Genomic DNA, 57,671 nt, shown 5'->3' with positions numbered 1-57,671 from the left:
AACGATATTAATTCAAATTTAATGAGTACAATATGGTGCTGATACTAGCCAAAAAATTAATCAAACATGACTTAATCAAAATACTGTTAAGTATAATGCAATAGCACCAGCGCCTTTACTTTATTATGCTGCAAAAGGGAAGTTCCTATCTATTCTTGAAATTGATCAGGAATTCATTTTGAGCAATGTAGTTTAGTACTAATTAATAAAAATATTTTAGATTGAAATGATAGCAAAAGTGATCCACGGGCAGCATTAATTGAATTAAGAACTGACTTAGAAAAAATGTTGCTATTAATTCTCACATGCCAATTGTTTTGATTTTTCACTATAGATATGAAGTTTTAGGTGGTAGTGCCCTTGATGGTGGTTATTCTGAAATGTCAATAAATAAAACTAATAACAACATTACCATTAAACATCATAATGTAAACGAAAATAATGACATTGTTATTAATAGTAAAAAAGTAAGTTTTATTAAACTTACTTTTTTAATTTTTAATATATTAAAGATGATAACTATTTATTATAATTTGGTGCTTCTTTTGTTAATTCAACATCATGAGGATGAGATTCTTTTAAACTGGCATTTGAAATTTTGACAAACTTGGTATTGACAATTAAAGCTTTAATATTTTCGGCACCAACATAACCCATACCACTTCTAATACCACCAACTAATTGAAAAATAACATCTTGGACTTTCCCTTTAAAAGGAACACGTGCTTCAATCCCTTCAGGCACTAATTTTTTATTTCCCTTCTGAAAATAACGATCACCACTACCACGTCTCATTGCTGCTAGTGAACCCATACCAACATAATTTTTATATTTTTTACCATTAACAATAATTTCTTCACCAGGAGATTCTTCGCTTCCTGCTAAAATACTACCCAACATGACACAATTAGCAGCAGCAGCAATTGCTTTAACAATATCACCAGAATATTTAATACCACCATCGGCAATGATGGTAACATTCTTATTTTTTGCTCAATTGTAAACATCATTAATGGCTGTGATCTGTGGTACTCCCACCCCAGCAATTATTCTAGTTGTACAAATACTACCAGGACCAACTCCAACTTTAATACAATTTGCTCCTGCTTCATAAAGCGCTTGTGCACCTGATGCCGTGCAAATATTACCAGCAATAATATCTAACTTAGGATAAATTTTATGAATTTTTTTAACTGTATTTAAAATTTCTAAACTATGACCGTGTGCTGAATCAACAACTAAAATATCAATTTTAGCATTAACTAATGCTTCAACTCTGGTTAAAGTATCTTCACCAATACCAACTGCTGCCCCTACCCTTAATCGCCCTTGCTCATCTTTACATGCATTGGGATAATCAATTGCTTTATCAATATCTTTTGTTGTAATTAAACCAATTAACTTATTATTTGATTTAATAATTGGTAATTTTTCAATTTTATTTTTTAACATAATTTGTTTTGCTTGCTCCAATGTTGTTTTTTGATTACCAACAATTAAATTTTTAGTAGTCATCACATTTTCAACTAATAAAGTATCATTATCAAGATATTTCAAATCACGATTAGTAACAATACCAATTAATTGATTTTCTTTATTAACGACAGGTAATCCCGAAATTCGATAAGTACTCATAATTTGTTTTGCTTCACTAATTAATGTTTTCGCATGAACAGTAATTGGATCATTGATAAAACCTGATTCATTTCTTTTAACTTTTTGTACTTCTAATGCTTGTTCAGTAATTGCTAGATTTTTATGAATGATACCAATGCCACCAATCCTTGCCATGGCAATTGCTAATTCTGATTCAGTAACAGTATCCATTGCTGCCGATAAAATTGGAATATTTAATTCAATGTTATTTGTCAATTTAGTTTTTAATGAAACGTCTTTTGGTAAAACTTCTGAAAACGCTGGAACTAGTAAGACATCATCAAAAGTAATTGCCTCACATATTATTTTTTGATTTAAATCATTATTCATATTTTTTACTCCCATTCTATAGTGCCTGGTGGTTTTGAAGTAATATCATAAACGACACGATTAACAGCACTTACTTTATTAATAATTTCATTAGCAACTTCATCTAAAAAATCTCATGGTAAATGGGAACTTGTTGCTGTCATAAAATCAATGGTACTAACACTTCTTAAACTAACAACATAATCATAAGTACGATTATCACCCATGACACCAACGGTTTTCACTGGCAATAAAGTAGCAAATGCTTGTGATACTTTATGATATAAATTATGTGCTTTTAATTTACTAATAAAGATATCATCAACTTCTTGTAAAATCAAACATTTTTCTTTAGTTACTTCTTCAATAACTCTAACACCCAAACCAGGTCCAGGAAAAGGATGACGATTAATTAATGTTTCAGGTAAACCAAGTTGTAACCCAATTGCTCGTACTTCATCTTTAAATAATGTTTTCAATGGTTCTAATAATTTAAATTGTAAATCATCAGGTAAACCACCAACATTATGATGAGTTTTAATTGTTTTTGAAGTTGCATCTTTGCTTGATGACTCAATAATATCGGGATAAATTGTTCCTTGGGCTAAAAACTTAGCTGTCTTAATTTTTTTTGCTGCTGTAGTAAAAACATCAATAAATTGTTTGCCAATAATTTTTCTTTTTTCTTCAGGATTTTTAACCCCTTTTAGTGCAGCAAAAAATTGTTTACTAGCATCAATCATCACAAGATTAAGGGTAAAATTTTCTTGATAAGTTTTCATAACAGCAATTGCCTCATTTTTACGTAATAATCCAGTATCAACAAAAATGCAAGTTAATTGTTTGCCAATTGCTTTTGCAATAATAGCAGCTGCAACTGATGAATCAAGACCACCACTTAACCCTAAAATAACTTGTTTATTTTGAACTTCATTTTTAATTGCTTCAATTTGATTAGTAATAAAATCATCTAAACCTCAATCTTTTGTACAATTTGCTATTGCAAATAAAAAGTTTGCTATTATTTCTTTACCATATTCTGAATGGGTAACTTCAGCATGAAATTGAATACCATAAATTGGTCTAGTTAAGTGAGCAAATGCTGCCATTGCATTATCAGAGTGAGCTATTTCGATAAAGTTTTTTGGGATTTTAGTAACATGATCAGCATGACTCATTCATACTTCAGATTTATTAACAATATTGGTAAATAATTTATTATCTGGTTGATCAATATATAAAGTTGATTTACCAAATTCTTGTTTATTTGCTAATTCCACTTTTCCCTGAAAATGATTTGTTAATAATTGCATACCATAACAAACACCTAAAATGGCAACTGGTAAATCTAAAATTGCTTCATCAATTTGATAAGCATCTTTTAAATAAACACTTGCTGGTCCACCAGATAAAATAATTGCTTTTAAATTAGGATATTTTTTTATTTTATCACAGCTAACATCAAATGATAAAACTTCAGTATAAACATTTGCTTCTCTTACTCTTCTTGCTAATAATTGCGTATATTGACTGCCAAAATCTAAAATCAATACTTGTGTTTTTATCATATTTTTTCCTCCAAAGATTACTAATAATTAAATCATTTTTAATGAAAAATAAAATAATTTATATTGATAAATATAAAATTTATTCTTAAATTAAGTTGTCACTGATCTTGCTTCAGTTTCATGAATTTTAATGCGTGCTAATTCATCTTCTGGTTCATTAAGTAAATATTTTATTGCTTCTGTTTCAGTCATTGGTACAAATTCTTCATCCAATTGCTGTTGATAAGTTAAATTTGTTGCTCAACGCATTTTTAATTTTGGCCGATAATAAATAAAATATCAAATAATAGCAATTACAATAAACATTCAAAACATTAAAAATTCAATAATAACAGCTATTAATGTTTCGCCTTTTTTATTAATCATGTCATTAATCATACCATAGTTAAAAACAACAAACTGACTAAGTAAAAATAAAGCACAAACAATAAAAACCAGTCACTCTCAAATTTTAAGTTTAATTTGTTGCCGATAACCCATAACACAAGTAGCAATCAACACAAAAATATAAACACAAATTGTAATATTAGTAGAAAATCCAAGGACAGTATTAAAATCAAAAGGTGCATCAATTAAATCAGGAATTATTAACATCATAACACAAGCAATAATAGTAATAATTAAATTAGCAGTACTAGCGCGCAGTGCAATATTTTCTTGATTTAACTTAGCTAATTTTTCAGTAATATATCCTTCTTTAGCTAATGGTTGAATCATACCACCTGAATATAAAGAATTTTGCATGGCACCATTTAATTTTAATGATAATGTAGAAATAACTAAAACAATCATACCAGTAACACCAGCAATTCCAGAAATAACATTATTTGGATTATATTCATTAGTAGCATTAGATCAACCATTATTGCCATTGGTACCATCAAGCGTAATTGCACCAAATACCAATACTGATACGACTAGATAAAAAATAGTTGATAATAACAAAATAAGTAAAATACCTTTACCAAAGTTTCTGGTTGGATTTTTAACATTTTTTCCAATAACAATAAATGTTTCAAAACCAATAAAAAAATAAAAAAAACCACTAAATGCATTATTAATTTTTGGTAACGTTAACTTAATATTCTTTGTTCCTGCTGCAGCTTGTGAAAATGCTAACCCTTTATTAGTTATTACTAAAATAATAGCACAAACAATTAAAAATAAAGCAGAACCTCATTTAATAATACCAGAAATATTAACAAATCAACGAAAGCCTTTCATTCCAAAATACATAAAACTGGCAACAACTCCATAAATAAAATTGCCAATACTATCAATAATCAAACTTGATCATCGTTCGGGAGTTCAATTAAAAATTGATAATTGATCTAAATTAACGCGAAACATCGAAATAATTGTCACAATAATTGTTGAAGGTAAAGTAATATATTGAATAAAACCAATTAATCAGCCTCAAAATCGACCAAAAACACCACGCACATAAACATAAGCACCACCATTAGTATCATGATAAACCCGACTACATTTAGTAAAGGCAAGAGCAGTACCAACAGCAATTAATGCACATAATAAAATAACTCATAACATATGTAAACCAATACCACCATTATTTCAGTAATAAATACCAATTAATGCCATTGGGAATGCAATACCACAAGTATAATTAAAACCAATTCATATTAATTCATGAAGTGTAATTTTTTCATTATTTGCTTGTGATGTTGTTTTTTTTCAAAATTTTAATTTTTTTAAATTAAACATGCAATTAGCAATCCCTTTCAAAAAATAAGTTATTCTTAATATTATAACTGAAAATAATTATTTTTTAGATATATATTAAGTAAATATTTATATAATATTATTAATATTTAACTAATTAATGGTAATCAAATATTACTTTTTTACTATTATATGGTTAAATATAATGCATAGTTTATATTTAACATTTTTTGCTAAAGTATCAACTTTATTAGCAACTTCATCATTAATTTTAAAAGAAATATTAGATAAATCATTGCTAGCTTTTGCCATCTTGATTTGAATAACTAATTTAAGTAATTGAACAATACTTTTACTAATACTTGTATCTTTCATCTTTAATGTCCTAAATATTAATATCTTTAATATTTTGCATATTTATTTTTAAATTTACTGTTTGATTTTCAATATTAAATTATAAATAAAAATTATACAAATTTTTTAATACCGCTATGATTAGCACTAATAATTCTAATACCACCATGATTTTTATGAAAAGCAACTTGCATTTTATCACCAATTAATTTAGTAATAACGCCTTTACCAAAGATTTCATGAACAATGATATCACCAACATTTCAATTGTTAGTTATTACTACTTTATCCTTGCTATCATTTTTATAATAATTAAATTTAGCATGATTACGATTTTGATAAATTGCTGCCATTTCTTGATGTTCATTATTAATGATTTTTAAATATTGAAGATCTAAATCTTTTAAAAAACGCGATGGTTGTTTATCACAATTTAATACATATGAATAACCACCAGCACTAGATAAAAATAATCATTTTTTTGCTCTGGTAATTGAAACATAAAAAAGACGTCGTTCTTCTTCAATTTTTTCTAAATTTTCGTTACCAAATTTACCTAATCCTGGTAAGACACCTTCATTAATACCAACAATAAAAACAACATCAAATTCTAAACCTTTAGCGCTATGAATTGTCATTAAGTTAACACCTTGATTAGTAGTATTCTCATCTAAATCAGTATATAAACTTACTTCTTGTAAAAATGACGTTACTAATTGTTGACCTTGTAATTTTTCACCATGCTCATCATTATTATTACTATCAAATTCAAGGAATTGTGATAATAATTGTTTAATATTTTTGATTCTTTCATCTTCAATATTATCTTCTAATTTTTTTAAATAATTAGTTTTCTGCAATAAACTTTCCACCATATGATGTAAAGAGGTAACTTCTTCAATAGCAATTTGCATTTCATTAATTAATTTAATTAATGGTTGTAAATGTTGGCGATAATTTTTAGGTAATCCATATTGAAATTTAAATAAGTATTCATTTAAAGTTAATGCATGTTCTGTAGCAAGTGATAATAAATGATCAATCGCTTTTGGTCCAATTTTAGGTGTTGCATTTAAAATTCTAATCATTGAGATATTATCATTTCAAGCAATAATTTTTAAATACGCCAAAATATCTTTAATTTCTTTACGTTCAAAAAATTTATAACCACCAAAAATTTTATAATTGATATTATTATTAATTAAGGCTTGTTCTAAATCTTTTGATAAATAATTATTACGGTAAAGAATAGCAATCTTATTAAAATCTAAATGATATTTTAAATGAATTTTTTTAACAGTTCTTGCAACTCAGTGTGCTTCTTGATCACTACTATTAGCATGATAGACAACAACTTCATTACCAAGATCATTTTTAGTAAATAGTTCTTTTTCAATTCGTTGTCTATTGTTTTTAATTAGACTATTAGCTGTATTTAAAATTTTAGCTGTTGAACGATAATTTTGATTTAAAATAAAAGTCTGTGTCTTAGGAAATTGTTTAGTAAAATTCAAAATTAAATTAATATTTGCTCCTCTTCAACTATAAATAGTTTGATCAGGATCACCAACCACAGTGATATTTTTATGATTTTTAACAAGTGATAATAAAATATTATATTGAATATCATTAGTATCTTGAAATTCATCAACCAAAATGAAAGCAAATTGCTTTTCTCATTTTGCTAAAACATGGGGAAACTCTTTAAATAAGCGTTCAACTAATAATAATAAATCATCAAAATCCAAACATGAATTAAGAAGTTGATATTGTTTATATAATTCAAAAACTTTAACACGTAAAATTCATTGATCTTGATTTTGATAATCTGTCAATAGTTCTTCTTGTGAAAGATGTTGATTTTTTCAATTAGCAATATTAGCACTTAGTATTTTTAATTCTTGTGGTTCTGCTTTGTGTGAAAATTCTTTTTGAAAAATATCTTTTAATATTTTTCGTTGGTCTTCTTGGTCAATAATATTAAAATTATTATTAATTTTTAAATGATGAATATCTCTTCTTAATATTTTGGCACATAGTGCGTGGTAGGTAACAATAGTAACATTAATATTACTATCATCTAAAAGTTGAATTACTCGTTCTTTCATTTCACGTGCTGCTTTATTAGTAAAAGTTAATGCTAATATTTTTTCACTAGCAATTTTAATGACATTAATTAAGTAAGCAATCTTATATGTTATAACTCGTGTTTTTCCAACTCCAGCTCCCGCAACAATACGACACGGACCATCAACATTAATAATTGCTTGTAGTTGTTGATCATTTAGATTTGCTAAAAGTTTTGTTTTGTCCATACTATCTATCCTTAATTTAGTAAAATTTCATACTATTAAAGACTATTTATGTTTTCTAATTCGCTATCACTAATATTTCCTGGTTGTGAATATACCAAATGAATATGTGGTTCATTAATATTAATTGCTATTTTTTTCTTATTATGTTTTACAAGTGGTTTTTTGTTAATAACAAAAGTTTGATAATAACGATCAAAAAATAGTTGGTGATATTTATCAATTTTAATCACAATCATAATCCCACAATACCAAGCAAAATCAAAACTAACTACAGAACGAACAAGAATATTTAATCAAGAATTTAAAGTACTATTAGTATTAATACTAACAATATTTTCATTAAAAGTCAATTTCATAAAAAGAATTATTGAAGTAATTAATAATAGCGGAATAAACACTAAAAATAACTCACGATAAAAAAGTTGTTTTAAAGTTAAATCTTTATTATTTTCATTTACTAACTTAATTTGGAAAATTAGTTTTCCTAAGGTTTGACCTTTACCTTTTCATGGTACAATCACAAAATATATAATAGTAATAAGTAAGTTAATAACGAAAACAAGCACTAGCTTTCATCATTCTTGATCATTTTTATTATCTAAATAATATAATAATAAACCTAATATTAGTGGAATTAAACTCACAAAAATCACATCAAAAATACGTGCTATAATACGTTTTCATGTTTTAGCTAACAAATATGTTTCAGTTGTGTCTGGTTCTTTAATATTCATTTTTTTACTCTCAATATTTTGAATCATCTTTAATGTTATTATCTTTAAAATACTTTTTAAAATAAGCACTTAAATCAAGTGCATAAGTAGTAAATTTATCATTTGGATTGATAGTATTGAAATAAGAATTTCTTTTAAAATTTTTAAATTTAAATTCAATAATTTCTTTAACACGATTATATGTTTTTTCAATTAATGCTGGTTTTTTAGAAATACTAATAAACCTTAAAAGTGTATATAAATAATATCTAACAAAAGCATATTCCAATTCTTCATATAAAACTTTTCTAATTTTATAATTATTATAATAATTTAAAATATGGATCCATTGATGCATTAATTCAAAAATATTATCATTTTCTAATGTATTACTTTTAGATTTTATTAATGTTTCATTAATGGCATAATACGTTTTACAATGTGCCAAAAATGAATATAAAAATAAACTATCAAACTGGATTTCTTTACGGAACTGTAAATTATATTCATTAATAATACTAACTTTCATTATTTTTGTCGTTAAAACTGGTGTTGTTAAAGCAAATACCACTTTTCCTTGTGTTGTATTTAAATTATATAAGTTATTTGCTTCAGTTCTAATTGCTGATTGAAAAACATTATTTTTATCAAATTCATAACGAACACAATATTCAATGCAATCTAACTCTTTATTATTATGCAAAATTTTAGTAACTTTTTCAACAAAATCTGGACTAGGGATTTCAGTCGGATTGAGAATGACAACATGGGTGCCAGCAGTATATTTAAGACCAAGATTACGACTAATAGCAATACCTGTTACTTGATAGTTAGTAATAATTTTTAAATTTTGTGGATATAATTTAAAATACTTACTCAATACTTCTAAGTTTTCATTATTGATGCCATCATCAACAACAATAACTTCAAAATTAGATTTTTTATTTACAAAAATCTTTGTTAAAAAAAAATCTAAGGATTTAGATTCAAATGAAGTTGTATATAAAACAAAACTTAGTAGCAAAATAATACATCCTCCCTTTTATTATATAATTATAACACTTCTCTCATAATTTTAAATGCAAGTTTATTAACATTTTTTTATTTCTTTTCTTTACGATCTTTAGTCTTAAGTTTTACAATAGATTTTTCGGCAACTATTGGTTTTTTAATAATTTTAACAGTCATATTTTTATGATCAAAAATAGTCTTGATATTACCTTTGCTAATAACAGTTTTTGCATTATTTGATTCTGTAACATCTAATTTTGCTTTTGTTTTAACAGGTTTTGTTGTTGTCACATCTTTTTTTGTAATTATTTTTGTTGTTTCTTGTTTAACTTTAATATTTTTTTTATCAACTTTTTGTATTGTTTCTGCAAGAAAATTATCGTTTGCTAATGATTTAGTTACTTTTTTAGTAATTTTCTTTTTTTGTCTTTTTAGCATTTCTGCTTTTAATAAGACACGTGTTTTGTTACTTTCAAATTTTTCAAATTTAAAAATAAATGATTTAATAAATTTTTTATATGAATTAACAAAATAGCGAAGTCGTTTCTTACTTTGAGCATGATTATCATATTTCAATAAAATACAAACATAGTTTAATTCATTTCTTGCTTCTGTTGCAAGTAATGAATTAAAAAAACTATGATAATTGTGGCTCAAATTATATGGTTGGCCAGAAACTGGACTTTTATAAGGACTAAAACCTAAATTACCTGTTGTTTTATAATATTTAAAAGCAGCAATTCGCGTTGTCATTTGTCCTTTTGGATGTTCTGGTGACTTAATTTCTGATATTTTAAAAATATTATCAGTATCAAATTCTAAAAAATAACAATATATTTTATGAATAAAATTTCCTGCAGTTCTAAAAGCAATATATAAGTCAACTTTTGCTTCATAATTTAAACCATCAAAAGTACTAACGTATGATTGATAGAAATCATATTTTTTTTCAATAATTTCTCATCCTTGTTTTTTAATGGCAACTTCAATCTCATCAATACAAATATTTGGATTTAAAATAATTTTTTTCATACCTTACGCCCAACTCTCTCTAATATTTTCTAACTTTATTTTATCAAATTATCGATAAAGTATGTGCTAGGAGAATTATTGATCTTATTTTTTCTCATTGGTAGTTTCATTTTTCAATGATAAAGAACGATTAACTATTAATTCAATTTTTTTATTACCAACTTTATTTTTTTCATCTTTGCGATCATATCATCAATTAATTAATAATGATAATGGTACTAAAATAATAATAAATATTAGCAAACAACCAATACTTCATAAAATAGTAGTTGGATTAGGATTAATAAGAATTTCTCTTAATCCTTTTATGGCATAACTAAATGGTAATAAATTATACATTACTTGAAAAAAATTAGGTTCTAATTCAACAGGAAAAGTACCACTTGATGAAGAAAGTTGTAGAATTAACAAAATAATAATTAAAAATCTACCTAAATCATAATTACGAAACATGTGAGCTAATGATTGAATAATTAAATCAAAAACAATAGCTACTAATCACATATATAAAAACATTTGTCAAAAACGATGTCATAAATCACTATTATTAAATAATAATAATAGTGATGTTACTAAAATTGTTGATTGAATTAAACCAAAAATTATCATTCACACTGATTTAGCCAAATAATTTGTTCAAAATTTAGTTTTTGCAATCTCTTTATTTCTAATAAAAGTAAAAGTTAATATTAAAAGTAATAAAATTAATGGGAGCTAATAAAGTGTGTTTTATTCAATAATCATGTTCTAAACTTTTAACGTGACTAATATCATCATTATTAGTTACACTGTTAACATTAATATTAAACTGTTCAGTATGAGGACCTAAACCAGGAACAACAATTGAAAGTATACCATAAATTTCTTTTAACATTGGTTGTAATCGTTGATAACCATGAGGATTACCAGCACTAGCAGCATCTTTTGCTCAATAGTCAAATACTTGATCACTAATAACAACTGGTAAAAATTTACTTAAAATATTATCTTTTAATGCATTTAAAGCAAAATCATTAATTTCACCCAAAATTGGACTAACTTTATATGATGCTTGTAAACTAATTTGTGGATGAACAGTAATTTGATTAATAAGATTTCAAATCTTTTCAGGAGTTTTAATATTCTCAATAACTATTTTCAAGGCTTCACTAAAAAATTGCTTAAAATCCTTAGTAAAATTACTATCAATTATAATTTCAGTTAAAAAAGTTTTATCATTTTGATGTTGATAATAAGTTTTTCAATCATCATAATAATAAACAGTGAATGTTTTTTGTTCATTATTAATTTGTAAATTATTAATTTTAAATTGATAAGCACCACTGCGATTAGGTTTTTCATTATCTAAATTTAAATTATGACGGTTAATAATCCGATTAGTTCCCACTGCTGAACTATCATTGTTAACTAAAGCAATTGGTAAATGATTAATATTTCCTAATGGATTAAAAAAAGCTCATAATGCAATAAAAGCATATAAAAAGGGAATAAAACATAAGGAAATGCTTTTCATAATTGTTTTTTTATTTTTATAAATATGATTTTTTCCTACTGCTTTAAAAACCGTTTTAAATTCTTGATTAGCAATTTTAATTTTATTCCAAAATTTTAACACTATATTACTCCTTAATGGATTATCTTCAATAAATTTAGTTATAATAATATTATAAATACATTTGCCAAAAAGGGAGAAAAAAATATTATGTTACAATTAACAATTAAAGGTAAACCTCTTCATATTAAAAATGAAATAATCAAAGTTGGTGATAGTCTATCATTTTCTGCAGTTGACAAAGCAATGAATATTATTAATTTAAAACAATTTACTAATAAGTTTAAAATTATTTCCAGTGTACCTAGCATTGATACTAAAACTTGTGCTTTACAAACCATTCATTTTAATAAAGCAGCAGCTAAATTAAAAGATTTAGTTATTATTACTATCTCTAAAGACTTACCATTCGCTCAAAGTCGCTTTTGTAAAAAATTAAAAAATAATAGTAATTTTTATATTTGAAGTGATTATCGTAACAATGAAAATAATTTTAGTAATACTACTAATTTAGTAATTGATGAAATCCAATTATTAGCACGGGCTGTTATCATTGCTGATAAAAATAATAAAGTTATATATATCCAAGTTATTAAAGAAATAACCGCCGAGCCAAACTATGATGAGGTTTTACAATTTCTTAAAACTTTAAAATAAAAAAATAATTAGCTAATATTTAATCGTAAATATTAGCTAACTTTATTTTAAAAATTACATTTTAATTGTCATAATAGTAGTTATTGAAAAAACTTAACTATTTATTTTTAAAGTAAATTACATTTTAATGAAATATTTTTTGTTTTACTTTTTGTCAATTTTTCTGTTTCTTTATTAGTTTCATTATTAATTTCTAATAAATCTTTTTTAAAACTTACTTTATCTTTTTCATTTTTTCTTTCATTAATTTCTGCAACTTGTATTTGACGAGATCTATTTAATATGTTTTCAAGATCTTGTTTCTCTTTGTTATCCATATTCTTTCCTTTCTAAACTAGACAACTAGTCTTTTCATACTTTTAACTGGTGATTTCTTTTTGATATCTTTTTCACTTTCAAGATTATCATTTTTTTCAGAATTTTCAAATAAATTTTGAATATCTTTCAAATTTTGTTCTAATATTTGTTCTTCTTGAAATGATGTTCATAATGCTTTTGGTTGGTAAAAAAAACCATCACACATAATTTTTTTATTTTTTTCTGTTTCACCAAAAATTTCTTTTATTTTTGCTATATTTTCAAGTGTTAAACTTCTTGAAAATGTTGCTTTTTCATTTCAATTTTGATTTCATTCATTAATTTTTTGTGAATAATCTCTTGTAAATTCTTGTTTTTGCACTTCTTGTTTATTTTTTTCAAATTTTTCACTTAATTCAGTTTCGATAGTTGCAAAACTTTTTATTTTATTTTTATTTCATATTTTTTGAAAACCATTTAATAATCATTCTTGTTTTGCTTGTAACGTTGTTGTTAAAAATAAATCGTTTTGAAATTTCTTTTCTAACATTATTTTTTTGTTCTGCTAATTTATTTTCTAAATTTATTTCACTTTTTGCTTTTCATTTGGGAAAAAGTCATTTTTTTAATCTTGTGCGATATCTATTAAAGCCAGCAACCACACAACCTGTTATTAAACCAGCAGTAACAAATGGTAATCAGGTCATAACTGAAGCTGATACTACTCCAACCAATAACGGGGCTATTAATAAATTACCAATCACTGGAATAGCAGCTCAAGCAACAACAAACACTACTAAACCAAGTATTTTTCATGGTAGACGCTTTCATCAAATTTTTTTGCTTGGTTTTTGTTGATTGAATTCATTTTTTTCTTGATTAATATTTTCGATAAATTGTAAAAATGGTGTTTTAATAATTGTTGTACTATTATCTTCTTTTGATCTAAGAATTTTTTCATTATTTTTTAATTCATCAGTAAATTGTTGATAAGTCAAATCTCTAATTTGCTCAACGACTTCATTATTATTTTCCAAATAAATAATTTGTTCTCAAATTCTTTCTCTTTGATCATCGTGAATTCTCATTAATAAAACCGGTTTTCCATTAATTTGGATTACTTCATCATAAATAAAATATTCTTGATTATTTTCTTCAATAATTGTTTTAAATTGAAAATATTTGTTATCCTTATCTTTAATTACTTCATTTTCTTCACCTTTAAAAATAAAAGTAGTACCATTGTGTAAATTTTCTTTATTAATTATGAATTTTTTAGAAAGCTCATATTCATCTTCAGCATTTAATTCCTCATTAATAATAGGGGTTAGTGATAAACTCATTTTTATTTCTCCTCTGTTGACTAAAAAAATCCATTTACTTTTAAAATAAAGCATTGGATTTAATATTACTATATAAATTTGATAATTTTATTATATGCTTTTTTTATTTAAAATCAAGTTTAAATCTAATACTATCTTGTTTTTTTACAACTTTTATTTACTAAAAGTAATATCTTAAAAAAACTAATTTAAACTTATTAATTGTTACAATAATATCCTTAAAATCTAAAAATATGTTATACTAATTTCATAGTAATAAACTAAATGAACAAAACCATTAGGTTCGACTTATGCTATTTTAGATAAGTAGAGCCTAATTATCTTTTAAAAGGAAGTGAAAACAATATGGCAGATCAACCACAACAACCACAAGTTACCCCCGAAATGTTAAAAAAATTACAAGGCGAAAAAGAAGAAAAAACAAAAGCAAAACCTGCTCTTAGTGGTATTGGTAATAGAAATTTAATTGTAAAATTTGGAAAAGATTTCGCTTATCTTACTTTTTTTCCATATTTATGAATAAAAGAATTTTTTAGTTGACTATTTGCTAAGAAACAAGCAAAAGAAAACCAAGTAGTTAATATTAATAAAGTTGATAATCCTAATCATGAGGTAAACAATGATGCCATTAACAATAAAACAGGAGAAATTAATTTACAAGAAATAGAACCATCAACTTTAAATATTTCATCAGAAGAAACAATATCTGCAGCAACAAATTCTAGTAATAATATTAATCAACCCTTAATAAATAATAGATGAACTGAAAATATGGCAAATCATTGTGCTCATCATGAACCACCAGTAGTAACAACTGCTAATAATAATGGTTTAAAACCTTAGTATTATTTAAAATACTTATTAGTTCGTTCCAAGTCAATAAGATTATCAATATCTCAATGTGAGTTAAACGCTAAAACATAAGGTTTTAATTGATAATTATATTTAATACTACTATTAATTAAATATTTACTAACCATTGTTGTTTGTAATACCAGTTCTTGTTGAGGATTTATTAAATCTTTACCAAGAACTTTTGCTCATTGTTTAGTAATATAAGTTCATTCGCCAGCTAATAAACTAGCACTATCTTTACTTTTAACAATATCAATAATATTGCCATCATTGTTGAGTTGATAACTTCAATCCTCTTTGTTATTATTATGTTCACGACTAATAGCAGCCATCATATTTGTTGTAAACTTAGTTAAAAAATTATTTTTGGTACTAATCATATCACCAGAAATAATAAAAATATCAGCTTCACCATTAAAATATGATGATACTAATATTAAAGCATAACCACTATTATAATCAAGAAAGTGTTCATTATTGATTAAGGTTAAGTTAGGATATTTATTTGCAAGAAAATTAAAATCATCTTTTAAATAACCAGTAATAACAATAATTTTTTGTAAATCTGGTACTATAAGTAATTGCTTAATTATATATTCAATTAATGTTAAACCTTTAAATTTAATTAATGACTTATGAACGGTATTAGAAATTGGTTGTAATCTACTAGCAACTCCTGCTGCAAAAATAATAGCAACTTTCATAATTTCCCCTTTACTTAATAACAAAATTAACAATTTTATTTGCTACATAAATTGTATTAATAATTGTTTTATTTTGTAATCAGTGTTTTACTTTTTCTTCATTATTAACTAATGTTAAAAGTGCTTGTTTATTTAAGTTTTCTTTTACTATTAAAGTCATTTTTGTTTTACCATTAATTTGAATAGCAATGGTAACTGCCTTACTAACTAAAAATTTCTCATCATAACTTGGAAAATGACATTTATTGATACTTTCTTTATTACCAAGTTGAAATCATAGTTCTTCAGCAATATGAGGTGCAAATGGATTTAGTAATTTTAAAAAATTAATTAAATAATCTTGATAAATAGTTGGCGCTTTATAGCATGCATTAATAAAAATCATCAGTTGAGCAATAGCAGTATTAAAATTTAAATCATTAATATCATTCGTTACTTTTTTTACAGTTTGATGATAAATTGTATCTAATGATTTATCATTATTAGTAATAATTTTTGCTTTGTAATCATCACTAGTAATAAGTCGATAAACACGCATTAAAAATTTATGACAACCAACTAAACCACTAGTTAATCATGGTAAAGATGATGTTAATGGGCCTATAAACATTTCATATATGCGCAAAGTATCAGCACCATATTCTTTAATAATATCATCAGGATTAATAATATTACCACGTGATTTAGACATTTTCTCATTATTTTCACCAAGAATCATCCCTTGGTTTACTAATTTTAAAAATGGTTCTTTAACATTAACTAACTTTAAATCATATAGTACTAAATGTCAGAAGCGAGCATACAATAAATGTAAAACAGCATGCTCTTGACCACCAATATATAAATCAACTGGTAATCAATACTTAAATCGCTTGTGCGCAGTAATACTATTAAAATCACAATAAGTACCATCATCATTTTTTAAAATATATGCTAAATAATATCAACAACTACCTGCTCATTGTGGCATAGTGTTAATTTCTCTAGTACCTTTGATGCCATCTTTTCTTATTACTTGTAACCATGACTTTGGCGCATTAGCTAAAGGAGCAGTACCATCATTGGATGGTTTAATGTTAGTCATTTTTGGTAATAATACTGGTAATTGTTGTTCATCTACTGTTGAGATAGTACCATCTGTTCAATAAATAATGGGAAATGGTTCGCCTCAATAACGTTGTCGCGAAAAAAGTCAATCTCGTAGTTTATAAGCAGTATGTAATTTTCCTTGCTTTAAAGCTACTAGTTTTTTAACAACTAAACTAGTAGCAGTTTTTAAGTCTTTACCATTAATAAAATCAGAATTAATATAGTCACCACTACCTAAAAATGGTTCGTTTTTATTATTAGTTTTCATAATAAAATTGATTGGTAATTTTTTATTTTTAGCAAAAATAAAATCACGATTATCATGAGCAGGAACACCCATAACTGCTCCTGTTCCATAATGACTTAAAACATAATCACCAACTCAAATTGCTAATCTAGTTTTAGTAAAAGGGTGAATAGCATAACTACCAGTAAAAACTCCAGTTTTTAAAGTAGCTTCTCCTTGACGCATTACATCTGTTTTTGTTTTAGCAGCTAAACAATATTGACTAACTGTTTGTCAATAGTCACTAGTTGTTAAATCAGGAATTAATGGATGTTCAGGAGCAAACACTAAAAATGAAACACCAAAAATAGTATCAACTCTTGATGTAAAAATTGAAATTCGACAATTATTATTTTCTACCATAAAATCAACTAATACCCCGACACTTTTCCCAATTCAATTACGTTGTAATTCTTTAACACTATGTGGTCAATCTAAATCATCTAATCCTTGTAATAATTGTTCAGCATATTTAGTAATTTTTAAAACTCACTGACGCATTGGTTTTTTAATGACTGGAAAATTACCACGTTCAGAAACCATATGGCCATTAACATTTATTATTTCTTCATTAGCTAATACCGTACCTAACTGTTCACAAAAATTAACTTCTACATCTTTAATTTCAGCTAATCCTTGTTCGTAAAGCTTAATAAAAATTCATTGTGTTCATTTATAATATTGTGGATCAGTGGTATTCACTTCTTTATCATAATCAAAACTTAAGCCAATACTTTGCAATTGTCTACGAAAATTATTAATGTTTTCTTTAGTAAAAGTTTCTGGATTATTACCTGTATTTAAGGCATATTGTTCGGCGGGTAGTCCAAAAGCATCTCAACCAATTGGATGTAAAACATTAAAACCATTCATTCTTTTTACTCGTGAAATAACATCAGTAGCGCAATAACCTTTCGGATGACCAACATGTAAGCCAGAACCTGAAGGATAAGGAAACATATCAAGAATATATGATTTTGGTTTTTTCGTATCATCAATATTAGTTTTAAAAATTTGATGCTTTAATCAATAATGTTGTCATTTTTTTTCTATTTGTTGGTGATTATAACTCATAGTTTTCTCCTTTAATATGATCAGGTAAAACAATCATAAAACCATAATATCATAATCATTTAACAAGTTGCAATGTTTACTTAGTAAAGCTTATTTTTTAACTAAATTTTAAACTATTAAAAGATTCACTATAATTTTGTGTTATCCAAAATTAATAAAATCATAATAATGATAGTAAACTTTAAAATAATAGCAAAAAAAATGAAATCTTTAGTAATACTGTTGCTCTCATTTTCTTGTAAAATATTATTTATTTTATTTACATAATTATATGAAATAAAATACAAATAATTAGGGTAATCACTGATAAAATTAAAAATATAATACCACAAACTAACATTTTATGTTTTTTAGCAGCAATCTTAGCATTAATTTGAATTTGTTCAGATAAATATGTTTCTTGACTTTCTGAAATTATTTTCTTAATAATACTAGGTTTCATTTTTTGTAATTCTTGATAATAGAAACTAGAATCTTTTGTTTTATTTTTATTAATTTTTTTAGGCTTATTTCTTGGCAAAATTGAACTAATAAAAATAAGTAATGCTAAAAATAAAAAAAATACATATACAAATATAAAAAATAATCAAAAACACGTAACAATTTTTAGTGATGAATTTTGAATATCTTCAATTACTGGTATCCATTTAAAAGAAATTCCTAAAAGGGCACCACTAAAAGCTAATAATATACTAGCTTTTATATCAAATTTTTCTATTTGTTTTTTAATGTCATTTAGTAAATAAATCTCATTATTATTCATGCTAAAACATTCCTTTTTATTAATTTAGGAGACAACAAAATGAAATTAATGATAAATTGTAAATTAATCCAATTACATTAAATCTTAGGTAAATCTTTTTTTCCATTTCTATATTTGATTTTTATTTTGCAAACAGTGATACGTTGTGTGATATTAATAAAGATCTTTTAAAAAGTTTTGATTTTGTTAAATAAAAGTGATAGTTCTTTCAAAAATAAAATTGTTAGAAATAATTTACTTGTTTGCTTTTTTCTAAAAATTACTTTTGACTTTCACAAATATTAGATTTAATTTTTAAAATATATCAAAAAAAAGTAAGAATTTAATACTAAGATTACATGTAATATGAAAATAAGTTTGATACTCATATCAATATTGTAATGTAATTATTAAATTATTTTAATTATCTTTTTTTTGATATATTGCTTATTTTTAAATATTAATAATCTCTTAGTTATTAATTTAAGGTATTAAAATTAATAATAACGCTAAGTTTATTTAATATATAACTCCATATATAGTATAATCTTTTTATATTTAACTATCAATATTTAATTAGTATTAATATTTGTAATTATCTTAATATTATAACTTATATTGATATATTTAAAATTACTTATGCTTAATAAACACTAATTATATTTTATTTTTTTACTTATTCATAACATTAAATAATATTCTTATTTTAATCATTTTAAAATTAACATTTATTGTTATTTGAATTTATATCCTAATTTTAAAACTATTATTGACAATTTAATTAAAACTTTTTGTAGTTATATAAAATAATTTTTATTATAAATAAAAATACTTTTAATTTTAAATTAAAAGTAATATCAAAATTTTTCTTTAATTAATTTTCAAAACATATTGACAAATTTATTATTATCGTCAAAAATAAACTAAATGAGTTGCTGGTTTTTTGCAAAAACAAATGCCAGTAGTAGTTGTTCCTTTTAATTTAGCATATGCTTGAAAATGATCAGATCAACCAGTAGCAACGGTATGTTGTGCATGTTTTCCTAATTCAATTGCTGCTAACACAACTTTTTTCGCAGCTAATGCTTTATTCATTAAAACAAGATTGCCATCCATAATAACGATGTCTTCCTTGATTATTTCATTATTTTTCACTATTATCATCCTTTCTATTATCATTAATATTATAATTTATTTTAAAAAACAGATAATAGATTACTTTCACTATTTAATGATATCTTTCAAGATAGTGGCTAACAACACCACGATAAATAAATGGTATTGTTAATTGCATAATTGGATAAGTAAATAAAAAAATATGAATAAAATTATAGACTAAAGCATAAAAAAGCGGAGTAAACCCTGGTCAAATATTTTTACTACCATTAGCATTAGTAATTTGTGCTCAAACAAAATATCCTACTATTGTTTGTCACACATAAATAATTAAACAAACTAAAAAACAATGTAAAAAATAATTAATATAAGTAAAAATTGATTTATCACCTCTTAAATTAAAACGTAATAAAGCAACAATGGCTGGTGTTGTCATTGGCAAAAAGTAATCTAATAAAAAACTTCAAGCGCTAATAATATAACCACTACTAATAAATAATAGCGACATTAAAGCACTGATCATACCTGTTAATCATCCTCCAGCAAAACCAAGAATATAACTAACAACCATTAATGGAAGATACTTAATAGCAACTCCTCCACCATATGGCATTTTTGGTAATATTTGTTCAATAAAAACACAAACAATTGTTAACGCAGTAAATAAACCAATAATTGTATAATCAATAATTAATCATCGCCTAATACCAAATGCTAGTTTAAAATTAGTTCATCATCTTGCTTTTAAAATAGCAAAAGTTTCTGCTTTTTGTCATTGATAATGTTTAACTAAATTAAAAATTAAGGCAACAGGATTAATACTAAAAATTGCTAATATTGATATAATAATAATATTTTTATCAATATCATCTGTTTTAACTGTTCAACTAATAATACATAGTAAAATTGATGAAATTAATAATAAACAAAAAATTAATATTAAATAAATTTTAATACTATAAAATTGTCAACCAGTAGTAGTAATATTAAAAAAATGATTAATACTATTAGCAGATAAAATACTAATGGTAATTGTTAATGTTAAAAGTGTAAGTAAACTAATAATTGTTGATATTTTAAATACCATTACTACCCCCAGTTTGCTTTTAATTTTATGATAATTAATAGTTGTTGTTAGTTGTTCTTTAAACATAATAAAGATAATTCCTTTATTTTTTCTGGTATAACAAAAAGGAGTTATCATTTTTTAAAATATAAAAAATAAAGTCTCCCTCCGCTAGGACTAACTAGATCAGGTTATAGGGTATTTCTCAGGCAATCACCGCCACCCCTGCTTTATATGAGATATGTAAAGTAATGGATACTTATTAATAGTATAACATTGATAATTAATTTCCAATATAAAAAGTTAAAAACTATTTTATATTTTTAAATTACTAATCTAAAATATAAGTAAATTTAAATTTCTTTCTATTTCATTAATAAAATTATCTTTTATGATATTAATATTTTTTTCTAATGGTGGAATTTGGTTTGAAATAGCATTTTTAACTAATTCTAATTTATAAATTGCATTTTTAATTTTTGATGAAAAGCTCGGAAAATTAATTTTTTTTCATTCTCTTATTTTAGATATTTTCTTTTCTAAATCATTATTATCCTTATTAACATTTGCTAATTTATATTCTGTTATTATAAACATTCTTATAATTTGAGCAACTAAAGCTACATTTTCATGACTACAAAAATAAATATTCGGATTAAATTCTGAGATTGCGAATATTTTTTTACCATATTTAGCAGTAAAAGCTGTTGCCGTAATTATTCCATATCTGGCATTTGTCTTACGCATATCATCTGCAAATTTTAGTTCTCAATTATTACTTCAATCTTTTGTGCTTTTTATTTCATAAGTTATCGTAGCTATAAATTCATCAGTACCATCAATTTTTACTTTTTGTAATAAATCTGCTTTTTTACCAGTAGTAGTAATTTTTGAAATAGAATCTAATAAAAAGGTTTTTGATAATTCTTCTTCAATTTCTTGTTCTAGATTATCACCTTGAATTTTATTATTAATTAATTTATTTTTTTGATTTTCTAATTCTAAGTCATGTATTGCTTTTTGACTTTGCTTTAATTCTTCATTAAATTTCTTTAATAACTCTTCTTTTTCAAGATTAAATTCATTTACTTTTACACTAAGTTTTTCAGCAATTTCTTTATCTTTTTCTAAATTTAATTGATCAATTTTTGCTTTTAATTCTTGATTATTAAGATTAGATTGATTTAACTGCTCATTAAATTTCTTTAATAACTCTTCTTTTTCAAGATTAAATTCATTTACTTTTACACTAAGTTTTTCAGCAATTTCTTTATCTTTTTCTAAATTTAATTGATCAATTTTTGCTTTTAATTCTTGATTATTAAGATTAGATTGATTTAACTGCTCATTAAATTTCTTTAATAACTCTTCTTTTTCAAGATTAAACTCATTTACTTTTACACTAAGTTTTTCAGCAATTTCTTTATCTTTTTCTAAATTTAATTGATCAATTTTTGCTTTTAATTCTTGATTATTAAGATTAGATTCATTTAACTGCTCATTAAATTTCTTTAATAACTCTTCTTTTTCAAGATTAAACTCATTTACTTTTACACTAAGTTTTTCAGCAATTTCTTTACTTTTTGCTAATTCAAGAATTTGCGTTTTATTTTCAAAATCATACTGAAATTTTGCAATTAATTCTCTTTCACATTCTTTTTCTATTTCTTTTTTTACATTTTCAGTTATTTTTTGTACAAATTGTTGAAAATGTGCTTTTGAAAGATCACTATTTTCAAAATCATCAATTGTAAATATAATGTTACATTTTGGACATTTTAAACTTATAATTTCTGATTCTCTTATTATTTTATTATTATTTTCATTTGTTTTTTGTTGTAAATCAAAAGTTGTCATTATTTTTTTCTCCTTTAATGGTTTAAATTAAATTTGTTGATGATTAATAATAATTTTTATAATAATAAAATTAAGGTTTATAATCATTGTCCCTTAAATTACTTTACTATCCTTTCTTAATATAATTAACAAGTTCATGTCAAGTACATTTTCCAAAAGGAGTAGCATTGCAAATATTGTTTGATAGATAAATCTCAAACGTTTGATCAATATCAATATTAATACTATCACCTTCAATTTCTATAAAATCTAAATTTATTAAATATTCTCCACAAAATAGAAAATATTTATCATTTATAATAAATAAATTATTATTTATTTTAATTTTCATAAAAAATAGTAAATAAAAGTTTAAAGATATATCACCTTAATATTTATTATTACTACCAAGTATAACATAGCTCCTAATAAGATTTAAATTATTTTTTTATTAATTGATAATTTTGTGATTTGAAATATAAAAAAACTAATTATTAATATAATAATTAGCTTATAAAATAGTAGTTACTAATGATAACTACTATAATGAAATCTTTTTGAATGTTTGATTTAAACTTGAATCATCGGAAGCAAAACTATTGACATATTGATTAATCATTTTAACATTTAACTTATTATTTGCTGTTAAATATTTTTGTTGCGAAGCAACTTCAGATAATAATTTTAAATTTTGAAAATCATTTTGTGTTGCTAATCATGCATTAACTTTAGCAATAACATTAATTTGATTATCAATAACATTAATTTGATTATCAATAATATTTTTTTGTGATAAAACTTTCATTGATTTAGAATGTTTTTTTAATTTTAATGCTAATTTCTTTTTATGATTTTTAATCATTGTTTTTTTCTCCTTTTGTTCACCTCTTATATAAAATTCTGATTTGCTATTTTATCTTTAATTTTACTTTTAATAATTAATCTCGTTAAAACTACTCAAACCATTTAAATAGTTTTCACGTCAAATAGTAAATGCCACAACTAATAATATTTAAAATAACAAATATAGCAACTAAAATACCAATAATACCACCAATGCCAATACTAGTAATTAATCCTTGATTAATAATCTTAACTAAAAAATAAGTTGAGATAATTAATGGTACCACAATTAATAAACTAGTAAATAAACTAACAATTGCTTGACCAGTACGACTTTTAATAATAACTGACATTAATAAAGCAACACTGGTAATGGTAATAGAAAACACTAATGTAAATAAAATAATAATTAATAATTGTCAATTAAAGATTGAATTAATCATTGGTAATAATGGTACAGCATAGCCAATGATAATTACACCAATAAAAATAATAATATCAGAAATTAAAACTAATGCTAGATTAAATATTGATGTAATAATAATGAACTTTGTTTTACTGATTCTCGTTAAACCAATACGGCGATAAACAACACTTTGCTTTAAGTCTAACAAAATAGCTAAAAAAGTTTGAATCGAAAAAGAGGCAGTTTGTGTTAATCAAATAATCATTAAAATAAATCGTCCAATTTCATTACCAGCAGGTGAAGATAATATCTGATTATTACCAAAAATTGAAGTAGCAATAAAAATCAATGGTGAAATAAAGACAGAAAAAATAATAATTGAGCGATTACGCTTTAAGTAACTTCAAAATAAATTAAGTAATGATCAATCATTATTTTTGTTTTTTAAGATGTTTTTTTCAAGACTTAGCTCATTTTTCATTATTTTCACTTCCCAATCTTTTTAATAATGCTTCACTATCATACATACCAATTTTATACTCTTTAAATTTAGTTTTAACATATTCTTCAACACTCCCATATTCTTTAACAACTTTTTTAACATCATTAATATTAATAATTGTTCCTTCAAACATAAAAATAATTTGTTGACAAAAACGTTCAATTTCTTGCATATTATGTGAAACAATTAATACTGAAAGCTTAGGTTTAATAAAAACTTCCTTTTCTAATAATTCATAAATTCGTTCACGTACTTCTAAATCTAAACCAGTAGCTAACTCATCTAAAATTAATAAATCTGGCTCCACAATTAATGCTAATAAAATATTTATTTTTTGTTGTTGGCCACCTGATAAAGTAATAATTGGTTTATTAATAAATGCTTCAGCATCTAAATAATATAATAATTTTTGAATGTCTTCAACAGACTTATTTAAATGATAAGTACGCAGATAGTACTGTGCCATATCCCAACCAGTTAAACCACGAGGAAATTTAGTTTCTTGTAATTGCATACCTATTTTTAAATCATCTTTAATATTAATAGTACCTGTTGTTGGTTTTCGCAGTTGAGAAATCATTTCACATAATGTTGTTTTACCAGTACCATTTGGTCCAACAATACCAATTCTTGAACCAATAGCAATATTTAAGCTAACATTTTTAATTACTTTATTGTTACCATAGTTCTTAGTGACATTAATGATTTCAACATTATTTTTGTTATTTTCAATCATAAGTTACTTCCTTCCACAATCGTTATTATTTTATCATAATTGTTAAATAAATATTATTTGTTTTTAAATTAAAAAATTAAAATCATATATAATTAATGGTAAACTTAATTAAGTTTTTAACTCATTACTTTAGTTAAAAGCAAATAAGTTTTTTTTATTTTGAAAGGAAGAAAAAAATGAAAAATAGTGAACAAAACCAAGAAATTGAAAATTTAGAAAAAAAAATCAAAACATTAAGAAAACGTTTAAATCCGTTTAATGAAAATTTCTCTATTACTGATAGAGAAACTATACTACAAAAAATTACTACTATTAGTGACGAAATTAGCAAAATAAAACAAGAATCATTAGACAATAATCAAAAATATCCAAATCAAATTGAAAATGAAAGTCTAAAATTTAATGATCTAGAAATAAGTACAGAAAACCAATATGAAAATGATGCTACATTTCTAATTCCAACTGGTAATATCGCAAATGATGATATATATAACATAAATTCAGAAGAAGAAATAATAAAAATGCAATATGGAGATAAATGTTGTCCCTGCATAATTTTATAACTTTTATCTTTATCATATTTTGATAAAATATATTAAGATAACTATTATAATTATAAATAGTTTTTATTTTTTAAAAGAGGAGAAATTAAAAAATGAATATTAATGATTTAGAAAAAAATATTAATTTTATATTAAGTAAATACAATATTATTGATCCTTATCTTCACTATCCAATTGAAATTTATAGCAATGATTATAATGATATTTTATCTTTTTGAGAAAATAATAAAAAAAAGATTAATATTACACAAGAAGTTTTAAATCAAAAAATATCATCATTACAATCATTAAAAGAAATAGAAAATAATTTTATAACACTAACATCTCTATTAGAAGCAAAATTTAATCATGACAAAATAAATAATAAACTAAATAAAATTTTAAAAATAATTACTTTTGGATGTGTTGACTTAAACCAAAAAATAGAAAAAAAATAACTATTTTGCAAAAAATTAAACAAATTAAGCAACAAAACTTAGTAAAAATAACTGAACTAAGGTGAAGAATTAATATAAGAAATGTCAATGAAAATGAAAATTTTAAAAATAGTATTGATGTTACAAATTCATTTAAATCAACTTTATCATAACTTTAGGTTGCTAACTAGTTTTATAACATAAAATATAAAATTAAAAAGAAAAAGTAAATTATAATCATTAATTTTACTTATCGACAACTAGCTAAGATAAACAAAAAAGTAACCACTAACAAAAAGTGGTTACTTTTTATATTATTATTTTTAACCTTCATCAACAATAGTTGGTGTTGGTTTAATATTATTAATCGATGAATGAATTTTTGCTTTATGTTTATTAAAAATAAAATCATAAACTTCAGAATAAAATTCAACGGGTACAATATTTAATTTTTTCTTTACTTCTTCTGGAATATCTTCTAAGTCTTTAATATTAGTTTTTGGAATTAAAATTGTTTTCAATCCACTACGATGGGCAGAAATTGATTTTTCCTTTAATCCACCAATCGGTAACACATGACCACGAAGTGTAATTTCACCTGTCATTCCAATATCTTTTGATACAGGTTTGCTTGTTAGCGCAGAAATAATGGCAGTTGTTAACGTAATACCAGCACTTGGACCATCTTTTGGAACTGCTCCTTCAGGAACATGAATATGAATATCATGTTCAGCAAAGAAACTATCAGGGATATTGAAAGTAATGGCATTTGCCTTAATATAATCTAAAGCAATAGTAGCAGATTCTTTCATAACTTCTCCTAATTTACCAGTTAATACTAAACTTCTTTTTCCTTTAAAATAATTTACTTCAATTGGTAAAATATCACCACCATATTGCGTGTAAGCAAGTCCAGTTACTACTCCAATTTGTGATTCATTTTCTTTTTTCGTATAATCAAAGATTTGTTTTCCTAAATACTCTTTAACATTATTAGCAATAATTTCTTCAGTGCTAATCTTTTTATTTAAAAGTTTAACAATAAATTTACGAGCAATTTTATTTAACAATCTTTCTAATTGACGAACACCTGATTCTCTTGTGTAATATTTAATTATTTCTTCAATTGAATTTGGCTTAAATTTTAGCATTTTATTATTTAAACCAGTAATTTCAATAACACGAGGAATCAAATACTTTTTAGCAATTTCAAGTTTTTCTAATTCTGTATATGAAGAAAGTTCAATAATTTCCATTCGGTCTTTCAATGGTTCAGGAATTCCTTCCATATAATTAGCAGTTGCTAGAAACATAACTTGTGATAAGTCATAGTTTTCTTCAATATAATGGTCTGAAAAATTAGCATTTTGCTCAGGATCTAATACTTCTAACATGGCACTAGCGGGGTCACCACGATAATCAGATGACATTTTATCAATTTCATCTAGTAAAAATAATGGATTAATAACTTTAGCACGTTTTATACCTTGAATAATTCTTCCTGGCATGGCACCAATATAAGTCTTACGATGACCACGAATTTCAGATTCATCTTTAACACCACCAAGTGAAACTTTAACAAAAGTACGTCCCATCGCTTCAGCAATTGACTTAGCTAAGGAAGTTTTACCAACCCCAGGAGGACCAACTAAACAAATAATTTGTCCAGGCATTGCCTTTGCCATTTTTTTAACAGCAAGATATTCAATAATTCTTTCTTTAACTTTTTCTAAACCATAATGATATTTATCAAGAATTTTTTTAGCATTAATTAAATCAAATTTTTCTTCACTCTTTTGAAATCAAGGTAAAGTCATCATTCAATCAATATATGTACGGATGATATTTGATTCACTTGAAGCTTGGGGCATATCTTCATAACGACTGATTTCTTCTCGAATACGAGTTTTAATTGCTTCAGGAAATTGTTCAGTTTCTAAACGTTCTAAATAGCGTTTCATTTCATTAGATTTACCATCAATTTCGCCCAATTCTTCTTTAATAGCACGTAATCTTTCACGTAAATAATATTCACGTTGTTGTTCATCAATCCGATCCTTAATTTTAGCAGTTAAATCTTTTTCAATAGCACCTACTTGTTTTTGACCACCAACATCTTTTAATAATAAGTCTAAACGCTTATTAATGTCAATTTCTTGTAAAATTTCTTGACGTTTATTAATAGTCAAAAATGGTAAAAATTGAGCCATTTTGTCAATAATTTCACTAGCTTTCATACCATCAGTAATTTGACTAATTACTCCTTGTGGGATTGAACCATGAACATCTAGAATTTTCTGTAAATTATTAACAATTCTTTGAATTAATTCTTCTTCTAATGCTTTAGAAACATTAGGACTAACTAAAGTTTCAGCATCTCCTGCATAAAATTTATCATTATCATGAAATTTAGAGACTTTAATTCTTTGTTGACCAAAAAAAGAAACTGTCAATGTTGAATCAGTGTGACTTTTTTGAATTTGTACTTTACATAAAGTACCATGATTGTACACTTCACTTAATTGGGGATTATCTACTTTTGGATCTTTTTGCGAAACTAAAATAATTTCTGAATTAAACTTAGCTACTGATTCATTAATTGCTGCTATTGATTTTTGTCTTCCGACTTCTAGTTCCATTTCAACAGTTGGAAAAACAAAACTTCCTCTTGTTACTAGTACTGGCATATTAGTAATATTTTTTATCTTCATTGTCTCACCTCAAAATAATGTATTAACTGGATTATAATATAAATCATTAGCACTTGCAATAGGTAATTGCTAAAATATCTAATTTTAATTTATAATATACTATTACAGCAGCATTTTAATTCGTTTTTAACTCATACTAGTAGTATTTTATTACATTTATTTTTTTTTTGATAATTTTTACTTTCAAAAATACTAGATAACAAAATTACCTAATTAATAATTAGGTAATTTTGTTATTTGATAATTATCAAATTAAGCATTTGTTGTTTCTTTTTGAATTTTACCATTATTTTCTCATAATAAATCAAAGGCTTTATTACGTTTTAATGTAGTAGTAATCAAACTTAAGTCTTTAATATTTTTTTTAACTTCTTCAATTGTTATATTAAATTGCTCAGAAAATCTCTGCAATTGATTTTGAACTTCTTCTTCAGTAACTTCAATTTTTTCTTGTTTAATGATTTCTTCAATAACTAAAAAGTTTTGTAATTGCATAATTGCATCTTTTTTAATTTCTTTAGTAATTTCTTCATGAGATAAACCAGTGGCAGTTATATAATTTTCAATTGTAAAGTTTTGATTAGCTAACTGCTTTTTAAATTCTTTTTCTAAACGTTCAGTTTCATTTTCAACAGCAAAACTTGGAATTATAATTTTTGAATCTTTAACAATCTTCGCAATAAGTTCTTCCATAAATTGTTCTTTAATTGTCATTGTTTTTTGTAATTCAATTTCTTTTTTAATATTTTCTAATAATTGTTCACTAGTTGTAACATTTGGAATATTAACATCTTTTACTAATTCTGCTAAATCTTCATTAATAATTTTATTTCTTATCTCATGCAATTCAATTTCAAATTTCACTAATTGTCCTTTTAAATTAGGTACATGATAATCTTCTGGAAAAATAACTTCAATAGTTTTCTTTGTTTTAGGGTCCATTCCGATCATACCTTCTTCAAAACCAGGAATAAATTTGCCAGAACCAATTTCCAATTCCATATCTTTAGCTTCACCGCCAGGAAATTTTTTATCTTGTAAAAAACCAGTAAAATTAAAAACTGCAATGTCACCTTTTGCTAATTTTCCTGTTTCTTTTGGATTATAAATAGCAAACTTATCTTGTAATAATTTAATTTTAGCATCAATTTCTTCCTGACTAACAGTTGCTACTGGTTTAAGAATATCAATATCACGATATTTACCAATAGTAATTTCTGCTGGTAAATCAAATAAAAACATTATTTCACACTCTTTAATAGAGGCCTTTTCTATTTTAACTTCTGGCTGCTTAGTAGGCATTAAGTTAGGTTTTTGTTTTAAAGCATAATCATAAGCAATAGTAATAACCGCTTTCGTTGCTGTTTGTAAAATTTGTTCTGCTGTTACATGTTTTTTTGCCATTTTAGTAGGAACTTTGCCCTTACGAAATCCAGGAATTTCTACTTGTGCAATTAAGTTACTTTCTGCTTTTGCTAATTGGTTTTTTCAAGTTTTAGCATCAATACTGACATGTCATTTTCCAAGTCCATTTTTTTCATCTTTTATAATATTTAATGTCATTTCCAAAATTCTCCTTATGTAATTTGTTGTTGAATTATAATAGTTAAGTATTTTTTTATTAAGGTAGTAGTAGTCTTAAACTTTTTAGCACTTGCTACTAATTTTACGCTAATAAATTGTAAACTACAAGCACGAACATATAAAGCAGCTGCCAAAGCAGCTGCTTGTTTGTTATTAGGTAATATTGGAAATAAATTCTCAAAATAACTATCCAATAAAAACAAACAAATACCGTAAATGCCTGGATTATCAATATGAACTTCATCTTCAAATATTTTTGTAATTTTTAAATATACTGACAATTCTTGTCATTGTGTTATTTCTTTTGGATTAACTTTAAATGTACCATGACTTTTTATTACTTCTATTTCTTCATCAATACCTTGATTATTTAATATAAATAATAACTGTGTTTTATTTATATTATTGATATTTTTATTTGCAAGATAAATCTTAATTGTTGGCAAAATTAACCTAGCATTATGACTTTGTAAATAATAAAATGCCACTGGGTGAAATTCTTCATCAAATGGGTTCATTAATACATGACTTATTTTCTCTAGATTTCATTCATGATTTTCATTTTTATTGTTTAACCTAATATGAGTAATAATATTATGATGTAACTCTTGTAATGTAGTTTCATGATAAATAGGAATATAAGGCATCTCTAATTCATGTTTGACCAACTTCATTGCTTGATCTCATTTATTTTCAGTAATGAGGTGGTTAATTTTACCAATAATGTCTTGATAATAATTGTCATGATTTATCATTATTTAGTTAGACCTTCTTAGTATTTTAAAAATTTAATGGTGCCCACGAGAAGATTCGAACTTCTGACCCCCGCCTTAGAAGGGCGGTGCTCTATCCACTGAGCTACGTGGGCATAACATTTACCATAAGTAATCTTATCTTGTTTACTTGAAAAATGCAATTATTAATTCATTACTTTTTCAAGAAAAAAATGATAATATTATACTCAAATTTATTTTGACATTTTATAATTCATTAATTAAGATTTTAATTTTTTATTTTTAAAAATTTAATACTTTTTTATATAAGATTAAGATTAAGATTTTTAATTAAGATATAATTAAAATATAGAATTTAGAATTTGAATAAATATTGGAATAATGATTTAATGTTTTTTGATTAAAAGATAATTATTATTGTTAAATTATTTAGTATTAAGAGAGGGAAAATATATGAACCAAGATTTACAAAAACTTTTCCATGAAATGGAATTTCATGATGTTGATAATGAATTTAATAATGCTACTATTAAAAAAGTACAGTATTTTTATCATAATCAACAAGCAATAATTTTTATTAACTTGCCTATTTTTTTAACAATTACTACTTTGAAAAAATTTGAACAACACTTTGAAAAGTTACCTTTTTCTAATAACATTACTATTGATTTCAACGTTGATCTTGTTGCTGAACAAACAACTGTCTTAATATATTTTCATTATATTAAAACTCAGAAATTACAATTATTAGCTGGCATTTATTATTCCTTACCAGATTCAGCAATTAGTTATAAAAATAATATTCTTACCATTACTATCCACAATAGTATTGAAGAAAAATTAATTACTAATGAATTTTCACAATTTACTAATTATTTTCACCAATATGGTTTTAAAAAAATGCAATTAAAAACTAAAATTAATAAAACTGAGCAACCATTCATTAGTTATGAACATGAATCTAAAGCAGAAATTAGTAAAGTTGCTACTAATTTAAAAACAAAACCAATTAGCACTAATATAAATAAAAGTTTTAATACTAACTATCGTAAAAAAGCAAAAATTAATTTAGAAATAACAGAAGTAACTCATAATATTAAAGATATTATTGGTGATGAACCTAATATTATTATTAGTGGTAAAGTTTTTAAAGTTAATAAATTTTTAACTAAAACGCAAAAGTGATTTTATTCATTTTGAATTACTGATTATAATGATGCCATCACTTGTAAAGCATTTATTAATAGTGACCAACCAGATGAAAAATTTGATACGATTAAAATTGATGATTGAATAAAAATTAATGCTAATAGCCGTTATGATAATTATAGTAAAGAACAAGTTTTATGAATTGATGATTTAATGATTGATTTAAATAACAAAAATGCCAATAATAATGATCATGCTAAAATGAAAAGAATTGAATTTCATACCCATACTAAAATGAGTGCCATGGATGGTATTACTTCAGCAAGTGATTATATTAATCAAGTAGTTAAATGAGGACATCAAGCTATTGGTTTTACTGATCACTTAAATATTCAAGCATATCCAGATATTGCTAATGCTGCAAAAAAACATCCGCAACTAAAAGTAATGTATGGTGTTGAAATGGATTTAATTGCTAATGATATTACAATTGTTAAAAATATTATTAATGCACCATTAGCTGATTTAGAATACGTTGTTCTTGACTTAGAAACAACTGGTTTATCAACTAATTATCATGAAATTATTGAATTTGGTTATACGATTGTTAAAGATAATATGATTTTAAAACAGGATACAATTTTAATTAAACCTAAGAATTTAGTTCCTGAACATATTACTGAACTTACCAATATTACTAATGTGATGTTAAAAGACAAACCGTCATTACAAGAAGTGTTACCAATAATTCTTGACATTATTGGTAATAAAACAATAGTTGCCCATAATGCTAACTTTGACTTTGGCTTTTTACAAGCTGCCATGTCACAATTGGGATTGATGCCTTTAAATAACCCTGTTATTGATACTTTACAATTAGCTAGAGTAATGCAAACACAATTAAAATACTATCGTTTAGGTACGATTTGTCGTACTTATGGTATTAAATATGATGATGAAATTGCTCACCGTGCTGATTATGATGCTAATGTCTTAGCACAAGTATTCTTAAAAATGCTACAACAATTAAAAACAGAATTTAATTGTCTAAATTTGCAAGAAATTAATAATTTAATTAATGAGCAAATTAACTATAAACTTCGTGGTGAACACATTACTGTTTTTGCAAAAAATCAATTAGGTTTAAAACACTTATATCAATTAGTTTCACTATCTCATACTAAGTATTTTTATAAAACACCTAAAATTGTAACAGCAGCCATTAATAATAATCGAAGAGAATTATTAATTGGTAGCAGTTGTGTCAATGGTAGTGTTTTTGAAACAGCATTAAATAAAACTAAACAAGAATTAATTAGAACAATGCAATGATTTGATTTTATTGAAATTCAACCACCAGCTGTTTATAGTCACTTAATACAACTAGGAAATATTACCGAAGAACAATTACATGATACTATTAAAAAAATTATTAATACTGCTCTTGAATTAAATAAGTTAGTAATTGCTACTAGTGATGCTCATTATTTATATCCTTATGAAAAAATGTATCGTGATGTAATTATTAATAGTAAAGCAATTGGTGGTTTATTACATCCATTATTTGATCGTCGAGGTAAAATTATATCTTATCCTGACCAGCATTTAAGAACTACTGATGAAATGCTAGCAGAATTTAGTTTTTTAGATGATCCGAAACTAATTAATGATGTTGTTATTAATAATCCTTTGCGACTAACTACCCAATTTGCAATGGTTAAACCAATTAAAGATGGCTTATTTACACCAAGTATTGTTAATGTTGATACTAAATTACGTAATCTTTGTTATCAACAGGCATGAAATCGCTATGGTAATCCATTACCAACGTATGTTGAAAAACGTTTAACTCGCGAATTAGATGCAATTATTACTCACGGTTTTGCTGTTGTTTATTGAATTGCCCATAAATTAGTAGAAAAATCATTACAAGATGGCTATCTTGTTGGTAGTCGTGGTTCAGTAGGTTCATCATTAGTAGCTACTTTTGCCAACATTACTGAGGTTAATCCCCTCCAACCACACTATTTATGTCCACAATGTAAAAGTAGTGAATTTATTAGTAATGGTTCTTATAAATGTGGTTATGATTTACCAAAAAAAATGTGTCCACAATGTAATATTGTTTTAATTACTGATGGTCATGATATTCCTTTTGAAACATTTTTAGGTTTTGATGGTGATAAAACACCTGATATTGATTTAAATTTTTCTGGTGAATATCAAATGAAAGCGCATGATTTTACTAAAGAAATGTTTGGAGAAGAAAATGTTTTTCGTGCTGGCACTATTTCAACAATTGCTAATAAAACAGCTTATGGTTATGTTAAAGCTTATGCTGAAAAAATTGGTCAAGCAAATATGCGCGCCGCTAAATTAGAATTATTAAGTCAAGGTTGTGTTGGCATTAAGAGAACAACTGGTCAACATCCTGGTGGTATTATCGTTGTACCAAAAGAATATAATATTAATGATTTTACACCAATTAATTTTCCAGCTGATGATACTACTTCAACATGAAAAACTACTCATTTTGATTTTAATGCTATTCATGATAATTTATTAAAATTAGATATCTTAGGTCATGTTGATCCAACAGCATTAAAAATGTTAGAAAATTTAACTGGTGTTAATCCAAAAACTATCCCTAATCAAGATGAAAAAGTTTTATCGCTATTTTCTAATTTAAGTGCCTTAAATATTAGCAGTGATGATTTACTTGGTGAAAAAACAGGAGCAATTGGCATTCCTGAGTTTGGTACTGGTTTTGTTCGCAAAATGCTAAGTGATACCTTACCAACTTCATTTTCTGAATTAGTGCAAATTTCTGGATTATCACATGGTACTGATGTTTGATTAAATAATGCTGATGAATTAATTTCGCAACAAGGATTAAAATTAAAAGATGTCATTGGTTGTCGTGATGATATTATGACTTATTTAGTATATCAAGGATTACCAACAAAAATTGCCTTTAATATTATGGAAGATGTTCGGAAAGGAAAGGGTATTAAGCAAGAATATGAAAAATTAATGCAAGAAAAAAAAGTTCCCAATTGATACATTCAATCTTGTAAAAAAATTAAGTATATGTTTCCCAAAGCCCATGCTACTGCTTATGTATTAATGGCATGAAGAGTAGCATGATTTAAAGTTTACTATCCTCATGAATACTATGCTACTTACTTTACAACGAGATGTGAAATTTTCGATATTAAAACGATGTTACAAGGAATTGGTGCTATTAGCAATAAACTAAAAGATATTAATAATCGTCTAAGAAAAAATGATAGTCAAAAAAATACAGTTACTACTAAAGAAAAAGATTTAATACCATTATTGGAAGTAGCATTAGAAATGCATGCCAGAAATATTAAATTTAGTAATATTAGTTTAGAACATTCTGATGCAAAACTTTTTCAAGTTAAAATAATAAATGGTGAAAAGCAAATTTTACCACCATTTATTACTTTGGATGGTTTAGGTGAGATTGTGGCCAATTCAATTGTTAAAGCAAGAAATGAAGAAGCAATTACTTCAAAAAATGATTTACAATCACGAACTAATATTACTAAAACTAATTATCAATTATTAAATGATTTAGGGATATTAGAACATTTAGAAGAAAATACACAATTAATGTTAGAATTATAGTATCAATATAATTGAAAGAAAAGATGTGGGACTTTATGTATAAATTAAGCAATAAAGCTAACTTTTATATCCGCTTATCGGCATTAATAATGCTAATTTTGTTCTTAATTATTGATTTAATTAGTACGATATACTTGCCAATGGAAAAATTTAAAGTTTTAAGTTATGGCGAACGAGTAAGTAACTACTATGCTTTTTTTACTACTGAAAGTAATTATATGGTTGTTATTTATTTTTGTGTTTACTTATTTGATGCTCATTTTCGTGGTACAAAGCCAAGCTTTCAAACTCGATTAGCGGTAACTGTTTACATTACTATTACTATGTTAGTATTTTGAATTGGAATTTTTACTGCTGAACAAGACCCAAAACAATATACTATTTATAATTGAATTTCTACATTAATTTTACATTTATTAATGCCAATAATTATGATTACTAGTTTTATCGTTAGTTCAGGTCATCAATATGTTAACTTAAAACAACAACATAAAATATATTTATGATTAATTGTTCTTTATCCAGCAATTTACTGTATTGTTATTTTAATTAGAGGTCATTTACGTTATTTAGATTTTATGAAAACTGGTCATCCACCACGAGATACATGATACCCCTACTTTTTCTTTGATTATTCAAATGGTAAATATGGATGATTAATTGCTGCTAGTGCTGTTATTTTTGTTTTTGGTTTAGTTTTTAGTCTACAATATTTTTACATCTGAATTAATAACTTAATGTTCAAACGCTATCAAGCTTCAGAACATCGTTTATATGATTTTTATCAAAAAATATTACATAAAGTTAATAAAAAAAATAAGAAACAAAGTAAGAAGAAAAAGAAAAAAAAATAAAAATTTAATATTTTTATCAATGAAAGTTGATTCTCAATATTTAATAAAATTTAAACTAAATTTTAAAATAAGTCCCTCATAATAAAATACATTATTATGAGGCACTAAGAAAATTATAATTTTGGTGATCTTTGTTGATTTAATTCAGTTGTTACAGTTTGATTTTGTAAATCAAAATCATTTATTGTTGTTGCATTAAAAATCACTAGTTGTTTTTTTGTCAAAGTTTGAATTTGTTCAGCAGTAAATGCTACAATTTGTTCCTCTTTCAAAGCTTGGATTTGTGCTGGTGTTAGTTCAGAAATTTGTTGTGTTGTTAATGTTTGGATTTGTTCTGCTGTCAATCGTGAAATTTGTTTTGGTATAAACCAAGAAATTTGCATTGGTAAAATTGCTTCGATTTGTTCTGATATTAATGCTTGAATTTGTTTTGCTGTCAATCATGAAATTTGTTGTGTTGTTAATGCTTGGATTTGTTCTGGTGTAAATGTTTTGATTTGTTCTGGTGTTAATGCTCGGATTTGTTCTTTTGTTAATACTTTGATTTGTTGTGGTGTAAATGCTTGGATTTGTTCAACTTTCAAATCATTAATTTGATTTAAAGTTAATGCTGAAATTTGTTCAGAAGTAAATGCTGGAATTTGTGCTGTTGTTAATCTTTGGATTTGTTGTGGTGTCAGTCATAAAATTTGTGCTGCTCAAAAACTTTGGATTTGTTGTGTTGTTAGTTCAGAAATCTGTTGTGTTGTTAATGTTTGAATTTGTTGTGGTGTCAATGTTTGAATTTGTTGTGGTGTCAAACATGAAATTTGTCATGGTCAAAATGCTTGGATTTGTTCTTTTGTTAATGTTTGAATTTGGTGTACTGTTAATGCTTGGATTTGTTCTGCTGTAAATGCTTTGATTTGTGCTGCTGTTAATCGTGAAATTTGTTTTGATATAAATCAAGAAATTTGCATTGGTAAAATTGCTTGGATTTGTTTTGCTGTCAATCATGAAATTTGTTCTGGTGTTAATGTTTGGATTTGTTCTGGTGTAAATGTTTTGATTTGTTGTGGTATTAATGCTCGGATTTGTTCTTTTGTTAATACTTTGATTTGTTGTGGTCAAAATGCTTGAATTTGTTCTAGTGTCAATACTTGGATTTGTTCTATTGTTAATGTTTCAATTTGTTGTGGTGTCAATCATGAAATTTGTTCTGATCAAAAACTTTGGATTTGTTCTGGTGTTAGTTCAGAAATTTGTTGTATTGTTAATGCTTTGATTTGTTCTGGTCAAAAAATTTGGATTTGTGCTGGCATCAAAACTTTAATTTGTTTTTCAGTAAAATATGAGATTTGCTGTTTAGTAAAATATGAGATTTGTTCTACAGTAAATTGTGATACTTGTGCTGCTGTCAAACCTTGGAATTGTTGTATTGTTAGTTCAGAAATTTGTTCTATTGTTAATGCTTTGATTTGTTCTGGTGTCAATGTTTCAATTTGTTGGGGTGTTAATGCTTTCATTTGTTGTGGTGTTAATGCTTGGATTTGTTCTGTTGTTAACGCTTTAATTTGATTTATGTCAAATGCTGGAATTTGTTCTAGTGTCAAAACTTTAATTTGTTTTTCAGTAAAATATGAGATTTGTTGTTCGGTAAAAAATGAGATTTGGTCTTTCGTAAAATATGGAATTTGTTCTACCATAAATTGTGATACTTGTGCAGCTGTCAACGCTTGAATTTGTTCAACTGTTAGTTCAGTAATTTGTCATGGTCAAAATGATTGGATTTGTTCTGGTGTTAATGCTTCAATTTGTTGGGGTGTTAATGTTTGGATTTGTTTTGGTGTTAATGTTTCAATTTGTTGGGGTATTAATGCTTGGCTTTGTTGTATTGTTAATGCTTTAATTTGTTGTGGTGTTAATGTTTGAATTTGTGCTGGTCAAAATGTTTGGATTTGTTGTACTGTTAATGCTTGGATTTGTTGTGGTGTCAAAACTTTAATTTGTTTTTCAGTAAAATATGAGATTTGTTGTTCGGTAAAAAATGAGATTTGTTCTTTCATAAAATATGCGATTTGTGCTACAGTAAATTGTGATACTTGTGCTGCTGTCAAAGCTTGAATTTGTTCAACTGTTAGTTCTAAAATTTGTCATTCTGATAATACTTGGATTTGTTGTATTGTTAATGTTTGAATTTGTGCTGGTCAAAATGTTTGAATTTGTGCTGGTGTTAATGCTTTCATTTGTTGTGGTGTTAATGCTTGGATTTGTCGTGGTGTCAATCATGAAATTTGTTCTACTGGTAGTGCTGAAATTTGGCATTCTGATAATGTTTGAATTTGGTTTGCTGTTAAAACTTGAATTTTTTCTGGTGTCAATACTTTAATTTGTTGTCAGTTAAATATTGCTAGTTGCTTTTCAGTAAACGCTGCCATTTGTGCTGGTGTTAGTTCAGAAATTTGTTCTGGTGTAAATGCTTTGATTTGTTCTGCTGTAAATGCTTGGATTTGTCATGGTCACAATATTCGCAATTGTTCTGTTGTCCACGCTTGAATTTGGTTTTTCGTAAAATATGAGATTTGCTGTTTAGTAAAAAATGAGATTTGGTCTTTCGTAAAATATGGAATTTGTTGTTTAGTAAAAAATGAGATTTGGTCTTTCGTAAAATATGAGATTTGTTTTACAGTAAATTGTGATACTTGTGCTGGTGACATTCGATTTTCATTTTGGTTTTTCGTAAAATATGGGATTTGGATAGGAGTAAATGCTGTAATTTGCTGTGCAGTCAATATACGCAATTCATTTTTTGTAAGTGATTTAATTTTTGAAAGTTCAAATTGAGGAATTAGTTTAGGCATTATAGCATCTATTTTTACTTTATTTTTAATAATGGCACTAATTTGTCTTTTAAATCTTTTATGAATAATATTTTTTTCTTGCTTTTTTATAAAAGGTTGAATTTGTTTATTACTCATCTCCTCAATTTTTAATAAATTTGGTGAAATTAGTTTCACTTGTTTTTTATTTCCATTAAAAGTAAAAACTGATAATGAATCATTTTGCTTTTCATTTAATAATTGATCTGTTAATATTATTTTATTTGTTAATAAATTTAACATTAATGAGTAGTTATTTGTTATTTTTGGTGAATATTGTAAACCATAAGGGTTTTTATTTTGTTGATCAAAAAAAGAAAGATTTAATAAGTACATTTTAATTCAATAATTTATACTAAAATATTTCATAATTTCATTACCCTTTCTATATAAAATAAAAAATTTCAATCAAGTTACCTTAAGATTAAGATAAGAGTATTAAGAATTTACTTTGTTTTGTGTTTTGTTAAACATCTATCTATCTACTAAAATAGTACATATTTTTTAAAAAAATACAAATAAATTTTCATATTATAAATGGATAATTAAAGCTTAATACTGATAATTAATGAAAAAACAATATTATTGATATAATTAAATAAAATAATGGTTAGGTAATGATAATTAAAAATTAACTTTAAAACATTGTTAAAAGATGCGCAACTTAATAAGTACCCAATTCCAAGTTTTAATATTGATAATTTTGAAATGTTAATTGCAATTACTAAGGTAACTGAAAAACAAAATGCTCCGACAATTTTAATGATAACAACCTAGTACCCTTAAATTCATGCATCTAAAATAAATACTTCCTATTATCAATAATGCTGTTAGTCGAGTAAAACTCCCAATTTTCTTACAATTAGACCATTGTCCTGATCCCCATTTTATTAAAACTAAAATCACATCTGATTTTAGTTCAGTTATGTTAAATTATGCTAATCATTCAACTAAATAAAATATTGAAAAAACAAAAGAAATCGTTCATTTTGCTGCTCCATTAGGAATAAGTGTTGAATTTGAAATTATTTATAGGAATGAAAAAGATGATATTAATAATGATATTAGTTTAATTGACCAAGCAGTTTTTTTAGAAATAAAACAAAAATTAATGATCTTGTATTTGCTGCTATTAATAGTCATAATCAAGATAATAAACAAGATTTAAAAATTGCTTTAATTAAAGAAAACCCAATTAAAATGCCTGAAGTCTTCTTAGTATTCCATGATAGTGTAACTATTAATGATGAACAATTAATTTTAGTAATTAAGGCTGGCATTACCAAAGTTAGTATTAGTAGTGATTTAAGAAAAGTTTAAAACAAAGTTTTAAAACTAATCCCCATTTATTATCTAACACCAATATTTTAATAGAGAATGTAATAACAGCAATGCAAAAATTGGCCGAAGAAAAAATAATTATCCTAGAAGCAAACAATCAATGTAAATTTTAATTATTTAAGTTTTTATTTTAATTTAAAAAAACATTATAAAATATCACTAAAGAAAAAGTTAAAATTTTATAAAAAAATAAAATGATAATGATTTTACAATTTAATAAATTTAAAAAAATATATCTTTAATAGTAATAGCAATAAATATAACTAAAAATAATATTGCGCCAGCGATACTAACAATAATCTTATATCTTTCATTTAATTTTTTTCTTGTTATCGCTTCAACAGCATTTTCAACAAATTTATAGCCATCTAATGGTGGAATTGGTAACATATTTAATAAAAATAAATTAGATGATAATAATGCTGCTCAACGAAAATATGTACTTGCTGCTTGCGATGATGATAGATTAGAATTTAAAAAACTATCAGTTGATTTAATAATACCAACCGGTCCTGATAAATTTTGTCAATGAAAAGTTACTAATTGGCCTAATGCTTGCAATAAACTATAACTATCTTTAAAAGTATCAACGATACCATGGCTAATAACCTGTCCAGCAGTTAACTGATAACTACCTTGACTAATACCAATAAACAATACTCCGTTATTTTCTTCTGGTTTAAAAGTAACAGTTTTTGTTTTATCTGCTTCAAAAGTAACTTGATAATTTTTAATCTCAGCTGGTTCTCCTACTTTTTTATTATACTTATTTAATCATCCTTGTAAATCATAATATGATAAAATTGCTTGTTCAGATTCAGGAATACCACTATTATAAATACCAGTAATAGCACCTAAGATTGGAAATTTTGTATGCTCTTGATTATATTTTTCAACAGCAGCAAACAATGGACCTGTTGTTGCATATGTTGGTGGTAAATTAGGATCATATTTATATGGATAAATACCATAGCCAATCATCAATAAAATAAAAGCTAACAATAAATTCATTAGGGCACCAGCACTAATGAATGCTGCCTTTTTGCCACGTTGTAAGTTTTCCATCATTTGTTTACTATCAATTTTTTCTTCTTCTCGTCCCTTTGGAGCATCAGCTATTTCTGAAGCAATAGAAACATAACCACCTAATGGTAATAACCTTAAAGTATAACGTGTTTCTTTTTTACCTCATTGTAAAAGTTTTGGGCCCATACCAATTGCAAATTCATATACATATGCTCCTGATAATTTAGCAATCACAAAATGGGCAAATTCATGCAAGGTAATTAAAAATAATATTGTAAATATGCCAATTAAAATGGCAAGAAATGTATGCATAATTTTATCCTTTTTATATTAGCCAATAGCTGCTAAAGCAATTAAATATGCAAAAATAGCTACTGCTGAAAATGAATCTAAGCGATCTAATAAGCCACCATGTCCAGGTAAGAAATTTGAAAAGTCTTTAACTTGATAATTACGTTTTAAATAAGAAAATAGTAAATCACCCATTTGACTAGCAATTGAAAGAATAAAACTAGTAGCGAGATAAGCAATATAAACTGGCGCTTTACTATTAGCTTCTAAAAATGGCAATGGATTGTAATTACTTGTTTGTAAAAATATAGTTACTGTTACCATACTTAAAATAATTGCTGTTACTAAACCAGTAATAGCACCTTCCCAAGTTTTATTAGGTGATACTTTTGGTGCTATTTTAGTTTTACCATAACTGACACCACCAAGAAAAGCGCCAACATCATTAGCAACAACAATTACTAATACCAATAATAATGATGGTCAACCTAATTTTGAAAGATTAACTTGTGATAACATTAAAAAATTAATAGCTTTAAAAGCAAACACTAAATAAATGATTCAAGTAAAAATAAAAACAACATCAGCTAATTGAAAATTTTTACTTCTTCACGCAATTAATATAAAAATACAAATGAAAAATATTAAAATTAATAAAGTCATTCAAGTTTCAAATCAATAATGATTATAAATATAAGGACCAAAAGTTTCTTTACCAATGGGAATTCATAACAATATGATTCCTGTCAAAATAATAAAGATTTTAAGTAAAACTGATCACTTTGCATCTTTTCTTAAATTAATAATTTCTCATAAACAACCACCAAAAATAATAGTATTAATTACCATAAATATATAAGCAGATCATTGTGGTTTATTGCCAAAAATTGGTTCTAAATAAACTCCACCAATAAACATTCATACTACGGCACAAGCAAGTAATATAAAACCTGTTACAATACGTGTTCGATAGGTTATAAAAAAATTATTAAATTTTTTAAAAAAAGAAACCTTAGATTTTGAATTTTCTTTATTTACTGTCTTGCTTTTCACAATATTTAACCCCTAACTATTTATTGCTAAATTTTCATTAAATCAGCTTGCTTATTGTTTTCAATTACGATAAGTTCTTTTATTTTACTATCAGTTAACTCTTGAATTGTAGTTTCGCCATGTTTTTCTTGATCTTCTGGTAATTTTATTTTTTTTAGGTTGTGAACAGCATCACGTCGACAATTACGGATTTTAATTTTATATTCTTCAGTTTTTTTCTTCAAATCCTTAACTAAAGATTTACGAACTTCTTCTGTTAATTGTGGAAAAATTAAACGAACATTTTCTGCTTCAGTTTTAATTTGTAACTTCAAATCAGCTTTTGTAACAGCATCAGTAATATCTTTAATTAAGCTACGATCATATGGTTTAATTAATAATTGATGAGCTTCTGCTACTTTAACTTGCGCAATATTTTGTAAACTATCAACTCCACCATAACATTTAACATTAATACCTTCTAAAATAATTGGGTTAGCTCTACCAGTGCGAATTTTATTAATTTCATTTTTATAACGTAAAATTATTTCGTTCATAAAGTTTATAGTTTCTAAAATAATAGCTTCCATCTTTGTGTTCCTCCTATTAATAATTTAAGTTGTTTTTCAATCAAACTATAAAAATTATATAATATTTTTTACTAAAACCAATGGAAAATTACTTAAAAAATAAAAAACATCATTAATTAATAATGTTTTTACTAGTAGTTTTGAATTTTGTTTTCATCATTATTTAAATCAACTAACATTAAAACTCCACCAACAATACCTAATGCCGCACCAAAAATAATACCTAAAATTGCTAAAGCAATTTTTTGATCTGCAGAAGCTTCACCTTTACTTACTTTTTGATATAAAATAAAACTCGGGATTGTTCATAATAAAGGAATAATAAATATTAAGATACTTCCTGCTTTTAACATACTGACTCCTTTTTAATTGTTTTATATTTAATGATATCATTTTATAAGATTGAAAGATAGCATCTTGCATTGATTTCCACTTCAATTTTAATTATTAATGATAACCACAGATATAATAGTTTATAAAATATAATAAAATAAAAATGCAAAGAAAATGAAAATAAATTAAAAAAGATTGCAATTGCAATCTTTTAAAATAGTTAATAACTAAGCACCTGGTAAATCTCCACAGTCAAGATAATTATTTAAAAGTTTTACATTTCCAAATTTTACCATTAAGTATGCCTTACCACTTGTAGGATAAGTAGTTATAGAATTTTGTCCATTGGAATCAGAAGCTCAAATTAGTGATTCTTTACCAAATAATTTAACTAAAGAATCATATAGTCTTTTTTCTTTATCTTTTCCAGTAGCTCAAGGTAAAGATGTAAGTACTTTTCCTCCTTGTTTATATCCTTTATCCTTAGTCAACGCTAAATTATCTTTTATAACAAGGGATGCTACTTCAGCAGGAACACCAACATCATCTTTTTTTAAAGTATTAATAGTATAATCTTTTATAGATTTAGCATCAGTGCCATCTTTATCCATAATGCTAATTTGACAAGTACCAGCTCCAACATTAAAATCAGTTTTTCCAGCATTTGCTTCAATTTTACCTGCTTCAAAACTTGTAATCTTTGCTTTTAAAGCATTAATAGCAGCAGTATCTGTTTGTGAATAATCTTGACTTTCATTACCTGATTTAAAACCTAAATCAGCTAAAAACTTTGCAGCATCAACATCTTTTGCTTGAAATTTAGATGGATCGGAGTTATTTGCTACTAATAATTTTGTTTTAAAGTTAGTAGTTGTAATACTTTGTTTATCAATAGTAATTTCTTCTTTTTCTTTACCAGCAGTTTGATCTTTACTTAATTTTTGGTTTATGTTACTTGTTGTTTCATTACTATATCATCCTAGTAATACAGCATATTTTGCATTTAATTGTGGTGCTTTGGCATTACCACAAGCAACGACTGAACTTGCTGCCACTGTACTTAAAGTAACAGCACCCATTAGTCTTAATAATGTTTTCATACTTCTCATAGTATTTTCCTCCTTGGATACTTTTCTCAAAAATATAAACTATTTTCTGATTTTAATTATACATTATTTTTTTATTTAACGCTATTTTAATATTAATACTCATTTTTTCGTGTTATTTTGCTTAATTTAAAAAAAAATTTCAAAAATGATAAAATATTATTGTTCATCATTGAACATTTTGATTATTTATATATACTCTCTACAGTACTTCCAAGATTATTGAGTAATATAATATGAAAAATCCTGAAATATATTTCAGGATTTTTATTTATATATTTTAGCTATCTTATCATTTCATAAATATTAGGGCGCATTAATTTAATAAATAGATTTAAAAATAACAAAGAATGATATAACTAAAATCGTTCTTTTTTTGTTAAATAACCTTTAAATATCTACTAATAAAGGTTTAAATGATGATTTTAAATTATTATTACCTTATTATTTTGAAATAAAACAAATCCTATACATTCTACACCTGATAAAGTTTGAGAATTTAAAGATGTTAAAAGTAGTATTAAAATCTGCATATTTTGATTTTACAGATATAAATAATATTAAATTAAAAAGTAATGATATTAGCCAAAATGAATTATTTAAACTTGATGATAATCAATTTAACTGATTATCTATTACAAACGAATTAGAAAGTAACAACATTCCATCATTAATTTCTGCTGATTGAACACTTGGTAATGGTGAATATGGTAAGTATTTTACAAGAACAATTATTGATAAAGTTAAAATTCAAAATGCTTTAAAGTTATATGGTTCAAATAAATCTCAATTATTTTCTAAATTAGAATTTTATAAAGAAATTTTAAAAATTGATAATAATAGTGAATTTGAATTACAAATTGAAAATCCGATTAATAATTTAAATCGGATTGAAATTAGTGGTATATTTGGTGCTGGAAATTATGATTTAATTGTAATAACTAACAAACAAGAAATAAAATTAGATAATATTAATTTATTTGATAAATACAACGAAAATATTTCTTATATAAATATTGAACTTTAATATGGTGTTTTGGTATTTTTATCAATAAAATTAAATTAAAAATTTCATGAATTATAATGTCCTTTACCTTTGCTTTTTGCTGCATTTTGTGCTTCTTCCCGTTCTCTTTTTTGTCTTTCATCTTGTTCAATTGCTCTAGCACGTTCTCTTAATTCTTTAGCTCGGTCTTCTTTTAATTTTTGTTGATAAAGTCTTTCTCTTTCTGCTTCTTTTTTTACTCTTTGTTCTTCTATATATTTATTTGCTTCTCTTACACGTCGAGCTTCTTTTTCAGCTTTTCGATTTTTTTCTTCTCTTTCTCGTTCTTCTTTTTGTCTTTGTCTTTCTTCTGTTTCAGCTTTTAATTTAGCTTGAGCTTTTTCAATTTCTTGAAGTTGTTTAGCTTGTTTTTCTGCATCTTCTTGTCTTTTTTGTCATTCTCGCCGTCTTTTTTCTTCTTTTAACTTTTCTTGGTATTTTGCCATTTTTATTGCATATTTTAATTCTTCTTCTTTTTCTTTTCTTTCTTTAGTTTTATCTGAACCTCACATAACTTTCTCCTTTTAAATCTAAAAATAAAAAACCATTTACTTTTAAAATAAAGTAAAATGGGTAAAACTTATATTTAGTTTGTTAGTATTATATACTATTATATATCTTAATTGTTAAAATATTCTTTTGGATAAATTCCATTTCATTTTATATCATCTTTATTAGCAAAAGTTTCCATAACTCATAATATTACGCATTCAAACTACTCTTAGTTAATCCTGCTTCTTGATTTAGATTTGAAGCATGTTTAATCGCACTTTGTGTTATTAAAATAGTATTATGTTCATCTATTAATTTTTGATTTAATCAATCAATAGCTGTTCTTGCTTTATCATCATAAAAATAAACAGTTTGTTCAAAATTTTCAAAATTATCCATTAATCCTAAAATTTCATTGACATAAGCATTAATCTTTTCATTTTCATTAATAAAATCATTTGGTGTAACTACTAATTCACAAATAATATAAAGATCATAATATCCAGTATTATGATATTCTTTAAAACCAACTACTATAAATACAGTATGGTCTTTATGTCCAGTTGCTCAATCAATACCAACAATATAAAAATCAAATTTATACATATCTTTTTCTTGATTATAAAATTGTTTTAAATCATATTTTTGTCAATATTTTAATGTTTTTTGAAATGAGAAAATTGTAGCATCACTATCTAAAAATTCAAAAACAGAAAAAACAGTATTAAATTCATCGGGATTACTTTTTTTTCATTTCTATATTATTAAATTAAATATTAATTACATATTTTATTTTTTTATGATATAATTAAAGTAACAAATATTTAGATTTGCTAGTTTTATTGTTTGAAGTTAGAAAATTTATCCGTTATATTAATTCGTCCTAAATATAAATACATATTGTTTTCACAGTAATAATATTGTATAATAAGTAATGAATTAGAATTATAGCAAGACAGCTAGTAGCTGTCTTTATTATTTCTAGTGTAATATATTGTATTTTTTAAATATATTTTCATTTTGCAATAAATCTATTTCAAATATTAACAATATAATAAACAACAATGTTTATAAAAATAAGGAGGATAAAAAGTGGATACAGAAATTAGTCAAATCATTTTAAATGCGATAAATGAAATTGCTGAAGAAAAACAAATAGCGAAAGAAGATATTATTGAAGCATTAAAAGAAGGACTAAAAAAAGCATATGAATATCAAAATCATCGTGATGATAGTACTAATATTAAAATTGAAATTGATAAAAATAAAGGTACTATTAAAATTTTAAAAGATTTAACTGTCGTAGCGAAAGTTGAAGATCCTGAGTTAGAAATTGCACTTTCAACAATTAAAACAAAAAACCCTAGTTTAACAATTGGTGATACCTATACCCAAATCATTCCTAGTGATCAATTTTCTCGTCTATCAATTTTTAAAGCAATTCAAGTAGTGAAACAATCAATCCGTGAAGCTGAAAAATCATCAATTTATGATGAATTTATTGATAAAAAAGATCACATATTAATCGGTACTATTGAAAGTATTGAAGAAACTTATATGTTAATTAAAATTGGTAGAGCTTATGCCTTTTTACCAAAACAAAACCAAATTCCTAGTGAAATCTTACCAAAAAATAAACCAATTACTAATAATACTTATATTAAATTTTATGTTGAAGATATCATTAAAAATAAAAACTATGGTCAAATTTTAGCTTCTCGAACTCATGTTAATTTTTTACGCTGTTTATTAGAATTAGAAGTTCCTGAAATTGCACAAGGTGTAATTGAAGTTAAAGATATTGCCCGCATTCCTGGGATTAGAGCTAAGGTTGCTATTTTTAGTCATGATCCAACTATTGATGGTATTGGGGCATGTATTGGTCCAAAAGGAGAAAGAACAAAACTAATTACCCAAGAATTAAGTGGTGAAAAGATTGATATCATCGCCTGAAATTCTGATATTAAAGAATATATCATTAATGCTTTAACACCAGCAAAAGTAATCTCAATTGAGATTAATGAAGAAACAAAACAAGCAAATATTATTGTTCCTACTGAACAATTATCATTAGCTATTGGTAAAAACGGAATGGCTGCTAAATTAGTTGCTGGTGTAACTCACTGAAATATTAATATTACTTCATTAGCACAAGCTAAAGAAAATAATATTAAATTTACTTGAAATGGTAATATTAAAGAAAGTGAATATGAAAAGTTCATCACTGAATTACTGAAAAAAACACAATGAAAAAATAAAAATTATTAGTAATAAAGTAGGGCATTTATGAATAAAATACCTTTAATCCAACGTAAAAAAATACCAATGCGTAAATGTATCATTACTAATACTATTCTACCAAAACGTGAATTAATTAGAATTGTTATTAATAAAGAAGGACAGTTATTCATTGATAAAAGTGGTAAACAAAATGGTCGGGGTGCTTATATCCAACCAAAAATTGAATTAATACCTTTACTTATTAAAAGTAAAGCATTAGAACGTGCATTAAAAACAAAAATTCCAAATGAATTTTATGAACAATTAATTAATGAAATTAAAACAAACTGAGATTAATTTTCCCAAGCGAAAGGCGGGATGTAAATGGCAAAAAAACGAATATCTCAACAAACACAAAATATTAATCAACAACTTAAACAAAAAACATCGCAAATTAATGAAAAAGGAATATTTTTATATAGTGAACCATTAACTGTTACTGAATTTGCTAAAGCAATACATCATCCAGTAACTGACATTATTAAATATTTTATGAAACAAGGTAAACTATTTAATCAAAATCAAGTATTAAATCAAGAATTAATGCTTGAGCTTTGTTTAGAATGAGATATTGATTTTGAAAAAGCTAAAGTTATTACATATGAAAACTTATTAGAAAATATTAATGTTGAAGATGATAAAAAAAATTTAGTAGAACGACCACCCGTTGTTACCATTATGGGTCATGTTGATCATGGAAAAACAACGTTATTAGATACTATTCGTAATTCAAAAATTACTAATCAAGAACACGGTGGTATTACCCAACACATTGGTGCCTATCAAATTAAAACTAATAATAAATTAATTACTTTTATTGATACACCCGGCCATGAAGCCTTTACTGCCATGCGTTCACGTGGTTCTAAAATTACTGATATTGTTGTGCTAGTAGTTGCAGGTGATGATGGTGTAATGCCACAAACACGTGAAGCAATTGATCATGCCAAAGCAGCTGGCGTTTCAATCATTGTTTTTGTTAACAAGATGGATAAACCAAATGTTAATACTGATCGGATTATCAATGAATTAGCCAATTGCGATTTAACTTCTGAAGAATGAGGTGGGGATACTATCCTTGTTTATGGTAGTGCTTTAAAAAAACAAGGTATTAATGATTTATTAGAAGCAATATTAATCACCGCTGAATTAAAAGAATTAAAAGCTAATCCAAATCGATTTGCTAATGGTACTGTTATTGAATCTCATCATGATAAAAATGTTGGTTCAATTTGTACTTTATTAGTACAAGGTGGAACATTAAAAGTTACTGATATTATCGTTGCTGGTAGTGTTAAGGGCAAAATCAAACGTCTTATTAATGACACTGGTAAAATCATTACCAAAGCTGGTCCATCAATGCCAGTTCAAGTTTTAGGATTTGAAACAGCTCCTACTCCTGGTGAATCATTTATTGTTTTTAATGATGATAAAATTGCAAGAAAAGTAGCATTGGTAAGACAAACAGAAGAAACAAACAAAATCAGAAATAATAGACAAATTAGTTTGGGCAATTTAACACACGATGTTGCTACTGGTGAATTAAAACAAATTAATGTTATTTTACGAGCAGATACGCAAGGTTCAGTACAAGCAATCGTTCAGACCGTAAATAAAATTAATGTTAATGATATTGCTATTAAATTTATTAGAGCAACTATCGGTGGTATTAGTGAATCAGATATTAAACTAGCACAAACTTCAGGAAGTATCATTTATGGTTTTAATGTTCGTCCTAACCATGTTGTTCGTGAAGCTGCTACTAATGCTGGTGTTGAAATTAGATTGCATAATATTATTTATAAAATAACTGAAGAATTACAACTTGCAGCAAAAGGATTATTAGAACCAACCTATGAAGATAAAATTTTTGGTCAAGCACGTGTTATTAAAACTTTTCACTTCTCCAAAGTAGGAACAATAGCTGGTTGTATTGTTATTAGTGGTATCATTCAACGTAATAGCAAAGTCCATGTCATCCGTGATGATGTTGTTATTTATAACGGTGAAATTAGTAGTTTAAAACATGAAAAAAATGATTTAAAAATCGCTAAAAAAGAAACACAATGTGGAATCACGATTAAAAATTTTAATGATTTAAAAGAAGATGATATTATTGAATCATATTTAGTACAAGAAGTGGAGACAAAGTAGGATGGCTAATATTAAATTTGAACAACAAGAAAGCTTCTTAAAAAAAGAAATTAGTAATATCTTAAAAAAAGAATCAAAAAATATTCTTTTCAAAGATATTACGATTACCAACGTCAAAATAACTAAAGATAATAGTTATGCTACTATTTACTGAACTATATACTTAGATAATTTAGATATTAATACTATTAGTGACAGCTTAGAAAAAGCAACAGGATTTTGTCGAAGTTGTCTTGCTAAAACAAGTAATAAATATAAAGTTCCTGAATTACGTTTTAAATATGATAATACCAACACTAGAGTTAAAAATATTGAAGAAATATTAAAAAACATTAAAAACAATAATTCATCTAATGAATAAAAAATATTAAATGATTATTTAATATTTTTTTACTTTATTTATCCTTAAAATTAGATGATAAAATATTACTTTTTGTTTTTTTATCTTTTATTCCTAAACTTAATATTAATTTATAATCTATTTTACTTTAATTTCAAAGTAGTAGTTTTTTTTGAGAGGAGAAAAAAATGAATAAAATTTAAAAATACTTTGCGTATGCAACTGAAATATTAGGTGCTATTGCTACACTAAGATGAGATTTACACCTATTATTGGATATTGATTAAATTCCAACTTAGTACATGCAATTGGTAATGCTATTTCAAATATTAATAATAAATGTTTTCCAAAAAATACTAATGATATTAACAATACTGCTAATGAAAGAACTTCATTGTTAGAAAATAAGCCAGAACATCATTCCATTACTATTTAATATTATCATAAAAAAGTTCAATAAATCTTAGTTAATAAAATAATTTTAAATAAATAAAATATTTAGTAAAAACTTTTATAAAAATAAAATTATTAGTATAATAAAAAAAGGAATCATTAATAAAATAAGGGAACTATTCAGTAGCTACTAAGCAAGAAAGGAAAGCTACTATCAATGGCACAAAAGATTTATTCAACACCAAGCAGTGATGATTTTTATGTTATTCCTGAATTTTTAGAACATCAACAATGTTGAATGGTATGACCAGAAAGAACTGATAATTGAAGACTAGGTGCTAAACCAGCACAAGAAAAAATAAGTAAACTTGCTAATATTATTAGTGAACATGAACATGTTAATATGATTGTTAGTAAAAATCAATTTAATAATGCTAGAAATTTATTAAATAAAAATATTTCAATTATTGAAATGTCTACTAATGATTGTTTTATTCGTGATTATGGTCCAATATTTTTACAAAACAAAGAAACAAAGCAAACAAGAGGATTAAAATTTAATTTTAATGCTTGAGGAGGAGAAATAGCAGGTATTTATTCACCTTGAAATGATGATGATATGGTAGCATATAAAATATTTGAATTACAAAAAATTGATTACTATTTTTTACCAATCATCTTAGAACCTAGTATGATCATGGTCGATGGTGAAGGTACTTGCTTTGCTAGTTATGAAGGTATTTTATGCCAAGAACACGTAATCCTAATTTATCTCAAGAACAAGCAGAAACATATCTAAAAAATTATTTAAATGTCTTAAATATTATTTGAATACCTTATGGCTTACCATATGATGAAACCAAAGGACGATTAGATAATATTATGTGCCTAGTTAACAGTACTACTATTTTATTAAGTTGAACAGAAAATACTATTGATGATCGCTATCTGGCAGTTAAAAATTGTTGAGACATATTATCAAAAGCAATAAATGCCCATGGTAAAAAATATAAAATTATAAAAGTTCCTTTACCAAAAAATGACATTCGTAATGCCGATGATATTAAAATGATCGATTTTAATATTTATCATAATCGGATTCTAAAAAATCAAAAACTTGTTACTAGTTATCTTAACTTATATATTAGTAACAAAATTGTTATTATCCCTACCTTTGATGATGAAGAAAGTGAAACTCAACTTTTAGATACATTATCAAAAGCCAATATCTTTAGTAATAAACAAATTATTTTACTTAATGCCCGTGAACTTATTCTTGGTAAAAGTGGAATTCATAGTTTGATTTGCCATCAGCCTGCTCTAATAACTAGTACATAATTTTATTAAAACTCTTATTTTATGATATGCTTTTAATACCTTTAAAAGAAAAAGTTAATTTAACTAGTTAAAATCAAATGATTTTAACTAGTTATTTTAGTGAAAGAGAAAAAGATATGAAATTCAATAGTTTTACCTTAAAATATTTTGAAGATACTAAAAAGAAATTAAAAATGGTGAAGTTTTCTTATTAAACAATATCGGTAAAGGAATATCAGAAAAACAATACAATGTAGTAAGTCAATTAAACGATAATAATTAAAATTTTGATATTTTAAATCTGGATATTTTGTTCTTTTTCTTAATATAGAAAATATCTATATTAGAATTCTTATTTTTAAAGCAAAAAATAAGCTTGTGATTATTAATTATCAATAATATTTGATATATTACAATATATTTTCAATAATTTCTTGCTCAGAAATAAGTTTATTAATCTTCCCTTGTGCTAAAATTGAACTGCCCCCACCCCTACCATTATATTTTTTTAATATCTTTTGCAAAATATTATTACTTTGATATTGCTTATTACTATGTAATTCTTTACTTGAGGCAACTAACACTAAATATTCTTGATTACTAATTTTATTAATAAAAATAATAATAATATTTTGATATTGATTACGATAATGTTCCATAATTTCTCTTAACGTTTTAATATCTAAATTTTCAAAATTTGTAATTAATAATTTATAATTGTTTTTTGTTTTCGGAATTAAATTTAAATATTTTTTTACTATTTTTTGTCGATTTAATTCTTCAATATTAATTTGTCACTTTTTAAACAAACTTTGTAATTCTACTATTAATAACTTACCTTTTCTTCAATCCACAGTTGTTGTTTTTAAACTTTTAATAGTATGATATGTTTTTTCAATTACTTGTTCTTGCTTACCATTATCTTTATTTTTTTGATATTGGATAAATAAATTATTGCTTTGTTCTTTAATCATCATTATTTGTTGTGTTAAATAATGATTAACAGTTTTATTTGATGTTAAGGCATGGATTCGATAAGAACCAGAACCCTTTGATTCAATGCTAGTTATTAGTAATTGTTCTATTTCTTGCGAATTATCACAATGAGTACCACCACAAAGTTCAATTGAAAAATCACCAAATTTAACTACTCGTACTTCTGCTTCATACTTTTCACCAAAAAAAGCTAAAGCACCGATTTTGATTGCTTCTTCATACTTGCAATAAATGATTTGACAAGGATACTTACCTTTAATTCATTTACTTACTTGTTGTTCTAACATGATAATCTGTTCTGGTGTTAAAGTTTCATAATGACTAAAATCTAATCGCAAATATTGATAATTATTAAAACTTCCTGATTGCATGACATGTAAACCTAATAATTTTCTTAAAGCAGCATGTAATAGATGAGTTCCCGAATGATTTTTTCTTGTATATAAACGATGTAAACTATTAATTTGTGCTTCGACGACATCTGTTTGTGTTAATTCACCCTTTACTTCAACTTGATGAATATGTTGTTTTTGTGGAGCTTGTTGGACATCAATAACAGTTGCTATACTATTTTCACTTTTAATAACACCATCATCTGCTGCCTGTCCTCCCTTTTCAGCATAAAAAGGAGTTTCATCTAAAATTAAATATCCGATCTCATTTCTTAAACTTGTTACTGCTTGTTCTTCTTTAAACATAAAAGCAATATTTGTTGTTACTTGTTCTTTTTGATACCCAATAAAAGTTGATGGAACTTTTAAATTAGTAAGTAATGAAGATTGTACTGTTAAAGCTTGATGATTGATTCTTACTTTTCTTGTATTATCTTTACTAGTATCTAATAATTTATAAAAACCTTTTAAATCAACAATAGCTTTTTTTTCATTAGCAATTTCTAATGTTAATTCAATCGGATAGCCATAAGTATCAAATAATTTAAAACCAGCAGCTGCATCTACTTTTTGCTTATCTTTAATAACTTGTAATAATAATTGTTTACCAGTTATCAATGTTACTCAAAACTTAAGTTCCTCATTTTTAATAACATTAGTTACTAAATCGATTTTCTCATGTAATTCTTGATAATGCTGACCCATATTCTTAACAATAACTGGAACTAACTTAAATAGAAATGGTTCATTAATATTAAGTTTTTGTCCATATACAACAGCTCTTCTAATTAATCTTCGTAATACATATCCTCGATCTTTATTACTAGGAAAGACACCATCACTAATTGCAAAAACTAAACAGCGAATATGATCTGCAATAATTTTAAACGCAATATTAATAGCTTTCTGTTTGATATCTTGTGAAAAATAATTATTAATATCATAGCGAAAAGTTGTTAATTTTTCACATTCATGAATAATATTTTGAAATAAATCAGTATCAAAATTAGTTGGAACATCTTGTAAAATCGCTACTAATCTTTCTAAACCAGCACCTGTATCAATATTTTTCCTTGGTAAATCCGTATAATTATTTTTACCATCATTATTAAATTGTGAAAAAACAATATTTCAAATTTCAATATAACGATCATTTTCAATATCATCTTTTAATAATTTAATGCCAATATTTTTAGGATCATACTTAATACCACGATCATAATAAATTTCAGTATTAGGACCACAAGGTCCTTGTCCCATATCTCAAAAATTAGTATCTTTTGTTCCTTTAATAATATGATCTTTTGGTAATTTAATAGTATTTAACCATAAGTCATAAGTTTCTTCATCCTCATTAAAAACTGTTACATACAATAAATTAGCATCTAAATTTAATCATTTTTTACTAGTTAAAAACTCCCATCCTCAGACAATAGCCTCTTTTTTAAAATAATCACCAATTGAAAAATTACCTAACATTTCAAAAAAACTTTGATGTCTTGCTGTTAAACCAATATTTTCAATATCGTTAGTTCTAATTGCTTTTTGTGAATTTACTAATCTTTTAGCAATTGGTGTTTGTCGTCCATCAAAATATGGTTTTAATGTAGCAACACCAGAATTAATTCATAATAGTGAAGGATCATCATTTGGTACAAGTGGAGCACTTGCTAAAATATGATGATCATAACTTTTAAAAAAATTTAATCAAGTTGTTCTAACTTTATCTGTCGTTCATTTTATTAACATAATATTTTTTTCTCCTTAAAATGTAAAACGTTCCTATTTTTGATAGGAACGTTTTTTAACGCGGTACCATCCTAATTCATTTACAAAATAAATGCACTTAATTAATTATTAAAATAATAAACTAGGAGCTTCTAATTAATAGTAGTTAAGTGCTTACACCATTCACTTTCGCTAAAAACTAATTATTATTAATTGTACTTATCTAGTTTAGATTAACATAAATATTAATTTTAATAAAAATATTAATTTCAATGTTAATATTAACTATTAATCTAAACTATTACAAGTAAAAAAATAAAATTGATTAAATATTTTTTATAACAATTATTATTTAATCTCATCATATAAATAAATATTAAACTTAATCTTTAATTAAATTATTTTTATAGAAACTCTGTATCTTATATATTTTTCTATATTGCATTAAAATATAACACAAATCCTTTATATTGTTTTATTGTATATTTATTTTTTCAATTATAGACTTAGATTAAGATTTACCTAAAAATTAAAAGAAGAAAACAAT

The 57,671-nt window shown here is 25.0% G+C and carries 52 protein-coding genes, 1 tRNA gene, 1 pseudogene and 1 riboswitch; of the genes and pseudogenes, 18 read left to right on the top strand and 36 right to left on the bottom strand.

Annotation, left to right across the window (positions count from 1 at the left end; all coding sequences use genetic code 4):
- Positions 1 to 519 precede the first annotated feature (519 nt).
- The 10 genes from guaB to ACQH25_RS03095 all read right to left on the bottom strand — a co-directional run bounded on the left by guaB (position 520) and on the right by ACQH25_RS03095 (position 12,256).
- Positions 520 to 1,986, bottom strand: a complete 1,467-nt coding sequence (gene guaB / locus ACQH25_RS03140; protein ID WP_425381779.1) for an IMP dehydrogenase — start codon at positions 1,984 to 1,986, stop codon at positions 520 to 522.
- 5 nt (positions 1,987 to 1,991) lie between these two features.
- Entirely contained in the window at positions 1,992 to 3,533 is a 1,542-nt protein-coding gene (guaA, locus tag ACQH25_RS03135) for a glutamine-hydrolyzing GMP synthase (protein WP_425381778.1), read from the bottom strand.
- Between the two features lie 90 nt (positions 3,534 to 3,623).
- Positions 3,624 to 5,258: an APC family permease gene (locus ACQH25_RS03130; RefSeq protein WP_425381777.1), complete on the bottom strand. Its 1,635-nt coding sequence runs from the start codon at positions 5,256 to 5,258 to the stop codon at positions 3,624 to 3,626.
- Between the two features lie 132 nt (positions 5,259 to 5,390).
- The gene (locus ACQH25_RS03125) at positions 5,391 to 5,591 is read right to left on the bottom strand and encodes a hypothetical protein (protein ID WP_425381776.1); all 201 of its coding nucleotides are present in this window, start codon (positions 5,589 to 5,591) and stop codon (positions 5,391 to 5,393) included.
- Between the two features lie 92 nt (positions 5,592 to 5,683).
- Positions 5,684 to 7,885 carry an ATP-dependent helicase gene (locus ACQH25_RS03120; protein ID WP_425381775.1) on the bottom strand — a complete coding sequence of 734 codons (2,202 nt, stop codon included), beginning with the start codon at positions 7,883 to 7,885 and terminating at the stop codon, positions 5,684 to 5,686.
- A 35-nt stretch (positions 7,886 to 7,920) separates the two neighbouring features.
- Positions 7,921 to 8,619 (bottom strand): RDD family protein, encoded by a 699-nt coding sequence (locus ACQH25_RS03115; RefSeq protein WP_425381774.1) that lies wholly within the window; start codon positions 8,617 to 8,619, stop codon positions 7,921 to 7,923.
- A gap of 4 nt (positions 8,620 to 8,623) precedes the next feature.
- Entirely contained in the window at positions 8,624 to 9,622 is a 999-nt protein-coding gene (locus ACQH25_RS03110; protein WP_425381773.1) for a glycosyltransferase, read from the bottom strand.
- A 77-nt stretch (positions 9,623 to 9,699) separates the two neighbouring features.
- Positions 9,700 to 10,641 (bottom strand): hypothetical protein, encoded by a 942-nt coding sequence (locus tag ACQH25_RS03105; RefSeq protein WP_425381772.1) that lies wholly within the window; start codon positions 10,639 to 10,641, stop codon positions 9,700 to 9,702.
- A gap of 84 nt (positions 10,642 to 10,725) precedes the next feature.
- Entirely contained in the window at positions 10,726 to 11,268 is a 543-nt protein-coding gene (locus tag ACQH25_RS03100; RefSeq protein ID WP_425381771.1) for an ABC transporter permease, read from the bottom strand.
- A gap of 40 nt (positions 11,269 to 11,308) precedes the next feature.
- Positions 11,309 to 12,256, bottom strand: a complete 948-nt coding sequence (locus tag ACQH25_RS03095; protein ID WP_425381770.1) for a hypothetical protein — start codon at positions 12,254 to 12,256, stop codon at positions 11,309 to 11,311.
- Positions 12,257 to 12,343: 87 nt separating this feature from the next.
- Here ACQH25_RS03095 and tpx point away from each other — a divergent pair, with 87 nt between their 5' ends.
- Complete coding sequence (gene tpx / locus ACQH25_RS03090) at positions 12,344 to 12,850, top strand: thiol peroxidase (RefSeq protein ID WP_425381769.1); 507 nt, start codon at positions 12,344 to 12,346, stop codon at positions 12,848 to 12,850.
- Between the two features lie 107 nt (positions 12,851 to 12,957).
- On the opposite strand, the gene ACQH25_RS03085 is transcribed toward tpx, so the two are convergent.
- The 3 genes from ACQH25_RS03085 to ACQH25_RS03075 are packed head-to-tail and all read right to left on the bottom strand — an operon-like array spanning position 12,958 to position 14,490.
- Positions 12,958 to 13,167 (bottom strand): hypothetical protein, encoded by a 210-nt coding sequence (locus ACQH25_RS03085; RefSeq protein WP_425381768.1) that lies wholly within the window; start codon positions 13,165 to 13,167, stop codon positions 12,958 to 12,960.
- A 17-nt stretch (positions 13,168 to 13,184) separates the two neighbouring features.
- On the bottom strand, positions 13,185 to 13,697 hold the full coding sequence (locus ACQH25_RS03080) for a hypothetical protein (protein ID WP_425381767.1): 513 nt from the start codon (positions 13,695 to 13,697) through the stop codon (positions 13,185 to 13,187).
- Entirely contained in the window at positions 13,600 to 14,490 is an 891-nt protein-coding gene (locus ACQH25_RS03075; RefSeq protein ID WP_425381766.1) for a hypothetical protein, read from the bottom strand. Before ACQH25_RS03075 ends, ACQH25_RS03080 begins: the two co-directional genes overlap by 98 nt.
- A gap of 345 nt (positions 14,491 to 14,835) precedes the next feature.
- On the opposite strand from ACQH25_RS03075, the gene ACQH25_RS03070 reads away from it, so the two are divergent.
- Positions 14,836 to 15,333, top strand: coding sequence for a hypothetical protein (locus ACQH25_RS03070; protein WP_425381765.1), 498 nt, complete (start codon positions 14,836 to 14,838; stop codon positions 15,331 to 15,333).
- Positions 15,334 to 15,335: 2 nt separating this feature from the next.
- On the opposite strand, the gene ACQH25_RS03065 is transcribed toward ACQH25_RS03070, so the two are convergent.
- The 10 genes from ACQH25_RS03065 to ACQH25_RS03020 all read right to left on the bottom strand — a co-directional run bounded on the left by ACQH25_RS03065 (position 15,336) and on the right by ACQH25_RS03020 (position 25,745).
- Positions 15,336 to 16,049: a sugar phosphate nucleotidyltransferase gene (locus ACQH25_RS03065; RefSeq protein ID WP_425381764.1), complete on the bottom strand. Its 714-nt coding sequence runs from the start codon at positions 16,047 to 16,049 to the stop codon at positions 15,336 to 15,338.
- A 10-nt stretch (positions 16,050 to 16,059) separates the two neighbouring features.
- Positions 16,060 to 18,498, bottom strand: coding sequence for a leucine--tRNA ligase (gene leuS, locus ACQH25_RS03060; protein ID WP_425381763.1), 2,439 nt, complete (start codon positions 18,496 to 18,498; stop codon positions 16,060 to 16,062).
- A 259-nt stretch (positions 18,499 to 18,757) separates the two neighbouring features.
- Positions 18,758 to 19,261, bottom strand: a complete 504-nt coding sequence (locus tag ACQH25_RS03055) for a Pycsar system effector family protein (protein WP_425381762.1) — start codon at positions 19,259 to 19,261, stop codon at positions 18,758 to 18,760.
- An 885-nt stretch (positions 19,262 to 20,146) separates the two neighbouring features.
- A complete protein-coding gene (locus tag ACQH25_RS03050; protein ID WP_425381761.1) occupies positions 20,147 to 20,395 on the bottom strand; it encodes a hypothetical protein in 249 nt (82 codons plus the stop codon).
- Positions 20,396 to 20,468: 73 nt separating this feature from the next.
- Positions 20,469 to 21,509 (bottom strand): energy-coupled thiamine transporter ThiT, encoded by a 1,041-nt coding sequence (locus ACQH25_RS03045; protein WP_425381760.1) that lies wholly within the window; start codon positions 21,507 to 21,509, stop codon positions 20,469 to 20,471.
- Between the two features lie 58 nt (positions 21,510 to 21,567).
- A riboswitch (TPP riboswitch) is annotated at positions 21,568 to 21,659 on the bottom strand.
- A 99-nt stretch (positions 21,660 to 21,758) separates the two neighbouring features.
- Positions 21,759 to 23,279, bottom strand: a complete 1,521-nt coding sequence (locus tag ACQH25_RS03040; protein WP_425381759.1) for a DUF2130 domain-containing protein — start codon at positions 23,277 to 23,279, stop codon at positions 21,759 to 21,761.
- 106 nt (positions 23,280 to 23,385) lie between these two features.
- Positions 23,386 to 23,610: a hypothetical protein gene (locus ACQH25_RS03035; protein WP_425381758.1), complete on the bottom strand. Its 225-nt coding sequence runs from the start codon at positions 23,608 to 23,610 to the stop codon at positions 23,386 to 23,388.
- A gap of 189 nt (positions 23,611 to 23,799) precedes the next feature.
- Positions 23,800 to 24,120, bottom strand: a complete 321-nt coding sequence (locus tag ACQH25_RS03030; RefSeq protein ID WP_425381757.1) for a hypothetical protein — start codon at positions 24,118 to 24,120, stop codon at positions 23,800 to 23,802.
- A gap of 91 nt (positions 24,121 to 24,211) precedes the next feature.
- Positions 24,212 to 24,988: a hypothetical protein gene (locus ACQH25_RS03025; RefSeq protein ID WP_425381756.1), complete on the bottom strand. Its 777-nt coding sequence runs from the start codon at positions 24,986 to 24,988 to the stop codon at positions 24,212 to 24,214.
- The gene (locus ACQH25_RS03020) at positions 24,939 to 25,745 is read right to left on the bottom strand and encodes an ABC transporter ATP-binding protein (protein WP_425381755.1); all 807 of its coding nucleotides are present in this window, start codon (positions 25,743 to 25,745) and stop codon (positions 24,939 to 24,941) included. Before ACQH25_RS03020 ends, ACQH25_RS03025 begins: the two co-directional genes overlap by 50 nt.
- A 176-nt stretch (positions 25,746 to 25,921) precedes the next feature.
- Between ACQH25_RS03020 and ACQH25_RS03015 the strand changes: the two genes are divergently transcribed.
- The 3 genes from ACQH25_RS03015 to ACQH25_RS03005 all read left to right on the top strand — a co-directional run bounded on the left by ACQH25_RS03015 (position 25,922) and on the right by ACQH25_RS03005 (position 26,897).
- Entirely contained in the window at positions 25,922 to 26,308 is a 387-nt protein-coding gene (locus ACQH25_RS03015) for a hypothetical protein (protein WP_425381754.1), read from the top strand.
- A 92-nt stretch (positions 26,309 to 26,400) separates the two neighbouring features.
- Complete coding sequence (locus ACQH25_RS03010) at positions 26,401 to 26,745, top strand: hypothetical protein (RefSeq protein WP_425381753.1); 345 nt, start codon at positions 26,401 to 26,403, stop codon at positions 26,743 to 26,745.
- Positions 26,746 to 26,750: 5 nt separating this feature from the next.
- On the top strand, positions 26,751 to 26,897 hold the full coding sequence (locus tag ACQH25_RS03005; RefSeq protein WP_425381752.1) for a hypothetical protein: 147 nt from the start codon (positions 26,751 to 26,753) through the stop codon (positions 26,895 to 26,897).
- Between the two features lie 150 nt (positions 26,898 to 27,047).
- Here the strand turns inward: ACQH25_RS03005 and lon are convergent, their stop codons facing one another.
- The 4 genes from lon to ACQH25_RS02985 all read right to left on the bottom strand — a co-directional run bounded on the left by lon (position 27,048) and on the right by ACQH25_RS02985 (position 31,887).
- Positions 27,048 to 29,435, bottom strand: coding sequence for an endopeptidase La (lon, locus tag ACQH25_RS03000; RefSeq protein ID WP_425381751.1), 2,388 nt, complete (start codon positions 29,433 to 29,435; stop codon positions 27,048 to 27,050).
- Positions 29,436 to 29,687: 252 nt separating this feature from the next.
- Complete coding sequence (gene tig / locus ACQH25_RS02995) at positions 29,688 to 30,998, bottom strand: trigger factor (RefSeq protein WP_425381750.1); 1,311 nt, start codon at positions 30,996 to 30,998, stop codon at positions 29,688 to 29,690.
- Between the two features lie 14 nt (positions 30,999 to 31,012).
- Positions 31,013 to 31,774, bottom strand: a complete 762-nt coding sequence (locus ACQH25_RS02990; protein ID WP_425381749.1) for a DUF3196 family protein — start codon at positions 31,772 to 31,774, stop codon at positions 31,013 to 31,015.
- A gap of 37 nt (positions 31,775 to 31,811) precedes the next feature.
- Positions 31,812 to 31,887, bottom strand: a tRNA-Arg gene (locus tag ACQH25_RS02985).
- A 319-nt stretch (positions 31,888 to 32,206) separates the two neighbouring features.
- On the opposite strand from ACQH25_RS02985, the gene ACQH25_RS02980 reads away from it, so the two are divergent.
- Positions 32,207 to 36,556 (top strand): PolC-type DNA polymerase III, encoded by a 4,350-nt coding sequence (locus tag ACQH25_RS02980; RefSeq protein ID WP_425381748.1) that lies wholly within the window; start codon positions 32,207 to 32,209, stop codon positions 36,554 to 36,556.
- 140 nt (positions 36,557 to 36,696) lie between these two features.
- Complete coding sequence (locus ACQH25_RS02975; protein WP_425381747.1) at positions 36,697 to 37,410, top strand: Pr6Pr family membrane protein; 714 nt, start codon at positions 36,697 to 36,699, stop codon at positions 37,408 to 37,410.
- A 113-nt stretch (positions 37,411 to 37,523) separates the two neighbouring features.
- Here ACQH25_RS02975 and ACQH25_RS02970 read toward each other — a convergent pair whose 3' ends face one another.
- Positions 37,524 to 40,637 carry a hypothetical protein gene (locus tag ACQH25_RS02970; RefSeq protein WP_425381746.1) on the bottom strand — a complete coding sequence of 1,038 codons (3,114 nt, stop codon included), beginning with the start codon at positions 40,635 to 40,637 and terminating at the stop codon, positions 37,524 to 37,526.
- A 276-nt stretch (positions 40,638 to 40,913) separates the two neighbouring features.
- On the opposite strand from ACQH25_RS02970, the gene ACQH25_RS02965 reads away from it, so the two are divergent.
- The 3 genes and pseudogenes from ACQH25_RS02965 to ACQH25_RS02955 form a co-directional block, all read left to right on the top strand.
- On the top strand, positions 40,914 to 41,045 hold the full coding sequence (locus ACQH25_RS02965) for a class II fructose-bisphosphate aldolase (protein WP_425381745.1): 132 nt from the start codon (positions 40,914 to 40,916) through the stop codon (positions 41,043 to 41,045).
- A gap of 28 nt (positions 41,046 to 41,073) precedes the next feature.
- Positions 41,074 to 41,226 carry a class II fructose-bisphosphate aldolase gene (locus ACQH25_RS02960; protein ID WP_425381844.1) on the top strand — a complete coding sequence of 51 codons (153 nt, stop codon included), beginning with the start codon at positions 41,074 to 41,076 and terminating at the stop codon, positions 41,224 to 41,226.
- Between the two features lie 146 nt (positions 41,227 to 41,372).
- A pseudogene (locus tag ACQH25_RS02955) lies at positions 41,373 to 41,588 on the top strand (hypothetical protein); the annotation flags it as partial.
- Between the two features lie 243 nt (positions 41,589 to 41,831).
- Here the strand turns inward: ACQH25_RS02955 and ACQH25_RS02950 are convergent.
- From ACQH25_RS02950 to ACQH25_RS02930, 5 genes are all read right to left on the bottom strand, one after another.
- Positions 41,832 to 42,947 (bottom strand): site-2 protease family protein, encoded by a 1,116-nt coding sequence (locus ACQH25_RS02950; protein ID WP_425381744.1) that lies wholly within the window; start codon positions 42,945 to 42,947, stop codon positions 41,832 to 41,834.
- Positions 42,948 to 42,965: 18 nt separating this feature from the next.
- Positions 42,966 to 43,979 carry a phosphatidate cytidylyltransferase gene (locus ACQH25_RS02945; protein ID WP_425381743.1) on the bottom strand — a complete coding sequence of 338 codons (1,014 nt, stop codon included), beginning with the start codon at positions 43,977 to 43,979 and terminating at the stop codon, positions 42,966 to 42,968.
- 26 nt (positions 43,980 to 44,005) lie between these two features.
- Complete coding sequence (locus tag ACQH25_RS02940; protein WP_425381742.1) at positions 44,006 to 44,548, bottom strand: ribosome-recycling factor; 543 nt, start codon at positions 44,546 to 44,548, stop codon at positions 44,006 to 44,008.
- Between the two features lie 131 nt (positions 44,549 to 44,679).
- Positions 44,680 to 44,901 (bottom strand): hypothetical protein, encoded by a 222-nt coding sequence (locus ACQH25_RS02935; RefSeq protein WP_425381741.1) that lies wholly within the window; start codon positions 44,899 to 44,901, stop codon positions 44,680 to 44,682.
- A 207-nt stretch (positions 44,902 to 45,108) separates the two neighbouring features.
- Complete coding sequence (locus tag ACQH25_RS02930) at positions 45,109 to 45,990, bottom strand: hypothetical protein (protein ID WP_425381740.1); 882 nt, start codon at positions 45,988 to 45,990, stop codon at positions 45,109 to 45,111.
- Between the two features lie 502 nt (positions 45,991 to 46,492).
- Between ACQH25_RS02930 and ACQH25_RS02925 the strand changes: the two genes are divergently transcribed.
- Positions 46,493 to 47,014: a hypothetical protein gene (locus tag ACQH25_RS02925; RefSeq protein WP_425381739.1), complete on the top strand. Its 522-nt coding sequence runs from the start codon at positions 46,493 to 46,495 to the stop codon at positions 47,012 to 47,014.
- A gap of 35 nt (positions 47,015 to 47,049) precedes the next feature.
- Here ACQH25_RS02925 and ACQH25_RS02920 read toward each other — a convergent pair whose 3' ends face one another.
- A complete protein-coding gene (locus ACQH25_RS02920) occupies positions 47,050 to 47,544 on the bottom strand; it encodes a hypothetical protein (protein WP_425381738.1) in 495 nt (164 codons plus the stop codon).
- Positions 47,545 to 47,734: 190 nt separating this feature from the next.
- Positions 47,735 to 48,130, bottom strand: coding sequence for a hypothetical protein (locus tag ACQH25_RS02915; protein WP_425381737.1), 396 nt, complete (start codon positions 48,128 to 48,130; stop codon positions 47,735 to 47,737).
- Between the two features lie 486 nt (positions 48,131 to 48,616).
- Here ACQH25_RS02915 and nusA point away from each other — a divergent pair, with 486 nt between their 5' ends.
- From nusA to ACQH25_RS02880, 7 genes are all read left to right on the top strand, one after another.
- Positions 48,617 to 49,792, top strand: a complete 1,176-nt coding sequence (nusA, locus tag ACQH25_RS02910; RefSeq protein ID WP_425381736.1) for a transcription termination factor NusA — start codon at positions 48,617 to 48,619, stop codon at positions 49,790 to 49,792.
- Positions 49,793 to 49,810: 18 nt separating this feature from the next.
- Positions 49,811 to 50,101: an RNase P modulator RnpM gene (rnpM, locus tag ACQH25_RS02905; RefSeq protein ID WP_425381735.1), complete on the top strand. Its 291-nt coding sequence runs from the start codon at positions 49,811 to 49,813 to the stop codon at positions 50,099 to 50,101.
- Positions 50,102 to 50,128: 27 nt separating this feature from the next.
- Positions 50,129 to 51,958, top strand: a complete 1,830-nt coding sequence (gene infB / locus ACQH25_RS02900) for a translation initiation factor IF-2 (RefSeq protein WP_425381734.1) — start codon at positions 50,129 to 50,131, stop codon at positions 51,956 to 51,958.
- Position 51,959: 1 nt separating this feature from the next.
- A complete protein-coding gene (gene rbfA, locus ACQH25_RS02895) occupies positions 51,960 to 52,319 on the top strand; it encodes a 30S ribosome-binding factor RbfA (protein WP_425381733.1) in 360 nt (119 codons plus the stop codon).
- Between the two features lie 232 nt (positions 52,320 to 52,551).
- A complete protein-coding gene (locus ACQH25_RS02890; RefSeq protein ID WP_425381732.1) occupies positions 52,552 to 52,734 on the top strand; it encodes a hypothetical protein in 183 nt (60 codons plus the stop codon).
- 174 nt (positions 52,735 to 52,908) lie between these two features.
- Positions 52,909 to 53,490, top strand: a complete 582-nt coding sequence (locus tag ACQH25_RS02885) for an agmatine deiminase family protein (RefSeq protein ID WP_425381731.1) — start codon at positions 52,909 to 52,911, stop codon at positions 53,488 to 53,490.
- On the top strand, positions 53,436 to 54,029 hold the full coding sequence (locus ACQH25_RS02880; RefSeq protein ID WP_425381730.1) for an agmatine deiminase family protein: 594 nt from the start codon (positions 53,436 to 53,438) through the stop codon (positions 54,027 to 54,029). The genes ACQH25_RS02885 and ACQH25_RS02880 overlap by 55 nt, the downstream gene beginning before the upstream one ends.
- A 389-nt stretch (positions 54,030 to 54,418) precedes the next feature.
- On the opposite strand, the gene alaS is transcribed toward ACQH25_RS02880, so the two are convergent.
- Positions 54,419 to 57,145, bottom strand: coding sequence for an alanine--tRNA ligase (gene alaS, locus ACQH25_RS02875; protein ID WP_425381729.1), 2,727 nt, complete (start codon positions 57,143 to 57,145; stop codon positions 54,419 to 54,421).
- Positions 57,146 to 57,671 lie beyond the last annotated feature (526 nt).

It is taken from the genome of Spiroplasma endosymbiont of Polydrusus pterygomalis, assembly GCF_964030825.1.
In the GTDB taxonomy this organism is placed as follows: domain Bacteria; phylum Bacillota_I; class Bacilli_A; order Mycoplasmatales; family VBWQ01; genus Spiroplasma_E.
Note: the sequence above shows the minus strand (reverse complement) of the source record. Positions and strands in the feature narration are given on the sequence as shown.